We start from the raw sequence: 54,408 nt of genomic DNA on the forward strand, positions 1-54,408 counted from the left end.
GCAGTTCAAAAGCCGCAGGTCCACGCCCACCGGTGTCGCCGATGCCGATCGTCAACGCCTTGACCGGTGTTGCGCCGATCATCTCGATCGCCGCCCAGGCCGGTAGATCGGCCACAGCACGCGTCGTCCAGGTGTCCATGGAGTTGTCGAACAGCGCCGGTGTGCTGGCGAAGTTGCTGGTTCGAAAGGTGGGGTTGCGCACGCCGTGCCGGCGGACCAGCGTCCACGGCGGCGACGTGTTCAACGTAAAGCGATCGCCGGCCGCGAAGGCCGTGGAGCCGGCATGGATGCGAAAACGCAATCGGTCCGATTCGAACGGCTGGCCGACCTGTGCGATCCCAAGATCGCCCGAGACCGCGCCCATCACAGTAAAGCGGTCCGCGTCGATGGCGGTGATGGTGAAGCCCTCGGCGATGCTTGCGACGCCGCCACGATACCCGCCGGCCGAACCGTCGTGCCCGGTCAGGGCGCCATCGCCGGCGCCCGCATATAGCAAGCCCCAGGCATGGCCTTCGGCGCACAGGGCAGCTTCCAGTTGGTTGAGAAAATCGTAGTAGTGGGCGGCAACGTCCGTTCGCAGAGTCATAGGCACAAAAAAGCACGCCCGGCAGGACCGGGCGTGCTGAAGATTAGTTTAGGGGTGTGACGCAGTCGGCTCGACTATTGCTTCTTCCTTTCCTCGATCAGCATTTCCTTCAACCGTTCCTTTGCGAATTCCACGTCCTGAGCCACCGCCTTCTTCATCCAGTAGATGGCGCGAATTTGCGAATAGGAATCAGCTTTTCCAGACAACAAGGACGCGTAATTGAACTGGCATGTAGGATCACCGTTTTCGGCCCCGATCCAACTCCAATACTCCATCAGTTTCTCGTCTCTTGTCCCATGAAACAGCGCAACTTCCAAAGCGGCGTCGCCCGACCCCTGGAGCGCCTTCCTTTCGAGTTCCGCTTTCTTTTGGGGTGTTATTGACTGATCCTGAGCGGCCGCGCCTGAAGCCGCGCCCAGGCAAAGCACACAGGTCAAAAAAAGCATCGATAACTTTGCAATTGTCATTTTTTTCCCGCCTTGCGGCCAGAAGATCAGATTTCCTTCGTAACTGTAGTCCCAGCCGTTTTACTAGCGCCGCCGATCGCGTTGTCCAGGTGGAAGGAACCATCCGGTCGACTGGCGGCAGCGTCAGACGATTACGGCTCCTTTCCTTCTTCGCGGAGCATTTCCTTTAGCTCTTCTTGAGCGAGCTTCGACTTGTTGGCCGCCGCCTTCTTCATCCAGTAGAGGGCGCGCATCTGCGAGTAAGAATCTCGTCTGCTTCGGAGCAAATAGGCGTAATTGTGCTGGCAAGTAGGGTCCCCGTTCTCGGCCCCAATCCAGGTCCAGTACTCCATCAGCTTGGTATCCCGGGTGCCATGAAACATCGCCACCTCTAAAGCAGCTTCGCCCGAACCCTGCAAGGCCTTCCTTTCAAGCTGCGCTTTTATCTCGGGAGTTATCGATTGATCCTGCGCAATTACGCCCGAGGCCGCGCTCAAGCCAAGCACATAAGACAGGAACAGAACCGGCAGTTTCCAGATGGTCATTTTTTTCCGCCTTGAGGCCAAAAGATCAGGTTGCCTTCGTAGCCGCGATCCCAGCCATTCTTGCTCTCGCCCCGTATCGCGCCTCCGAGGAAGAATGATCCATCCGGCCGACGCCAGTTCCAGACTTCCGGAGCATAGGTAGGTTTTCCGGCATGGTTGGCAAAGTCTTGCGCGGCGTTGTACCCCTGTGGGTCATCCTTGCCAGTGCGGCACGAATTAAGCTGCACCACGTCCGCATCCTTGAGCTTCTTCATGAACTCCGGATCTTGACTTAGCAGCTCATAGAGCTTCTTTCCCGATATGAAATCTTTATTCACCAGAAAGGCGCCCGGCAGGCCATGCACGGCAATCGACAACACGTTCTTGCCGTCCTGGTACTTATTGACCCAGCCGTGCATGGGCTCGTTCTTGGGAATCAGATTGATATCGTCAAGCCCGAGGGGGTCAATACGACCGAGCGGATCGCTGTTGACGTACGCGTATGTGTTCGGCCCTGCTGCTTGACCGATAGGATCGGATTGAACGAATCGCGCGGTAGCGCATTGACTAAAGGCGATGATCGGCAAGGCCAGCAGAGAGGCCAAGATAGTTTTGCTGGAGCGCATCACTTTCCTCCTTGATGTGTTGCTCTGGTGCGTTGAATGCTTAGCTGATAGGCCGCATTTTCGGCTTGCATGGGCATCTTCCAACCCAACGCCTCGGCACGTTCAAACCATAGATGGTTGTTGCGCTGTAAATCGTCAAAGTCTAGCCGCTGTTCCGGCGGCATTTCCTCCGGAGAGCGGTATTTGGACAGGTAGCGCGCTTGCATAATGCGGAAGTAGGCATTGCCCTTCTGAAGCATGGCCACTACGTCGTTCGGGGCGAACTGCAATACTAGATCAGCTGTCGCGATGCGCAGCTCCTGCCTACCCTGCTGACCGTAGAACTCCAACAAGGTCGCCATCATGACCGCGACGGACTCGCGCTTGGCAAGCGGGCGCAAATAGATCCCGCTGGCGATCGCTCTGGGCGCAATGCCCATCTCCTGCTGATAGCTGGCATCCCGCTTGGTCCCGAAGCTGGTGGCTTCGATATTGATCCACTGCTTCTGATCGTTGCGGAACTTCGCCAGTACATGCTCGGGGGCCGTCGCCAAGGTGAGGTCCAGGCCAAGTTTCTGGCCGAGAATCACCAACAGCACAGGCATGGAGACGCAGTTCCCCTTACGGGTAGCCAGATAGGTCGAAAGGAGCTTGTTGCGAATATTCCGGCCGAACGGATCAGCCAAGTCGTAGCTAAAGGGGCGATGGTCGTTCCACGGCCCCGGCTGCGACAGCGAAGTCACCAATAATTCGAGCTTCGCTTGGCTCGATGCGCCTTTGGGGAAACGCGCCTTGATCCGAGCAGCCAAGCCATCAAGTTTCCGCGGCGTCTCGATGGCATCGACCGTTGGATCGATCATGCGATCGATGGTCAACTTGGCGTTCGCCAGGTCAACCTGATCCTCGGGGGTTTGGAGCAGCTGCCGCAGTGGCGCAAGCGCCTCTGGGGCATGGGGCGCCGCAGGCGGGAGCGAAGGCGCCACAGCCAGTCCAGAGGGCGGCAGCCCCAACAAGCACAGCACACCCATTAGAAGAACAAATCGCAGCATTCCTTCGCCTCATGCTCCGGGGCCATCGTAGCCGGCCCCCCCCGGAGGGCTGTCCACCGGCGTAAGCCCCCGCTGTAAAAGGAAATCATGGCCTTCCGGGATCGCATCGGATGAGATGCTTATCCAAGGTCCTGGCGAACGGTGGGGGCGTTCGCCCGAATGGTAGACAAGATGACCTGCCGCCCCGCTTGGGTGCTCATCACATTCACGATCTCGCGCGGGTCCAGGTACAGCACGTTGGTGATCTGGCCTGAACGCCGATCGGGTTCGGCTCTGCGCGCGGCCGGCTCGACCACCGGTCGGCGCATCGTCGCCGGAGCGCGCGGGGCCGCGCCGACGAAGCCACCGGTCGCGTATCCGCGCAACCCGTCGATCGCGGCCATGCCGATGCGGTTGAACCGCTCCAGGAAGGAGCGCGCGCCGGGCTGGCGAACCACTTCGCGTCGGTTTACGAACTCACCGCGATGGACGATACCGGCCGGTGCGTACTTGGGGCCGATCCCGGTGAAGCCGCCATTGGCGAAGAATCCGGCCGCCGATTTCGATGCGTTGGCTGCCACCATCGTCGCCGCTGCGATCTGCATGGCGTTGGCGGCTTTCAGCACGATGCCGCCGGCCACGCCCAACGCGACGGATGCACCGGTAATCGGCGTCGCGTAGGCGACGCCGGCTGCCGCGGCTTGAGCCGGGTCGGGCTGGGCCAAGTCAGGCGTTTTCCCACCGCCCACGATCTTGCCGATCACCGACATCAACTTGGCCGTCGCCAGCGCCGCGAGTTGCTGCGACGCCAGCTGCGCGAGCGATCGGGCCATGTCCTGTACCAAGCCCGTCAAGGCTTGGCGCAGGGTCAACGTGCCCGTCGCCAAGCCTTCTAAGGCATTGCTGAGACCGCTTTCAAATCCGTTGGTCAGCGTGACGACCAGCTCGTTCGACTGCACCTTGAGGGCCGCCACCTGCGCGGTCAGATCTTTGACCCGCTCAGTCGACTCCGGAGCGCCGGTTTTGGCGGCCAACGCGTCCATCTTCGGCAGCAGCTGATCGACCTCGGCCGCGGTGCGCGCATGCAGGTCGATCAGTTCCCGGCGCGCGCCGAGTTCGGTCAACAGTCCGGCTTGCTGGCGCGTCTGGATCGATTGCTCCTGTCGGGACTGCTCGCCAAAAACGCGATCGACCTGCGCCTGCAAGTCGTCCAGCTCAACCTTCGCGACCTCGGTGTCGATCCGTAGCCGAATCTTTACGGCGTCGGCGGCGTTGCCCTTGGCTTGTAAATCTGCCAGCGCTTGCTTGTACTCCAGGTCCAATTCTTTCCGCCGCGCCGCCGCGCCATCGCCGCGGTTTCGCATCAACGCAATGTCGACCTCCCGGACCGTGCGATCCAGAACGCCATCAACCTTCTTCGTCTGCGCGTCGGTTTGGTCTTGCTTCTTCCGATCCGCCGCCAGCTTGCGCTCGTCCGCCTTGCGCTGGCGTTCGGCATCGCGTTGCGCCTTGGTCTTCGCGCGACCCGCGGCAGTCGCTGCCTGAGCCGCTTCGCGCTCGCGAACCTGCACATCGATCGCTTTGCGCATCGCCGCGGTCAGCTGCGTGGTGTCCTTGACCCCAGCCGCTTTGACGGCTTGATACTCCAGGGCGGCGCGCAAGCCTTTCTCGCGCTCGATCCGCTCGACCTTGAGCCGCTCGTTCTGATCGGTCAGCGCCTTGGTGAAGTCGCCGGCCTCCTTGGTGACTTGCAAGCGGGTACGACCGCCGCTGGCCTGCGCGCTGCGCAATTCGGTCAGCGAATCCCGGACCTGATTGAACTCTTGCTTCGTCCGCTCCAGCTGCGTCTGGACACGCTTGATCTCGCCGTCAACATCCTTGCCGAACAACACCCGCCCGCTGCTTTGACCGCCGTCAAACTGGACGCCACCATAGAGCGGACCGATGCCTTGTCGAAGGATCTGGAGATTCTCCAGCTCCTTCTGAAGCTGCTCACGCTGATCGATCAGCCGCTTACCGAGATCCACCCCGGTATCGATGTCCTGCTGCTGACGAAACTGCTGCGCGGCCTTGATCGTGCCTTCGAACTCGGCCTTGGCGGCGCTGGCATTCGCGCTCGCGGTCGCGAACGCACCGGCCAGCAGGGTGACGCCGGTAATCGCCAAGCCGAGCGGGCCACCCATCAGGGTCAGCACCGACGACAGGCTGCGGATCGCAATCGCCTTGGCGCCCACGGCGGCGGTGGCCGCTTGTGTCGCCGCCGCCGTCCGCGTCTGCGCGGCAGCCAACCCGGCTTCGGCGCTGGCGACACGCGCGGCGCCTGCCCCGGACAACGTCAGGGCGCGAGCGCGGGCCAGTTCCGCCTGCGCCGCCGTTTCGGCCGCGCGCGCCTGCGCCAATTCCTCCTGCGCCAACCGCTGCGTATTGCGCAGGGCACTGACTTTCGCAGCACCCGCCGTGGCCAGCGTCGCGATCAATCGGCTCAAACCCGCCACGACGACGACGCCCACCACCGTCGCCAAGCTGTCGAAGTTCTGCGACAACCCTTGAATGGAACCGGCCACAGCCGCAGACACGCCGCTGGCGCGATCCTGCTGACCGATGAAGCGCGTGAACGCGTTGTCCAGTTGGACCAAGCTGCGTTCGATGGTGAGCGGTAGCTGCGAAAATTCAGCCGCGATCTTCTTCGCCTGATCGCCGGAGAATGCAATACGTAGCTGATCGCTCGTCAGTTTTCCGGCTTCGGCAAGAGCCTTTAACTCACCCGTGGTCACTCCCATGCTGTCGGCCAGCGCCTTCATCAGGCGCGGACCGGCGTCGTTGATTGAATTGAACTCGTCGCCGCTCAGCCGGCCAGCGGCGAACGCCTGGCTCAGCTGGACGATGACCGACGAGGTTTCCGCTGCGGTCGCGCCGGAAACGGCCAACGCCTTGTTGATCGTCTCGGTCAGACCCAGCACTTCGCGCTGCGATCCGCCCTGATCCTTCAACGCACTGCTGAGCCGGCCGAACAACGTTGCGGTGGCGTCGAGCTGCGTGGAGGTGCGCTGCGAGATCGCGAAGACCGCCTCCTCGGCCAGATTGAACGCCGCCTGCGAGGTCGTGGCGAGCTTAATCTTGGCCGACAGGTTGGCGTAGCCATCGGCCGCGCGCACCAAGCCGCCCACGGCATCGCCCGCGCTCTGCAAACCCACAAAGGCCAGCAACTGCGTCTTGGCTTGGTCCAGCTGCCGGCCGATTGCAACTACGCTGTTACGGGTTTGATCAAACCCTTTGCTGGCGCGCCGGCCGGCGCCCTCGGCTTCGTTACCGAATACGCGGGCGCGCACGCCCGCTTGCTCCAGTGCTTGATTGAGTTGTGCGGCGTTGGCTCGGATCAGCAGCGTGATCGTGGTGTCGCGATTGGCCATGAATCAGTGCTGCTCGACCGCCGTTGGAGGTTTGCGTCCCCAGCCGCACAGTCGGCGGCCGGTTTCGTTATGGGCCAGGATTTGCCGTGCCGTCAGATCCGTTAGCTGATCCTGCCGAGACACCAGAATCGGCCGCGTCCACGCGCACCCCGTCGTCGTTTCCGTCACGGGACCACTCGTCGTACAAGCGGTCAGCAGCGGAATCAGGCACAGCCACCGCCACCGGCGTCGGGGTGCCGGTCGGCAGTTGGAGAACATCGTTGTCTACCTCGATACGGGTTTCGGAATCGGCGCGCTCGCGCTCGGCGACACGCGCCCGTCGATCGCTGTCGGCGACACGCTCGACGTTGTCGGTCCGCTCGCGCTGCCGGCCTTTCCAACGGCCCCAGCCGAACGCTGCCAACACGGCAGCGAGCGCGGTCAGCACCGTGGTCGCCCAAACCTTCAAAGCGATCATGCGATCTGACCTCCCGCCTTCTGGTACACGGCGAGCAGGCTTTCCAGCGGCACCTCGCGCTGGCCGTAACCGGCGTCGGGCAGCGACGCCCAGGTCTTGCGCGACTTCCGCACCGCGCTGCTGATCCAGCCCTTCTTGATGTCGGCCAGCGCGCCGGTCTCGCGCAGCAGTTCTATGGCGGCGCGGTCTTGCGATGCCGGGCCGAAGTCGGGCAGTCGCAGACGATTACGCAGACTGTTCCAGGTTTTCCACAGGAACTGATAGCGGCCCGCCGCGGTGGAGTGGATGCGATACCGCGGCAGCCAAACCGGCTTACGCGGATGCTCGGCGTAGCTGGTGAACGTTTTGCCTCCGACCATGACGTCGTAACCACCGTGCTCGCTGAAGCGCTCCACGCCTTCGGCGTGCGCGATCATGTCGAGAAAGGCAACGACGTTCTGGCCACCGGCTTGCTCAGCGGAGAGTCGTGCCATGGGCCCCTCGCTGCTGGAACAACCGGCCGATCAGGCCCAGGATCAGCAGGCCGGCGGTCACGCTGGCGGCGATGCGGTCGGGGACGTGGACGCGCAGATCGTCGGGCAGATTCAGCCACACGCCCTGCAGGGCGATGGCCACGGCCATCGCTTGCACGCTTACGAAGCGCCAGGCTTGGCGCCAGTTCTCGATCAGTTTCATGGGGTCTTCCGAAGGGATTGGATAAAGGCGGTGACGTCGCGCCCGCCCGCGAAGCCGGCGTTGACGTCTTCGATGCGCTCGGCGCGCAGTGCGCGCTCGCGCTTGATCGCGATGCGGTAGAACAAGGCGAGTTGGCGCGCGGTGGCGCGCTCGATCCACGGCCAATCAAAGCCGTGATCGATCAGGCAGGCGAGGACACTGGGCCAGTCGTTGCCCGGTTCGCGCGCCGCAGTTCCAGCGCCGCGATCACGCGCTGCAGAAAAAAATCGGCGTTGACCGCCCAGAACGTCAGCAGCAACAGATCGCCGTGCGCGGCACTGAGCGAATGCACGAACTCGACCGATTGATCACTGGCCTGGGCTAGCAATTCGACCGTCGCCTCCGGATGCTGCGCACAGACCCGATGCAGACGGCTCAGATCGATGTTGCCGTCGTCGGTGTGCTCGATCAGGTCGGCGACCAACTCCGCGATCTGCGCGTGCAAGCGCAGACTTTCGAAGAAACCGATCTCGCGGACGGTCACGGTGCGATCGCCCAGCGGCAGCTCGCGGTTCGGTTGCAGCACGGTCAGTTCGTCGGCGGCCGGTGGCTTGGGGCGTTGGACTTTGCGCGCCATTACGCCCTCACCATTTCGATCCGACCGAAGCCGCCCAGGTTCGGGTCCAGCGCGCGGGTTTCATCGAACAAGGCCGCGCCGGACAACTGCAAGCTGCCCCATTCCTCGGAGATCAGCTCGAGCTGCTCAATGGGATTGAACGCCACCCGGTACAGGGTGACCTTGGCGCGGCGACCGTTGACCGTGTTGATGCCGTCCAGAAACAGCATCCGTTCCGGCGGCGGGGTGTTGAACAAGGCGATGTTGACCGTCTCGCCATGCTGGTAGGTGGCCTTGAACGGTTGGGTCAAGCCATCGACCTTGCGCAAGCCGATCACGCCGGCCGAGGGCGATTCGGTCCACCAGTTGGCGGCCGGCACCGTGACCGGCGGCGTCGCGCTGTCGGTCAACGACAACTCGCTGATCCAGCCGCGGTCGAGCGCGACCAGGTCGTTGGCCTTCAGGCCCGGCGGCAGCAACTCATTGCTGACGGCGCCGGCCGGCAGCGTCGCCGGCACCGAGTACAGACCCTCAGCGATGTTCTCCGGGGTCGCCTCATCCAACGTCAGATTGACGTTGGCGGTCTTGCTCTGGACCAGACGGCCGTACAGCATGCGATTGCCGCTGAACGACTCGGTCTTGTCGGAGTTCTGCACCTCCAGCTGCAGTTGCAGTTGAGGGGCATTGCCGACCCACCGCAACGGGCCGGGCTTTCCATTGGATTGGCGCTGGGCAAGGAAGACCTTGCCCTGAAACGAAAACAGGTCGGGCGCGGCCATGGGTCGCGTTGCTCCTATAGTTATGGTGTGGTGCCCGAGGGGCTACGGAAGGTCAGCGGCGCAGCGAGCGCAGCAGCAGCCGGTCGATCTCGTCGGTGATCACGTTCAGACCGGCTTGTCCCATGCGCTCGGGCCGATCCCCTTTGCGCAGCATCTGCGCCAAAGAGGGGCCATACAGGCGCAGGACCGGGGTGCGCGGAACGCGTTTGTCGCCGGAGATCGGCGTGCGCACATAGGCGATGGGCGTACCGCGGTACCGGGTTCTGAAACCACTGCGACGTACGCCACGCCGACCACGCAGTGCGCTGTAACTCAGGCCCTGTTTGATCTGACGGGCGCCGAAGTTCGCCAGTCCGACACCACGCGCGACGCCGACCAGTTCAATGCCCTCGCGCGTCGTTCGCACGCTCAGACCGGCCCGGATGCGCCGGGCCGACAAGGCGTACTCGGTTTGGATGTCGCGACGGGCGATGACCGGCCAACGCCGACGCAGCGTGCCGAGCGCTCGGCGCTGAGCTAAAGCGACCTTCGTCGGTAGCTGACTGACGCGCGTGACCGCGTCTAGGACGGGGTTGGCGTCGATGAACAGGTCCATCAGCGGCGGTATCGGATCGTCAGGGCGACTTGAACGGCGACCACCGGCAATCCTTCCGGGCGATCGAGGAACACGATGTCCTCGACTTGCACCGGCAGGGCGTTCGGCAGCGGAATCCAGGCATCGAGCGCATCCTCGATGTCGGCCGCGATGTCGTGCGAGCGAAGGTGGGCGTCGGCAAGCGTCACCGGCAACGTCGCCTCAGCCAGCGCCTGCAACACCCGATGCCGGCCGTGGGGCTGATTCGTATCGCGCTGGATGCCCAAGGCCGCCAGAGTCAGGCCCACCAGCGAGTCGTCGGAATGCTGCGCCGGCTCCAGCGCGACCGCCGTGCCCACCTCGGTGCGATAGCCGTTGTCGATGCGGATCTCGGTCAGTCGTGTGGCGATGCGCCGCAACAGCGCCCAGGTTCGGGCGACATCAGCCATACAACGCCGCCTCGTTGACTCGGCCGTCGTCAGTGACCAGCGCCTCGACGGACTGGATGCGGCCGTCGAGGGCCACCTCATCGCCGCGCCGGAACACCCACTCCCGATTGCGCGCGATGACGTGCCGGGCGCGCCCGACGACCTGCTGAAATTCCCCGAGACGCTCGACGCCGTCGCGCACGATCAAGAGAGGTTGTGCCGAGGGGTAATCAGCACGCTGAACGAGCGCGGCGACGCCGAGCGTTTCGAAGACTACGTCGTCCATCGTGGAGAAAGCGTCCACGCCTTACGCTTTGAGCTTGGGCAACAGGGCCGGCCGGTGGCACATCGGCAGCGGATTGGACTGCGTGTGCAGGTCCGTGCCGCGGTCGAACTTGCGCGGCGCCTGCTTGCTGTAGAGCAGTTGACCCAGGGTATTGACCGTCTCGTTGAAGTCAGCCGGAGCGACGTAGGTGGCGAATGTATCCAACGTACCCAGCGGGAATGCATGGGCCTCGCCTTCTGCGATAAAGCGCCGCGTCGTGCCGTCCGCATCGCTGGCCTCGCCCGTGTATTCCTCAAACCGCACACCGGCCAACCGGAAATCCGCACGCATGTCATCGCGCAATGCCGCGCCTTCCTGCCACCGCTCGTACGCCGCCTTCACGTTCGCATGGCCGGTCAGTGCGTCGAAGAACTCGGTCGACACCAGTACGTGGATGCCGCTCATGCGCTCGCCGAGCAGCGACTGGCTCATGTAGCGCTTGAGCTCCAAGCACTTCTTGCGCACGTCGGTGTCTTTGTTACCGAGCTGGAAGTCGAACGTCTTCGGGGTGATGTTGAAGATGTCGAACAGGTTGGCGAGCTCGGTGCCGTCGGCGTCCAGGATCACGCCCTTGAGCGCGCCCATACGCAGATGCTCCAGGGTGATGGCATGCTTGTTGCGCATGGTCTGGAGGTGGTCGGCCATGACGCCGGCGACCGTTTCCAGTTCGTTCTCGGTACCGAACGCGCGCACGCCCACGACTTCTTCGGGCAGCACGACGTCATCGTGCGGAATGTGTGGGATGTTGAACGCACGCAAGGCACGCTTGCCGCGCTTGCCGACCGTACCGGGCGAGCCGACCGGCTGGGTTTGCAGCAGCGACAGAACGCCATTGCGCTCCTCGACCGTAACCTGGCGCGTGCGCACCGGCTTGATCGGAAACAGGTTCAGCTCATCGAGCCGGCCGTAGTGATTGGGCAGCAGATTGATCGCCGCGGTCAGCGCGCTGACCGAGAAGGCGGGGTTGTGGAAGGGGTTGTTCATCGACATGGATCAGACTCCGGGGCGCACGAGGACGCCGATGGCGCGCAACTGCGCAGTGGCGGCGGCGCGTTGTTCAGGGGTGACGGCACGCGGCCAGACCAGAGCGTGATCGGCGACGGTCGCGTGACGGGCGACGATCAAGCCGTCCGGGCTGGGCTCGGCGGCGGTCGTGATCGGCACGACGGCCACACCGGCGGCGACTTCTCGGCCGTCGGTGGCCGTCGGGTCGACCGCGGCGACCTCGCCAGTCGCAGTGATGCGCCCGACGACTTGGCCCAGCGCCAGCACTTGGCCGGCGGCGACGATCACCTGATCGCGCGAATAAAGGTTGTCGGCCTCGAACTTGAGCAGGTCGCCCAAGTTCATGCCTTCATGCACCGGCGGGTACGTCGTCAATCGCATCAGCGCTCCCTCCGCGCCGCGGCAGCGCGTACCTTGACTGCGTGGATCAACGGGTTGTCGGCCAACGGGGTGGACGCGCTCGGAACGGGCGCGGTGGGCGACAAGTGACTGGTGATTTCGGGCGATTCCGCCTTAGCGGCGAGCAAACGTTGCCGCGCGGTGGCCGCCGTGATGCCTTCGGCCAAGAAGGTGGCCGTCAGCGCGGGCTGGCCTGCCAGCTCGCACAGTTCGGCGATGGCCAAGGCGTCGGCGTGCGCTTGCGCGCGCACAGCGTCGGTGTCGACGGCGGGCGCCGTCGACTCGGGGATAGACATCGTGGGGTTCTCCAGAAAAAGCGGACGCGCGGCGGCGTCCAGTTCGATGTGCATCTGCTGCACGGCATCGCTGAGCGTGCCCATGCGGTCGGCCAGGCCGACATTGATGGCGTCCTGGCCGAAGTACAGCGCGGCCTCGGTCTTGCGTACCGCGTCGGCGCTCAGGCCGCGTTGGTCGGCGACGGTCAGAACGAACAGTTCGTAAAGGCGGTTGACCTCGGTTTGGATCGAGTCGCGCGCTTCGCTGGTCAGCTCGGCATGCGGACTGCCATCGCTCTTGCGCGCGCCGGCTTGGATGGGCGTGAACTTGAGTCCGGCCTTGGCATCCTTCTGCGATTGATCGACATGCAAGGCGATTACGCCGACCGATCCCACACCGGCCGTGCGCGTCAGGAATAAGCGCTGGCTGGCGCTCGCCAGTGCATACGCCGCAGAGAACGCCGCATCGTTGGCAACTGCCCAAATCGGCTTGACTCGACTAGCGGCACGGATCTTGTCCGCCAGATCGAACACACCGGCGGCCTCGCCGCCCGGACTGTCGATGTCCAAAACGATGCCGCGCACGGCGTCATCGGCGAGCGCGGCATCCAGGCGGCGCGCGATCGACAGGTAACTGGTCAGGCCCGATAGTGCCTCCAGTCCTACCGTTCGCTGTACCAAGGTGCCGTGGACTGGCAGCACGCAGATGCCGTCCTCGGTCGGTAACGGCGGCAGCGGCGTGGGAGGCCCCATTTGCGACGGGGGCATGGATTGCATTTCAAACTTGGGGGTGAGCACGCCTAGGATAACTTCCAGCTTGGCGCGCTGAATCAGCAGCGGCGTGTTGAACACGCGCGCCGCCAGGTGGGGCAGTTCGATCATTCGTTGGGCTTCGGTTCGAGGGCCGGGGACTCGGCCGGAGGAGGGGCGTGTTTGACGCCGTTGCGGGCGACGACGCGCGGATCGGTGTCGAGGATCAAGCCCAGCGAATCAGCGCGTTGGGCGTCTGCGGCGATCTCGCGATCGATGGTCTCGGCGTCGTAGCCAGAACTGGCGATCGCTTCCGAACGCGAGAGCAGGCCCGCACGGATCGCCAGGATCATCGCGTTGAACTCTTTCTCGGGATCGACCCAGCTCCAGCCCTGCGGCACCCATTTGCTGGCGCGGTACTGGCGCTTGCGTCGGCGGTACCCGGGCAGTTCAATCGCGCCCGACAGCACCGCAGCATCCACAAACGCGTGCCAGATCGGCCGGCACAGCTGAAAGACCAACACGGAGTGCTGGACCATCTCGCAGCGGCGGCGAAACTCGAGCAAACCTGCGCGGATCGACGAGTAGTTCACTCCGGTCAGATCGCCGGTCAGCTGCTCGTAGGTGATACCGATCGAGGCGGCGATCGCGCGGAACTGCGAGCGCAGGAACGCTTCGTAGCTCGCGCCCACATCGGCCGGTTGGGCGAAGGTGACATTCTCGCCGGGCGCCAGGATTTGTAGACTGCCCGGCTCCAGGCCGAGTGTCGCATTGCCATGTTCATCCGGCGGCGCATCGCCCGGCAGTGGATCTTCGGGGCCATCGTGCGTCACGAAGCCGGCGAACATCGCTGCCGTCTTTTTACGCACCAGTTCGGCGTCGTCGTACTGGTCGAGCTCGTGCAGCTTGACCACCGCGCGCGCTAGCCACGGCTCACCACGAATCTGACCGGGACGAAGCGGGCGGAAGATGTGCAGAATTTCGGACGCCCGCACGCGGACCGTGTCCAATCCGCCTTGTCGGGTCATCGGCGCCATGGCGCCGTCCTGCGGATGCGACAGGTACAAGTGATACGCCACGCGCCGGCCAAGACGATCGAACTCGATACCGGCGCGGATCACGTTGCCGTTAGGCTCTTCTCGGTTCAAATGCAGCGGCAAGTGCTCCGGTTCCAGCACTTGCAATTGCAACGGCACCGTCAACCCATCCTCGGGCCGGCGCGGGCGAAGGCGCACCAAGCACTCGCCGCCTTCCAACAGTGCGCGACAGGCCAGGGCTTGCAGGCCGTACAGGTCCGTCAGCCCAGCGGCATCGGCTTCATCGCACCAGTCGCGCCACAGCGCCTGCAAGGCTTCGCGCTGGGCCTGATCCGCAATCAGCGACTGCGGCTTGATACCGGTGCCGACCGCGTTGGCGACAAACGCCTCGACCGCGGCATTCGCCCAGGCGTTGCGGCGGACCAGGTCGCGAGAGCGAACGCGCAGCGCATCGCCGGTCGCCAGCAGCGCGGACACCGCACCAGGATTGCTGGGCTGCCATGCCGTGGATCGGCGACCGTGGCCGGCGGCCTCATGCACGGGCGAGCTGCCGAACATTGATGCGCGCAGGCGCGACCACCAGCTCATCAGAAACCTTTACTGGTGGTCACGCGCAGGCGGCGCACGCGGCGCGGGCGGCCTTCGGTACCGGCCAGCGCGGCTTCGATTTCGCGGATCGCGGCCAGCAACTCATCGACACTGCGGTACTCGACCAGGCGGTCGCCGAAACTGACACGGCGTTCACCGCGTGCAAGCGCGTTGCGCAACGCTTGCAATTGTTCATGGGTATAGGGAAGGTCTGTCATTTAGTAGCAGCGGTAGATATCTGGCGAGCACTGCGCGCCGGAAACAAAAAGGCCGCCCAATGGGCGGCCTTCTGAGAGCAACGTTCTATCTGGAACTAATTACTGCATAAACTAGCCCTCCGCGCCAAACCAGCCAATATCCGCGAGGGCCTTAATTTTACCGGTCCGGTGTAGATACTCTTCAAAGCAGCGCAGCGCAATGTCGCGCGCTTCGTCCAATCGGAATCTAGTTGCGTCAAACGGAAATCCGACTTCGCAGTACGGGTGATAGAAGGTACAAACCGCGCTGTAGTTACGCAGGTCATCACGCGCTATTGCGAGCCGTATTTCGTCCATCTTGTCACGCACTTGAAGCCTGCTCCCTTCTATTGCGACCAAGCCATCTTCCACTAACGCTGGCAGAATGCGATCAACGCTTTCGTCATCTTCAAAGATACAAATATTCATTGCGGCGCTCATAACGTCGGAAGTGCAATCGTACTACCTGCGTATCCAACCGCTGGTGATCACCCTGCGTCCGCGGCGGTCGGGGCTAGTCACAGATGGGCCGTTCGGTGGGGCGGCCTGTGGCACCGGATAGATCGGGGCGGTTGAATCCGATGGCGGCGTGGCGCGGATGACGCCGAGCGTTCGCTCCATCTCGCGCCAATGGCGTTCTTCGAAACGATCGACACCGGCTTGCATCGCGGCAGCACGGGCCATCACGTAGCAGTCGAGGGCTTCGTTTCGGTCGCGGCGCTTCTCCCATACACGCTGCGGATAGCCGTGCCGATCTCGTCGGCTGATCAAATGCTCAGCCGTCAGCTGTTGCAAAAACTCGCCGTCGATCTTCGGCAAATGAACATAGCCGGCGGGAAACGCCGGTTGCCCATCCGGGCCGATCTCAATCGACAGACGCAGCGCGTTGTAGAACTCCAGCTTGGCGATGCCGCCGGCTACAGCGAATAATTTGAGGCCGCGCCGCAGCCGCTTGCCGGGCACGCTAACGTCGACGGCGGTCGGTGTACCGATCAACGCCGCGCCGCTCCCCACGCCTTTCATCGGAAGCAGCCGTGGATCAGCAGCGCCGCGCGCGAACGCATACGCTTCCTGCGTCGCGAAGCCAGTGTCCAAACCCAGGCGCGTCAGCGGCAACAACGCACCGCTGGCATGCGTCCACTGCTCCGACAGGATCGCGCCCAACTCGTTCCAGACCGCGGCGCGGGCGGTGTCGCCCATCAGCACGCGGTGCTCGACCAGCCAGGTCTCCCGGCCGCGCCCGAAGGCCCAGATGGACACTTCGATACGGTCCTTTTGAACGTCGGCGCCACCGGTCAGCAGCAGACCGCCGGCCGGCACGATGCCGATCCGGTAGTCCTCGCGCCGCTCCAACAGGCGCTCCCAATCCGGGGCCTCGCCTTCCTCTTCCCATGTCTCGCCTAGCTCGGTGTTCTTGAACGCCTTGAGCGCGGTCGCTGAGCCTTGCGCGGACTCCCACGCTGCAGCGATGTCGGCCCAGCTACGCCAGCCGACCGGCGAGTACAGCGATGACAGGTGATAGCCCGCCGTCTTGCCGCGGTTACCGGGCGCGGTTGCGATCCAACGCCCGTCCGCCAGCATCGCAGTCTTGTGGTGCTCGCCGATGGGCTGCTCGCAGGACTCGCAGATGTAGCGCGCCGAACGCGGATCGCCCCAGGTCCAGCGTAACTGCTCAAACCGCAACCATTGCTCGTGGCGGCAATGCGGGCACGGCACGAAGTACCGGCGTTGGTCGGACGCGAGGTACTCGCGCTCAATGGTGCTGGCGCCGGCAATCGTCGGCGTCGAGACCAGCAGGATCTTGCGTCGGGTGAAGGTACGGGTGCGCGCTTCTGCCAGCGCCACCGCGTCGCCTTCGCCTTCCACGTCTCGCGGGTAGCCGTCCACTTCGTCCAAGAACAGGTAGCGCACCGGCATCGAGCGCAGGCCGACCGCGCTGTTCGCACCGGTCAGGACCAGAACGCCGCCGCGGAACTCCTTGGCAAGGATCGTGTTGCCGGCGTCGCGCGCGCGCGATGGCGCAATGCGCTCGCGCAGCGACGGCGATTCCTCGATCAGCGGGTCGATGCGCTGTTTCGAGTTGCGCTTGGCCATCTCGACCGTGGGCGCCACCGCCATCATCGGCCCTGGCGCGCAGGCGATGACGTACCCGATCCAGTTGTTCCCGCACTCGGTGCCGCCGACCTGCGCGCCCTTCATGAACACGATGCGCTCGGTCGCCGAAGCCGGCGACAGATCGTTCATGATGTCGCGCAGGTACGGCGTGCGTGCGGTACGCCAGCGGCCGGGCTCGGCGGACGAAGTGCTCGACAGCACCCGGTCGCGGTCGGCCCAATCGGACACGTCCAGAAATGGATCGGGCATCAAGCCGTCGCGCCACGCTTTCTCAACGTGGTCGAAGCCGTCGTACAAGGATCAATCCAGTCGGGCGTTGAACGCTGCGAGTTCGGACAAGTGCTGGCGCACTTCGCGCTCCAGCGCGACGTGCATGGTGTGCGGATCAATTCCCAATTCGGCCGCCAGCATCGAACTGATGCGCGCCGGCCAGTTCAACCAGGCATCGCGCTCGGCGCGCGCCAACGCGAATACCTGCGCCATCGCCTGCGAGCGGTCAATCAACTCGCCCTTGAGTTGGGCGATGCGCAGCTTGTGGTGCTGGGCTTTGAGGACTTCGTTGGCGGTGCGCGCTTGCGCGTAGGTGTTACCGCCGCTCGGCGCGCTGACCGGCGCGAACGCGCCGACATCGTCCGCCCCGGCCGGGGTTGCCGCACGCGCCCGCGCCGGCCGCGCGGGCGGCAACACGCGCTCCTCCGGCGCCTTGGTGCTGGCCGCCCATTCCGCATCCGCGCGCGCCGGATCGATGGTGCCGTCCGCTTCGGCGGTGATGCGGCCGGTGGCGATGGCCTTGCGCACGGCAGTGTCCGACACGCCGCGATGGCGGCCGTAGGCGCGGATGGAGATTCCCACGATAGAAGAATTCGATTCGGTAGAGCCTCCGCGACCGCCGGCCATCGGCGCAGATCGGGCTGTTGGAAGAGGGAACACCCCAGCGCCCATCGGGCGCTGGGGACTTGCCACTCCCGGCTTACTGCTTACCCAGCGTCGCGTTAACGTCCGCGAGGATGTCGTCCCAATCCGGCTCGGTCGGCAAGTCAACACCGGCCGCTCCGCACAGCATGGCAACGACCGCCCAACAGCTTCGGCTCAGCGTGCCAGCCGCTTTCAAATCTTCGGGCACCAACGCCGCGGTATCGTCGTGCGTCAGCATGTCGTGGATGTCCACTTCGAACTTGGTCAGGCTGCGGGTCAGGTTGCCGAAATTGCGGTGATGCTCGCTCATGATGGTTCTTCCTGGGGACGCCGCGTTGTTGCGGCGACGACATGAACGCTTCCTACCCACACGATAGCAAGCGGTTTCGCGAACAAGTTTTCGGAAGAGGGAACACCCCAACCTCCGATGGGAGGCTGGGGTGCGCGCTCTCGGAGGATCAGTTACGCGGCGCGCACATCGCCGCGAAGATGGCCTGCTCCAGATGGTTGAGTGCCAACCGCAGCGTGCGTTGGTACTTGGCGTCGGCGACGTCCCAGACCTGCATTAGCCGGGCTTGGCACATGGCTCGATTGAGTTGATGCACCGGCAGCGCCACATACTCCGGCTCCAATCCTTCGAGGTACCGCTCGATGGTCGAGAGCAACCAGCGCAGAGTCATCTCGTCTTCGCTGATCTCATGGGGCACCAAGCGCTTCGCCAATCGGCCCGTCGCCTCATCGCTCCCAATAGCCAGTGGGGCCAACTCCTGCCGGCACCCCTCCACCAACCGCTCAAGCACATCGCCGTCGAGGCGATGAGTTCGGAACGTGATGGCGCGTTCGGCGAGCGCGCTGGCGAGGCCGTAGCAGTTAAAAAGGGTCAGGCGGTTCTCGGCGTCCGGGGACGGTGTGCTGGATAACAGTATCCGTTCAAGACAATCGCGCAGGCCGCCCAGCTGAGCCTCGGCAAAGGTGTTCTGATTCATGGCTTCGTCCTTGTTGAGCCGCGTCGTTGCGGCGACGACATGTACGCTTCATCTGCGAGGGATCGCAAGCGGTATCAGCGCAAGGAGTTGGACGCCGGTCGCAGAGAAGAGAACGAACCCCAGCGCCCGAATGGGCGCTGGGGTTTGCCCTCTCATCCGTTAACCCGCAGCGTCGTTCAATTCCTTGACAACCGTTGCAAGGTCCATGTCCGGTTCGAATTCCAGGGAGCCGCGCTCGGCCAGCAGTTGGACGATGTTGAGGCAACTGGCGACCAACTGCTGCGCCGCCATCAGTTCGTCATCGCTAAGCTTCTCGGGGTCTGCGTCGATCATTTCTTCCAACACGTACTCGCAATCCCTCAAAGCTATCGCCGTGTTATGAAATCGACAGTAGGTCATATTGGGCATGGTTGTGCTCTCAAGTTCGCCGCGACGTTGCGGCGTGGACATGAACGCTTCCTTCGGCCGCTATCGCAAGTCAATTTCAGCAAAATTCCACCGCAGACAGCATCTAGACAGACAGCCGAAGCCGAATGAAAAACGAGCACCCCAGCGCATGGAAGGCGCTGGGGGCGTTCGCCGCTCTAGAACCAGCGTGCGGCGGCTTCGCTGTTGAACTTGTCAACCAATTTCGCCATATCCGGCTCCTCGCTGATTTCCGCGCCGCCGGCCTCGCAAAGCACATAGACGATTTCCAGACACGTCCGCGCCAGTTCTTTTGCGGCTACCAACTCTTCTCGCGACAGCGCAGCCGCCGACTCATCGTGGATCAGAAACTCCAGCCCGAAGTGGCACTCATTCAAATCGATCAGGGTGTTGCGAAAGCGGCAGTGGGGCGCGTTCGGCATTCCAATTCTCCAAGGTCGCCGCGTCGTTGCGGCGAGCGCATGAACGCGTCCTTCCAGGCGGAAGCCAAGGGGTATCTCGCCTTCGCACCTGCGCCGACAGGCGTCAGACAGCTTGAGCGCCTTTGTCCGAATCAGGCCATCTGAAATTCTGCGGCGTCCTTGGCCTGCTCCAAGCCGCTGATGGCATGCGCTAACCCGCCCTGGAACTCCGCGTCATCACCGTAGTAGTCCATCAACCGTTCGATGCGTTCGATAGCGCGACCGATGACATGCATCGGGTCGACCGGATCGAGGCCGTCAAGATAGCGGTCGATCATCGCCAGCACTTCGCGAAAGTAGTGCTCGACGGGCGTCAGCTCTGCGACGGGCCGTCGCCGCGCCTTGTTGTGGCGCGGCAGGATATGCCGCTCCCACGATGCCAGCTCGGCGTCCGCGCCATCCAGCAAGTCCCGCAGCGTGTCCGGCCGGATGCGCTGCGACCGATGCGATGAGACGCAGTGCGCCAGCATCGTGCCCAGCGCCTCGCACCGTCTCGTGGTCAGGGTTTCGAACTCGCAGTCCGCGACCAAGGTGGCACGCGCGTGGTTGACCAGAAAATTCAATCGCCCCGCGCATAGCCGTAGATCGTCGGCCAGCCCGTCGTGTACGCCGTCACTCACGCTTCGTCTCCGTAGGCCGCGTCGGTGCGGCGACGGCATGAACGCGTCCTTTCAGCGAGAAGCCAAGGCACTGCGTCGCAGTTCCCGACGCGCGCGCGAAGGCGATCTGCGGCCGGCCGCCTTACCTGTCCGACACCTGTCTGCCACTGAGAACACGCGTTCTTTAGCGCGGAAACCGCTTTGCTTCCTCGGCGAAGGAAGCGTTCATGTCGCCACACCAACGACGGCCACGGAGGCCAAACATGCAAGACCAAAAAGAAGCGTTGAAGGACTACCTGCGCGGCATGAACAGACACAACCGCACCGCGCTCGTCCAACTGATTGCGGTCACCGATTGGCGAGGGATCGCACAGCGGGAACTGGAGCGCCGCGCCGGCCTGGTGTTTCAAGTCATCAACGACGAGGTGATGGTCGCCATCGCGAAAGGCGAGTTTGACGTTAACCAAGCCATCGCCGAAGTCCTCGGCGGCTAAGCCCTCTGCGCGCCTCGCAACCCGAGGCGCGCTCACCCCAACACACCAACGAATAGGAAAACTGCAATGAGCAAGCTTACCGACAGCCAGCGCGCCCTGATCCTGCTCGCCACCGATACCGCCGGCCGCATCGAGAACTTCCCCAATAACCTCGGCGGCGGCGCGCGCGCGGCGGTGATGCGCGGCCTCCTGCTCAACGGCTTCATCGTCGCCGAAGGATCGGGCCACGCCCTCACCGACGCCGGCTACGAGGCCGTGGGCCGGCAGCCGCCGGACGACGCCAACAAAGAAGAAGCAGGCGACAACGAAGGGACCGGCAGAGACATGGTCACCAACGGCGACGCTGCCGCCGACGCCGACGCCGACGCCGACGCCGATGCCGACGCCGACGCCGACGCCGACGCCGACGCCGACGCCGATGCCGATGCCGACGCCGATGCCGATGCCGACGCCGATGCCGATGCCGATGCCGCCGCGAACAACGACGCCGACGTGGCGGTCAACGCTGACCTTGGCCCGGACGATGGCAATGCCGGCAGCATCGCCAACACCGAGGACGGCACGCCCAAGCCGACCGCGAAGCGCGCGCAGAGCAAGCTGGGCCAAGTGGTCGGCCTGCTGCTGCGCCCGCAGGGAGCGACCATCGCGCAGGTGATGACGGCGACCGAATGGCAGCAGCACTCGGTGCGCGGGTTCTTTGCGGGCACCCTGAAGAAGAAGGGCTACGAGCTGATCAGCGAGAAGGAAGGCAAAGCAGACCGCGTGTACCGCATCAAGACCGAGGAAATGGAGGCAGCGGCTGAAGTCGCCGCCGCCGACGAGGAGGAATGAGCAACGCGCGCGGCCGGGAAGATTGCCCGGCCGCGCTGCACTGAGAACGGTCGTTCTTGTCCAACGCCTTAACGAGGTCGATTCATTCGCGCATGCGCGGTGTATGACTTGGCTTCCGAGAGGAAGGAAGCGTTCATGTCGCACCCCAACCACGGAGCGCACCATGACCGCCACCATCTGCCGACCCTACCCCGCCACCGTCCGATTCTCGCGCAAGCCCGCCAACCTTCGCAGCATCTTGCGCGAGCACAGCGGCTACCACATCGAAGAAGAGTGCGTGAGCGTCAACGCGATCAAGACGATGACCGCCGCCGAGTACGATGCCTACGTTTGCGATATGAGCCGGCCGCAGGACTGGATCGTTAGCTTCAAAGGGCGAGGCGACCAATGCATCGTGGTCCGCGCGCCCGCCCGTCTGACCCTTTACATCCGGCCCGATGGCTACGACTACGCCCGCTACGTCGGGCTTGCCGACGCCGACTGAGGCGGGCCGGCGCTGACGTCGCGCATCGGCGCGGCGTCAGCCGCGCAGGGCGCGGAGGATTTCGGCGGCGACCTGCGGGACGATCGCGTTGCCGGCGGCGCGCAGCTTAGGAATTCTTGCGGATATCCCATCAGCCAGAAGACGAATTCCGGATTCAGGTACCCGGCGACCGGCGAGGGTTCGACTTGTCGACCAAGCATCCCATTGACCGGTGCGCTGCCAATGCTCGACGCGTCCTTGTGATCCCGGGTCGTCGGCGTCGCCCAGACCGCCTGCGCCGGCAAGGGCAACGCCGCCCCACTGCCGAACCGCTGGCCCGGCCCACCCTTCTCGCCGTCGCTGGCGCGCGGGGTGCTCCACAACGCCTTCGCCACTCCCGGCAGGCCATTGCGTCGCTCGGCCGCAAAATCGCCGCGCTTCTCCGGATCGTTCGCCGTCGCGGTCGGCCACACCCGCTTCGCCAAGTTCGGCAGATCGACAGTTCGTTTCTGCCCGGTTGGCGTCTGGCCGGACGCCGACGTTCCCGCCGGTAGACTGCGACCGCCGCTGGGCATCAGCGGCGTCGGCCAAACGCCGTCCGACGATCCAGACGCGGTCGCGTCGGTGCGGGGCGTTGACGGCGCAAGCTGGAACAACAATCGCCCGGCTGGCGTAGCCTTCGGCTTCCAGGTCAGCGAGAACTCCATCGAGCCCCAGCGGGATGAGACCAGACACGTTCTCACCCAGGAATACAGCGGGTCGCGCCGATGCAATAAGGCGATGCAGTTCCGGCCAGAGGTGACGGTCGTCCGCTTGCGCGCGCTGTCGGCCCGCGACGCTGAACGGTTGGCAGGGGAAGCCGCCCGTCCAGATTTCCTCATCGTCGGGCCAGCCGGCGAGTCGGCAGGCGTAGGCGAACCCGCCGACGCCTGCAAAGAAGTGGCATTGACCGTAGCCGCGAAGGTCGGCGGGCTGAACAGATCGGATGTCACGATCATCCACGTCGCCCGGAGGAATCAATCCGCGCTCGATCAGGTTGCGCAGCCATTGGCACAGATAGGGATCGATCTCCGAATAGTACGCAGGACGTTTCACTTCGCCTCTTTCTCGCTTCTCGATACCGTTTTGCAGACATATTCATACAACACCTGCACTGGCGCGTTCCCGATTTGGTTAGGACCAGGTTCTCCCCGCTCAGAAGATGCCCGCGACTACACTTGGTCTTTCGCGCGTTAACTCCCATCACAGATTCGCTTGCCTGCATGTTCTGGCGATGTGTCACCTGTCTGAGATGGAAGGGATTGATACAGTCGCGTTTCCGGCAGATGTGGTCGATCTCTAGTTCTGGGCTGATCGGGCCGATGAATGTTCGATACGCGATGCGGTGAGCTTGCTCCGGTCTGAAACCGTTCCACATTTGACCGTATCCGGTGGGTTGCGCAGATCCCATCCACCTCCAGCATTCTGTTGCCGTATCGACGACTGATTTGGCGATGAGACGATCAGCAAGGAGCCGTGCGTAACTCGGATCTTCGCTTGCCGCGAGAGGCAGGATCTCTCTAGGAGATCTCGATGTGTGCATCGTGCTCCCTGGTGGCGACAGCGACATCATCAAATGCCGCGCCATCTACCGCGCGCGTGGCAACACCGCCCGCGAACTCCATCCAGCGCCGGACGATGACGTCGACATACTTCGGGTCCAACTCGATCAGCCGCGCGCGGCGGCCAGTTTTCTCGGCTGCGATCATCGTCGTGCCCGATCCGCCGAACGGATCGAGGATCAGGTCGCGGGACTTGCTGCTGTTGCGGATCGCCCGCTCCACCAGTGCCACCGGCTTCATGGTCGGATGCAGATCGTTCTTGCTGGTGCGGTCGATGAACCACACATCGCCCTGATCGCGTGCCCCGCACCAGAACCGGTCGTTGCCCTCGCGCCAGCCGTAGAGGATGGGCTCGTACTGCCGCTGATAATCGGCGTGGCCCATCGTGAATTTGTTCTTGGCCCAGATGATGAAAGTGGACCAGCGACCGCCGGCCACACGGAACGCGGTCTGCAGCCGATCCAGTTCCGACGAGGACATGGCGATGTAGATCGCCCCCTTGGTCAGCGCCACCATATGCGTGCAGCACGCTTCCAGGAACGCGCCGAAGTCGGAGCCCAGGTTGTCGTTGAGGATCGGGCGGTGCGTGCCGCGCAGCTTGTCCTTTGGGTTGTTGGAGTAATTGACGTTGTAAGGTGGATCGGTAAACGTCATGTCGATCAGCTCATCGCCGAGCAGCGCGGCGTAATCCTCGGCGCTGGTGGCGTCGCCGCACAGCACCTTGTGACCACCGCATATCCACACATCGCCGCGGCGAGAGACCGGCTGCTCGGGCGGCTCGGGAACTTCATCGTCGTCGGTGAGTCCGGCTTGGTCATCGATCAACAGATCGTCCAGCTCGGCATCGGTGAATCCGAGCAGGTCCAGATCGAACTCCACGTCGCGCAACTCGGCCAGTTCCAGCTTCAGCAACTCCTCATCCCAGCCCGCGTTCTCGGCCAAGCGGTTGTCGGCAATGACGTAGGCGCGCTTCTGTGCCGGGGTCAAATGGGCCAGTTCGATCACCGGCACCTGAGCAAGCTTGAGCTGGCGCGCGGCGAGCAACCGGCCGTGACCGGCGATGATGCCGCTGTCGCCATCGACCAGGATCGGGTTGGTCCAGCCGAACTCCACGATGCTCGCGGCGATCTGCGCGACCTGCGCATCGGAGTGCGTGCGCGCGTTTCTTGCAAAAGGGATCAGCGCCTCGATCGGGCGCTGTTCGATCTGGAGGCTCAAGGGATATCCGAGTGCGAACCGGGTTGCAGAGACTGCAAACCCGAATAAAAGGATTGACGCTAGCGGGGTTTTGCGGCTGGGCCCCCCGCAGGGATTCGAACCGGGGAAGGACCCGCCGATTGCCACGTCGCGCGACGTGTGCGCGCGTGTGGGCCGCGCGGCTAGGAGGTGAGGCAGTGGCGGCGGCCAGTCGGCGCGCCGCACGTCGGGGCTGTGTCGCGACGACCCATCATCGGCATCACGCTCCTGCGCCTACGATGACTGTCTGAGCCTTGACAAGAGCGAGCCGTGCATACATCGATCAAGCTTCGCAGAAACTGGAACGTAGCGATGGTGGCAGTGCCGCTGCCATTGCTAAGCGTTACTGCGTTGACCAGCATCCCAGGGGTGATTTCGGCGAAGGTGACTGGCGTTGAGGGTGACCCGCCGATGGCGGTGATGGTGGTGGAATACGAGTGGTTGGGAGAGGGGCCGCCCGAAGTGTCAGAGCAGGCTCTTAAACACTTCGGGCTGACCCGTGCTGTGTGATGCGTCCCCCGACAGACCACGATCAGCATGCCGACTAGGCTAGGGCAAATTCGGGGAATTTGGGACACCCCCAACTTCCGGTTAGACCGGCTTACACCGGTTTAAGCCGGCGTAAGCGGAAACTCAATCGCTGATTCGCTGGATCGGTTCGATTTAACCTCCGCCATGCGGGGTAGCGGTCCGTTGAGGTGGACCGTGATCAGCGCCAGCGCGTGCTGCCAATGACGCCATGCCGTTTTGCGGATTAGCCCGGTGCGCGCGCAGACCTCGCGCCACGGCACGTGCTGCGCCCTGAGCCAGATCAGGCGCCGCTGCTCCTCGTCCAGCCACCGCAACCAACGTACGGTCTCGCCGAAGCGGTCGATCGCGGCAGGGGATGCGGCGAAACGCAGAACGATGCGCTCGTCCGCGTAGCCCTCCCACGACTGGCGCTGGATGTCGGGCCAGTAGGACGCGTAGCCCTGCACGCGCGCGGGCGGCAGGCGACGCGCGGTGATAGCAGCCTCGTGGAAACGGTCTGCGACGGCCTGAATCGTCCAGTCAGTCACGGACGTGCTCCCGCGCGATGGCCCAATGCAGCAGCGCCAAGGCGTCGGCTTCGTTGTCGTCGGCTGGCCTATGGCCCAGCCGCTGGGCCGCCTCGATCATCGCCGCCTTGTCGGCATTGCCCTTGCCGGTGGCGAATTTCTTGATCGTGCCGACCGGGACACCCTGGTACGGAACACCATGGCGCTCGCACCACGCGGTGAGCTGCGCCAGGAAGCCGCCGTAGACGTGCGCGGCGTCGACACCGCGGTGCCGGCGCACCTCTTCGAAGTAGACGGTCGACGGCTGGCCTGCGAAGCGCCACAGGTCATCGAGCCAGCGGACGAAACGCAGATAGCGCATGCCGCCGCCTTCGAAGCGACCGACCTTGAAGTGCTCGGTGCCGCTCATGGTCTGGCCGGAGAACCGCAGCGCCCAGCCCAGCGTCGTTCCCAAGTCCAGGGCCAACAGGGTTGGCGAGTCGCCTTCGGCGGTCTGGGTGGCGGACGCGGCACGGTTGCCGGTTAATGCGTATGTGTGCGCGCGCACGCACACATGAGAGGGAACCGGCATGTCTGCCGCGTCCGCCACCCTCGCGCTCAAGTCATTGATTTCAATCACGGCTCGCGCCTCCAAATTGGGTGAAAGATTTGGGCTTCAGACTCATGCCGATGAAGTACCGCGCACCCTTACCGCCCTTGTGCTTGGTGAACTGCCGTGTCGTCAGTAGGTCGGAGAAGCGCTTGATCGAACCCACGAACTCACCGTTGGCTTCGGCCCAGTCGCGCCAGTCGGCGAACAGATCGGCGACGAGCGCCTTCGACTGCTCATGTACAAAGCAGCGTTCTTCAATCCAATGGCCGAGCGCATCCTCGCCTTCGAAATACTCCTCGGTGGCATCGACTACGCACTGTGGCGCCCGCAGACCGGTCTGCTGCCATTGCAGACACCCTTCCACGGCCCAGGCCATGATCCCGTCGCGCTCGGCCAGCAACTTCTCGGTCAGGCGTCGATCGCGGCGTTCGGGCGGGATGGTGATGGTGAACGGCACCAAGTGCAGACGCCGCTTCATCGCCTCGTCGGCGTTGCGGATCGCGGGCTTATGGTTGCCCGCGACCACCAACTTGAACTGCGGCGTGTACTCGAAAAAATCCTGCCGCATGAAGCGTGCGCTCACCGTGTCGCCACCGGTGATGGACTTGAGCTTCGACTCGTTCCACCGACGGCCCTGCTCGGTCTCGCTGGCGGACACGAAGCGCGCGCCGCGCAAGCCCGCCAGTTCGGTCGGATGACGGTCGTGACGCGATTCCATGAATGTGTCCATGGGCGCATTGGTGGCGTAGTCGCCCAGGATCGTGGCCAGCACGTTGACGAACACGGATTTGCCGTTCGCCCCCGTTCCGTACAGGAAGAACAGCGCATGCTCCTGCGTCACACCGGTCAGGCAATAGCCCACGACACGTTGCAGGTAGTCGGCCAAGGCGATATCGCCGCCGGTGACATCGCCAAGAAAGCGCACCCAGGTGGGACTGGCCCCAGCCGGGCTGGCGGTCGTCAGGCGGGTCATGTACTCGCCGCGGGCATGCCGGCGCATGTCGCCAGACCGCAGTTCCACGATGCCACGCGGCGTGTTCAAAGCCCAAACGTCGCTATCCCAAGCATCGGCCGACGACGCGTGGCGCGGATCGCTGCGCGCCAATCGCTCGACGCCAGCCACCGTCGACGCCGACGCCAGCTTGGAGCGCTGCGACGGCTTGTCGGCAAACGCTTGCGCCGCGCGACAGACACCGCGCACCAAGTGCTGAAGCACGAGAGTGCGGTCCGGGTTCCATCGCATGCCGGTCCAGCTCAGCCACTGGCCCCACGCCGCGCAGTAACGCCAGTCGTCAGCGTAGTGTCGGGTAAACGCTAAGCCTAGGCCATCGTCGCTGCTCCAATCCAGACCATCAAAGTCGATCGGCGGCGGCGCGGCGTCGTTACCGGGCGACAGGAAGGTTCGTTCGCCCGCGCGCAAGAAGCCATCGATGTCGAAACCCTCCTTAGCGGCGTCCGCAACATCCCAGCCCTGCGGCTTGTCTTCGGGCAGGTGCAGCAACGCGCACGAATCCGCGCCGGCTTTGAACGCTGCCTGCGCCGCCTGCATGGCGTACTCCCAGCCGGGCTTGTCCTTGTCGGGCCAGATCAGCACATGCTTGCCGCACAGCGGCGACCAGTCTGTCTTGTCGATCGGGGCGTTGGCGCCGTTCATGGAAGTGGTGGCGCAGGTTCCGCGCTCGATCAACGCGTCGGCCGATTTCTCGCCTTCGACAAGCACGACCTCGTTGGACGCCGCCATGGCCGGCTGGTTGTAGAGCGGGCGCGGCGTCGGCGCTTGGTGCTTGCGTCGCTTCGGGTCCCAGGGACGGTACTGCTTGCCCTCGGGCGGATCGTATCGGTAGACGCAGACGATCAACTCCCCCTCCGCGCTCAGATAATCCCAGCGGGCGGTGTGCGGGCCGAGATCGTCCACCGCCGGCTCGGATTTGCGGCGTTTGGGCTTGGACTCGACAGCGGGCGCCGGAACGTGCCCAGCCAACTCCGCGGCCGTCGCCAGCACGACTGCAAAGTCGCCACGGGCATCCAGACTGGAGTGCGCGGCGATCAGGTCGAAGATGTCTCCGCCCTCGCCGGTGGCGTGGTCCTTCCACAGCCCCGCCTTGTCGCCGGTCAGTTCCACCTCCAGGCTGTCGCCCGCCGCGCCCGTCACATCGCCCACGACGAACTTGCCGTGGCGCACCTTGCCCTTGGGCAGGAGCGCGCACAGCACCTGTTCCAATCGTTGCAGCAACGCGGCGCGGACATCGGACCGCCGCGCGCGCGCGGCGTTCTCCGACGCGGGCGCATCGTTGAAATCCATCATGCGGCCCGCTCCTGTTCCTGCCCTTCCGGGTTCAGATCCCGCGCATCGGCCAGCGCGCCGAGCCAGGGCCGGCAACGGTCGAATCGCTCACAAAAGCGTTCGTCGCTCCAGTTCGCATCACTGCGCAAGCGTTGCGCGAATCCGGTCGATTCAATCTGCACATCCTTGATGGCTTGGATCAGATTCTCCAGACGCCCCAGCGTGGTCTGCACCCACGCCGGCTGCTCAATGGCCTTAACAAAATCCAGGCGTGGGACCGGAGGCGGACGCTTGCGGCCGTTGCTGATGTTGATCGCCTTCGTCATTTCATGGTTGCGCTCTTTACGGTTTTCGATTTGGGCGATCCGTTCCTGCGACTTGTGTCCGAGCGCCGCGATCCTGGTCGCTTCGTTGAGGCTGATCTTTCCGGCCTGCACCGATTCCACCAACCGGGTTGCCCCGTTGCGTTTGACCACGGAAGCTTTCTGCACAGCCCGCTCGGAAACTCCAAGCATTTCAGCGGCTTGTGCGTGAGTTACAGCCCAGCTCCGCAAATTTGCGGAGCTGGCGCGCTGGCCGTTGGATAGATTCGCCAAAGTGGCGGCGACCAAGCAGCGCTGGGAATCAGTGAGATGCCGTCGAGCCAGGTTCTCGCTCACTACAAAGGCCACCGGATTGTCTCCGGCGAACTCGGTCATGCGCGGCTCGACGCCGCACTCTAGGCAGGCGCGGTACCGGTGCCTGCCATCCAGAATCATTCCTTCATGCAGCACAATGTCGCGATGCTGGCCGTTACGCCGGATGTCCTCCACCAGCGCGGCGAACGCGTCCTTCGCCATGTCGGGCAGGGTCAAGCAAAGGGGATGAAACTCCAGGCTCATCGCGCGATCTCCGGGAAGTCCTCGTCCGAGCGCGGGAACACCGGCGGCCAAGTGGAATACATACGTCCCAGTCGCGTCGCATTCCAGGTCTTGATGCAGGCGTGCAGGAGCACCGCATCGGAGATCGTCTGTCCTTCGATCTTCAAGTACAACAAGCGCTGGCGCAGCTGATACAGCGGTTCATTCCGGCCCAAGCGCTCACCGGTGAACAGGCGCTCGATGAATTCGTCGGCTGCGGCGACATCGCGCTGGCAGAAGGCCCAATGCAGGAACAGCGCCTTGGAGTGGGTGATCGGCATCACCCGCCGCGGCAGCTTGGCGATGAACTGGCTACTGCGTTGGACCGCTTCCTGCGCGCTCCAGACTTCGATCAACTCCTGATTCGAGTATCGGCTCCGGCTGTGCGGGTCCAAGCCGAGTTGGTAGTTGATAATCAGCGGCAACGCGGCGGCCACCGTGGCCGACTCGCGCAGCCCCACTCCTTCAATCACCAGAACGTCCACCCCGGTACGCGACCGACCCGTATCGATGACGTCGAAGACGCCATTGTCCAAGCCCGTGGTCACGCCCATTTCGAGCGTCGTACCGGATTCGACAATCGCCGCAAGACGGTGTTGGCCATCGAGCAGGCGACCGGTGGCGCTGAATTTGATCGTCTCTCCGGTCATCTTCCAGGCGCCGCGCCGAATATCGTGCGCGTACTGTTTGACCGCTCGCTGCCGCAGCTTCCGATTCGCGTCATTCCGGCGCAACCAAGCGCTGGCCACAGCGGGCGTGACCGCCATCTGTTGGGTTCGAAATTCTTTCTGATCGGGCAGGTGAATCGCCGCCAAGTCCGCATCGATTGCGGCGGGGCTGGAAGCGGGTTGTGCCAAAACGTTCATAGGTGCCTCGTTGTTGGGGGAATTAGTGCAGGGACCAGCAGCGGTCCTGCCAAGGGCATTGCCGACAGGTTTGATGCGTCGGCGTAGTGGAGATGCGGGGTAACAGCTCGGCGGCGTCGCAGGCGCGCAGGATGTGAACGGCGCGATCGGACGCTCGCTGCGCCAGGCCGCTGTCGAACACGACACGCTCGGCGTAGATCGACATGTCGTCGGCGCAGATCGCGGTGAACAACGCAGGCTGTTCGTGCAGGTCGAGGTAAGCCTGGTACAGCGCGATCTGCGTGGCATAGACCGGACGGCTGGCGGCGAGTCGCTTCTTCTGCAACTCGCGAAACGTCTTCGTCCCGACCGCTTTGGTTTCCCACAGCATCGGATAACGAAACGTGTTCGGACCGGAAACGATCACGCCGTCGGCGTGACCGCGCACGCGTCCGGCTGCGGCGACGAAGCCAAACTGTTCGCCACGCTCGTTGCGTGTGCGCAAATCGAAGCCCGCCAGGCGCAGCCATTCGGCCATCCAGTCTTCGACGCGGTGGCCGCGTGCGAATACACGCAGCACCCGGCCGGGGAAGTGGCGACCGATGTCCTTGGGCGTATCGAAATACTGGAACTGCAATCGGCGTGCGCACTCTTCGCCGATGCTGGAGGCACCCAGGTACGCACGCGGCGGTTGCAGCGCAGCCTCGCGCTCCATAGCCGTGTCGATGAGCGTTCCAACTTGGTTGGACAGATCGTGCGTGTTGAAATCAAGCATGTTTCGCCTGCGCAGAGAGATGCATTGCAGGAACGATTCCTGCAATGCATAAATCAAAACGGGATCGAATCGTTTTCGAATCCGTCCAACGGTGGCTTGACCTTGTAAGCCGTCGGATTCGACTGCGCTCGGACCGATGCCTCGTAGGCATGCGTGATGGCCTCGATGACCTCGATTGCTTGCGCTTGGTTGTATTGGCCGAGAGGGGTGTCGAAGCCGATGTGCTCGGCGACTACCGTTAGCGCTTTCAGGCACGCGCGCTGTGCGTCATGGGTCAATGGATGGGTCACAGGCAAAAGCTCCTCTATCGACGCCGGATCGCTCCGGCGTCGGGTGTCGTAGAGTTGGTGGAACGCGTTCTGGCAGGTGATCGAGCAGAACGCCCATCGGTACGGCATGCGCCGCGGATCACCGATCCGGCGGCGCAAGTCCAAATGGCCGAAGCCGCGCGCGGGTCGTCCGCACGCCCAGCAGCTGGTCATGGCGCGGTGCGTGGATCACTGCGCCCACGCAGGACGGCCGGCGACCGGACTGGCGGCAGCCGCGGCTTGAGCCGCGTGCGCGACGTGCGCCGGCACGTGCGCCGACGGCCCGCCACGATCGCCAACCGACGCGACCACCGGCCCCATAATTTCCTTGTAGCCCGGGTGATCGGGCATGATCGGGATCTTGATCACCGCCTTGTCCTCGTTGTCGCGGTCTTTCTCCCAATCGACCTTGCCAACGAAGACCACGCCGTCAAGGTCGCCGAAACTTTCGATGCAGCGACCGGCTTGCGCCGCGGCGCTGGTGTCTTCGGGATGCAGGCCGTAGGCAGAGTTGAGTACGCCCTTGATGAAGCCGCGGCCCATCTGGCCCCACGTCTCGCCTTTGGTGCTGGACAAGCCGATCAGCGACCACAGTTTGCGGCGCGCGTACTTGCCTTCCAGCACCACGAACTCGGCGTTGAGATAGACCGCGCCAGTGTCGCCACGCGTGGCCCAGCCGTGCAGCCAACCTTGGCTGGCGTCGTTGTAGCCGCCGGGTTTGATCGTCATGCGAACCTTGACCAGCGTGCCCTTGGGGATGAGCGAGAACGCCGGACTCTCGGCGTCATTGAAATTGTTCCAGGTGGACATGGGATTCCTGCGGACTATTCGGGAGAGGTTTTGTCGGGTGCGGCGGCCTCGGGGGCGCCGAGCTTGCGCATCAGCCGGCCCAGATCCGGCGGCTCGACCAGGTCGAGACGGCCAGAGCGGTCCTTGGCGGGAAAGCCCCACGGATTGCCCGTGTGGCAGATAAAGGCGCGGTAGGGGGCGCCCTCGCTTGGCGCGATCTCGGCCAGGGTGATCACCTCATCGACGATGCCGGGCAGTTCCAGGCCGGTCTTGGAGCCGTCGATCTGCAACTCGTAAACCCTGCGGTTGAATTCGTCGTTTCGCTCATCGAGGATGCCGACGAACCAGACGTGCTTGCCGCGGGCGTGCTGGATGTGGGTCAGCCATGCCACCATCTCTTGGCCCATCAGGCCGTAGGCGCCGCGCGTGTCGGGTTTGTTGGTGCGGTCGGAGAACGCCTGCGGCTGGCCCTTGCACCATTGCAAGCACAGCCGGCCCGCGACGGTAATCGAGTCGATGAAGAGGGTGCGGTACTTGGCCAGCTTGGCGGGGTCGCCGACTCGTTGCCGAGCCTCCTCAAAATGCGACCGGCTGAAGGACTGGCCGTCGCGCAGCGCCGGGTTCGGACCGCCCAGGAGGACGGCGATGTCGCGGCACTCTTCCCAGGTGCGCGGACGCAGGCTGTCGCCCGGCCACTCCATCACCGCCAAGTCGCCGGCCTCGATGTCGATAAACAAGGTGCTGGCCGGATCGAGCGTCCACAGCTGGTAGGTCTTGCCCAGGCCCCAGCGACCGACGAGAACGCCCTTGACCCCGCGCGATTCCGCCAGCCGCTGATCTGCGGTGATGATGGGCAGGCCGCTCATGCCGCATCTCCCAGCAGGGACAACCGGAACGTGGGCTTGCCGGTCTTGAGGGTTCGGGCAGGATCGAACGAAGTCCGCATAGATATCGGCCAGGCGTTGTATTTGCTCTCGCTCACTTTGTAGGTCACGGCCAGAAACTCGCTTGGGTCTTGGCCCGCCGCGCGAATACGATCGGCGATGCGTGCGAGCGCCGCTTGATCCCATTCGACCTTCTTCGGCAGGTCTACGCTCACCCGGACCGGGCCGTCGCTGAAGGTGACCGAGCCGGTGTCCTTTCCGGCGGCCAAGCGCTGCGCTTGGGCGAGGTGGTTGTACTTCAGCTCCAGGGCGCGATCGACCAACTCGACGTGCGTCTGAGCAACGGCCAGCGCGGCGGACGCCTCCAGCTTGAGATCGAGCAACAGTTCCGGCGCGTAGGCCGCCAACTCGGTGGCGGGCCGGTCCACACAGCGTTGCAACAGGCTCATGCGCGCGCTCCCTTGGAGGCCGCCGCGTCCTGAGGGGATCGCACCGAGACATCCTCGAACGCTTCGACGTCACTGAGCCGATAGCGGATAGCGCGCGTCACTTTCAAGAAGCGCGGCCCGATGCCTTCAGATCGCCATCGCTCGATCGTATCGACGGTGACATCCCAGCGGGCGGCGAGCTGCTCGGTGGAAAGGTGGGTACTGCTCACGGTGAATAGCTCCTCTCATGCATCGGCACACGCGTGCCGTGGAGAAGCGTCGTGCCAAAGTGGCTAGGAGCGAAAGAGGGAAACGAGCTAGAAATCAGCTAGAAATAGCTAGAAATCGAGGACGATTTCTAGTTCGGCCACGCCGTTATCCAAACGAATGATGAATTGGTGTGCCCGAATCAGGATCGCGGTTGAAATAGTCGCGTATGTGATATTGCGCACTGCCTGGAAGCCGAATACGCTTTGTTCAGCAAACAATTGCAGCAACATTTGGTCGCAGGCGACCACCCCATGAACAACGGACTGTTTTACCGCGCGGCGCTGCCGCAACCCTCTGTAGGTCGATCCCTCCATCGCCTCCTACTGGCGCAACTCGGCATTCCGGGTTGCGGTGATCGCGTGTACGCACTCGATATAGACCTAGATTGCGTACGACACGGGCGACTAGCGGCTACGGCTTCGCCGATCCGCTGATCCCAACTGCTGAGCGCTTTGTCAGCAAGCCGTTTACGGCTTGACGGGCAGGCTTTGGCCGCGATTTTCTGAAGGACGTTTTGTGTTGTTTAAACGATTTTTGCGCTGGTTCGAACACGAACCGGTGGATGCCCTTATGCCTGTCGATGACAGCGACGGGACCAACAACCTTCTTGTCTTGGGCGCGTTGAACACGCCCCGGCGAACGATACGAGTGCAGTGCATGGACTGTCATCTTGGCGGTGTAAGGCAAAGCTATGTCCACGGCGATCATGGACTGCGCTGCATCAAGTGCGGCGGCGTGGTGGAACTGGGCGCTACCTTCCAATCGGTCCAGATCAATCGCGAATGGTTGCCCAGAGCGCTGGCTCAGCAGATGGCAGGCGCAGATCAGTTGCCCACGATGCTGATCGAGAATAGGTTGTGGCGGCTCGCCCACCTTAAGACGAAAGCCGGACGCGTTCCCGTCTACCTCGTTCGGTGCGGTTGGGGTGTCAACTATGACCCTACGTTGGACTTGCTGCGCGCGGAAAATGGAACCCGCCAGATCGTGCTCACGACGTCCACTTTGTTGGACGGCGATTTGGTCGAGGCCGATCGCTTCATTGTCCCGTTGATGGAGGTGGCAAAGCTGGAAACGGAAGGGCTGTGGCTCAACGTGGAGCATCTGGCCGAGTTAGTTTCGACGCCGCCGCCTCTGTGGTTTCGTCTTACGGCGAATGCGGATCGCCTCATCCTTGGCGATGAAGAGTTACTGCTTCGTCGCGGGCAGCGCCGATTCTTTCGCGGCTTGGCCGATGCGCACGGTCGCGGCATAAAGCGGGTAAGCACTGATTCCTTGCTGCGCAGATCCAAGTATCGCGGGAAGTACACGAGTCTGCACCAGCTGATGAAGCCCGAGTTCTTTCGATTCATCGATCACAAAAACGGCGAAGTTTGGATTCGTAAGGAAGTCGTGCCTGCTAAATCCGGGGGCGCTGCCGATGAAAGCTAACCGACTTCCTAATGAAATCAGGACCGCAGGTGAGCGGATAGATGCCGCGGCGCAGTTGATCGCAAGGGCATTGATCAGACTAAGAGCGAGGGAAGGTGCGATGGAAAAACTCTCCGCAGAAGTTGGACTTGATAACCCGGGGGAACCGAGGGTCTATGTCAACACCTTGGAGAGCCCCGGAGGCTAGCGTGTCATCTCAATCGTCAAACGAAATAGCATCCACCGCCGCGCAGATCGCGGCGCTTCCAGCCATGTCTTGGATGCAGCTCAAAGCCAAGTGGGTCGCTCTATTCGGTGCGCCACCGGGCATCAACAACCGGCGCTATGTCGTGCGGCGACTGGCGCACCGAATCCAAGAGGACGCTTACCGGGTCTCGCATCCGGCGCTAATCGAAGACAACGCGCGTCGCGTCAAGCAACTGCTGGATACCGGCCGCGTAAGCCGACGTGCTGCTGCTACTGCGCCACTGGTCGGAAGCGTCCTGACTCGGGTGCACGACGGAAAGGTGCATCGGGTGACCGTCCTTGAGGGTGGCTTGTTCGAACATGAGGGCCGGCAGTACACCAGCTTGTCCAAAGTCGCGCGGGAAATCACCGGGACCCGATGGTCGGGACCGGCATTCTTTGGTCTGCGCAGCAGTGCAGGGAACAACTGACATGAGACAAATCATGAACACGCTCCACATGGCGATCTACTGCCAATCCTCCCACCCGGATGCCGACTTCATCGCTTATCAGCGGCAAGGCATCTTGTCGGTCATCGGCCGGTGTGCGGGGTCGGATTTCGACGTTCGAGACTACGCCGACGACGGCTACTGCGCCGAGACCACCGTGCGACCGGCCTTCCAAAGATTACTGTTGGACGCCGCTACAGGCGCTATCGACTGCATTGCGGTGACCGACTGGGCGCGGTTGGCGAGGAGCGCCTCAGGAGTACAACGGCTGCAAGGTTATTTCCACCAGTGCGGCGTGCTCGTCGTGGAATGCCGAGTCCGAGAGGGCGTATTGGTGAGGATCGCCGCATGAGCGTTGCTAGCCCGCCTAACCGTCACATTCGCAATCCGAAAGTAACCGCTCTCACGGGCCAGTCCAACATTGCCGAGGACCCCAACATGCTTGAGATGGAAAACATGCGATTTGCCGTGTATTGCTACGCGCCGAATAAGGACGACGAGGAACTCGTCTTTCAACGCAAGCTCGCCGAGAAGGTGATGCAGCAGATCGGTGCTCTTCAGTCTGCCACGGTTTTCGCCGACCACGGGTCCTATCCGGACCCTTGGGCTCGACCCGAGCTGCAGCGTCTGCTGCATGCGGTTGAACAGGACCACTTCGACTGCGTCGTAATCAATGACTGGACTGAGTTAGCAACATCGGTTGCCCAGGCACGTACGTTGATGCGGAACTTCGACCCGGAACTCGTGGTGGTCGTTGCTGCGAGCGTCTCGGCAGCGATGATTGTCGAGACGAATCAATGACGATGGCGCCCGCAGCAAGACGACTGCGCTGCGCTGTCTATACGCGCAAATCAAACGAGGAAGGGTTGGAGCGCGAGTACAACTCCATTGAAGCGCAACGCGACAGCGGCTCAAACTATATCGCCAGTCGGCGCAGCGAGGGTTGGGTGCAGGTCGCCGATGACTACGACGAACTCGCCGTGTCGGCGCGCGACATGGACCGGCCGGTTTTGCAACGCTTGATGGAAGACATCCGGCAGGACCGGATCGACGTGGTTGTGGTCTACAAGCTGGACCGACTGACGCGGTCGATGCGCGACTTTCCTGTGCTGATCGACTTCCTGGAGCAGCACAAGGTCACGCTCGTATCGATTACGGAAAATTTCAGTACCAAGGATGCGGTGGGTCGCATGACCTTGAACATGATGATGACGTTTGCGCAGTTTGAGCGCGAACTGGCCGTGGACCGGGTGCGTGACAAGATGCTAGCCAGTAAAAAGAAGGGGCTGTGGATGCACGGGATACCTCCGCTTGGCTACGACGTTAAGGACCGACGCTTGGTCGTAAATTACGCAGAGGCAGCGCAAGTCCGCATGATCTTTCGCCGCTTGATCGAGACTGAATCGATTTTGAGCGTGGTCAATGACATGCGCGGCATGGGCTACCAGAGCAAGGCGTGGACGACGCGCGACGGTCGCGTCCGGCAGCCCCAGCCCCACGACAGAAGCACCATTCAAAAGATCCTGCACAACCGTACTTATCTCGGAGAACTGAAGCATTTGGATCAGTACTTCAAGGATTGCCATCCGCCCATCATTGAAGTGGCGGTGTGGGAGCAAGTGCATGCGGTCCTAAGCAAGAACGCCCACGCTCGCGGCAATGCCAGCCGCGCCAGGGTGCATTTCTTGCTCAAGGGGCTATTGGTTGGGCCCGATCGTAGAGCGCTGACGCCATGGCACACCACTAAACGTAACGGCCGGATGTATCGCTACTACCTGAGTACCGCCCAGATTCATGAAGGCAAGGCCGCGACCCGGATGCCGCGTCTGCCGGCGCAGGAAATCGAGTCCCTCGTCATGTCGTACTTGCGAACACTGCTGACTTCCGAGGACATGCTTCAGCTCATCACGCAGAAGGCGGTTGCGCTCGATGGCGTGTTGGACGAAGCCAAGGTCACGGTGGCGCTGCGCCAGTTTGAGCAGGTTTGGGACGCCTTGTTTCCGGCTGAGCAGCAACGGCTGGTCCGGTTGCTGGTGGAGCAGATCGTAGTTCGGCCCGAGGCCATCGAGATCAGGTTCCACCCCAATGGGATCACGTCGCTTGCCAGCGCGTTTGAATTCCAGGCGGTGGCGGCATGAAGCCGATGCTGAAAATAGCCGGGTCGCCGAACATCATTGTGACTAGCGATGGTGCGCTCACGGTCATCCTGCCCGTGAGCATCACCCGGCGAGCGGGGCGAAGGCGAATTGGTCTGCCGAAGGACGCCGCGGCGGCGGCCTCGGCGTCCGACCTGACATCGTTGCAACGGGCACTGGCCCGGGGCTTTCGGTGGCGGGCCATGTTGGACAGCGGTGAGGTCGCTTCCGCAAAGGAGATCGCGGAACGCGAATCCACTGACAACAGCTATGTAGGCCGAATTATCAATTTGACGCTGCTGGCCCCCGAGATTATTGCTGGGATTCTGAATGACTCCGTGCCCGATGTGCAGATCGATCAGCTGGGGATCAGTCCACCCATTCTGTGGCGGGAGCAATTAGATCGTGTCGGTTTCAAATCAGAGCAGGGTTAGCGGTCTGATGCGACATCGCTTATCCTCAAATTCAGAACTTAAGGAAGCTGGTATGCCAAACATCGCAACTGTCATGAAAGACGAGATCACTCGGCTTGCCCGGAAAGAACTCAAGCAGCAAATCGACCCCCTTCGCGCGCAAGTGTCGGCGCAAAAGAAGACGATCGCCGCGCTTAAGCAGCAGATAGATGCCCTGCAACGCGACGTTGGAAAGGTCGCTAAAGGCGTTGCAAAAAAAGCTACTGCAGTCCCCGCGGCTTCCGATGGGTCGGGAAGGCAGTCGCGGTACTCCGGAGCCCTTCTGCGCAAGTTGCGAGAGCGCTTAGGGCTGTCGCGAGACGCGTTCGCGCCGCTGCTTGGGGCCAGTTCAGCGGCGTTGTACACCTGGGAGCAGACCGAGGCTCGGCCACGGCAGGAGTATCTGGACAAAATCGCGTTGATCCGGAGCTTGAGCAAGGCGCAGGTTCTAGAATTGCTTGAGCAGAGCGGCAGTGCAAAGCCCAGCAAGAAAGTAGGTAGGAAGAAGCTTGCCACGTCTTGAGGCGTTCCTGCCTCAGGCCAACTCTTGACACCAAGAGCGAAATACCTCCTGTGTACACGGAACGATTAGTGTTAAAGGTTGAACGACTAGGCTCGTTATGACCCGCTGGCACGCTTCGTAGCGCCAGCGGAATAGAAAAGGCCCCGTTGCCGGGGCCTTCAAATGTGCTTGTGTTAGATCATGGTCCCGGCGTCTTAAGCATCAGTACACCGGAATACTCAGAATTGCGCCGCCCTGGTCCGCCACTTTTCGTTCGTGCACCGCGACCCTCAAAATATTCATTGCGTTGCGCCTAGTTCTTTCTGGGTTGGGGCCGTTGATCTCGACGATTCTCGCAAGCGCAGGGCCCGCATCGACCTCGCACACGTACCCTGTGCCTTCTCTTTTAGGCGCACTCACGGAAACAGTAATTGACGATGTAATCCCTCGGTGTGTGATAAAGCCTTCTGCAATCCAGGGTGTCATGACGGCTGGATTATCTAGTCCTTTATCATTGCTCTCAGGTGTTATTGCCACCGTTAACCAGGATTCGATGGCTCCAACACCCCAGGAAGCATCGATTGGGCCGTGGAATCCAGCAGGCGCTATTTCTTCACCGACTAGCTTTCCAGGCTCCTCCTCTGAGTAGGAAACCGCCAGGCGTCGATTCGTAATAGGTTCAGTACGCAAGAATAGTGGCATTGGCCAGTCGTAACGTGCCCAGCCATCAACAGTGCCCAGGACGGGCCAGCGCCCACTTTTAAGATTCAGATTGCCTGTACGTGCAATGAGGATCGGCATGCGAGGGTCTAGAGGGGCAAGGTCGTCCAATGCCGGCGCTACCTCATATCTAGGGGCGAAGTGATAGGTCAAGATTGCACAGCCTCGCTTACTCGTACGCGCAATTACGCCGACGGAAAATCCTTCGTCCTCTAGCGGTACCAGAAAGCAAGTTCCTTCCTTGTATTTCATTTCTCTCGACCATTTTCGCCGCACGAGTTGGAGAGGCTTATATGCGACCAGCGTCTAGCGAGCTTATCCTTAAAAGAGCAAATCGGAGGCAGGTATCTTCTCCAACCCTAGCCTCTTAATTTGGTCGTTAACGACTTCTCTAAGTTCGTCAGTCGACCCAGCGATGCGATTCAGAGTGTCACTCCAAGCTGCGTATCCGCCTTCTCTGGCGAGGATATTGTCAGGCCACGTTTTGGCTTCTTCGAGATAAAGCCGAGCGCGTGCAGATGCACGAGATCCATCGCCCAGCCAAGCCGCTGCGCTCACCGCGTCCATCATCAGATGAATCGGATACTTCGATTCGAGCAGACTCACAGTCCTGTGACGCGCATAGGCCGTGAAAAGCTCATCCAACGTGATATCCCCTGCCAACGGTAACACCGATGCATTTCGCAACTTCGCGGCCGCCTCTTCCAGGTGCGCAGCATGGAACGCGACCTTTATCGGCTTTGGCAAGCCAGCTCGCTCGGATAGCAACGGCTGGCTCAAGCTGAGGCTAAGATTTTCAGCAGGACTACAAAGACTGTGGAGGAACGTTGTCGGCACATACACGTCATTACCGGTGCGTCGGTCCAAGCTAATTCCCTGGACATACGGTCCTATTCGGCGCACAAGCTGGAGAGGCTTGTATTCGACCAGGGACGGAAATATGCGACCCCAGTCCGCGGTGATCTGCTTCTTAGAAGCCACCGTCAGTTGGCTCATGGCTTAACAATGTCCACTTGATTGATTCCAGGAGGGCCGTGCGTAATTATCTGCTGGACACGAGACGGAGGCAACGATGGGTTTGGCGTGAACTTGTAGTCCCAGACCCTGCCCGTGACGGGATCATATACATCCAGACGCACACTGCCCCTGGTGCCATAGTTTTCCGGGCGGCCGTTTTTAAACGATGCCTCTGGGAGTAGGTTTCTGTTGCCTCCCGTTATTTCTTGATAGCGTTGCAGCAGATCCTGCGCATACTTGTGCTTTCTGGTGCCCTGTCCGCTCCCGCCGCCGGACGGTGGCAGACCTTGCCTATTACCCCATGCCTCTGCGCGGCGGGCAATTTCGCGAACAAGCTGGTCGTTCGAGCGGCTGTTTCGGGCAGGACAACTGCTCGGCCAAAGCGTTTGATAGGCAGCCCTGGTGTTGAACTGGATTTGATTCAGTGTAGTGATGTCGTGGCGCGTAAAACTTTGGCCTCTAGGACCGATTGTTTGGTACTGGAATTGAGGATTAAGTGATTGAATCTGATTGATCGTCGCAGTGGCTTGCGTGTTGATCGGATCAAATCGCGCGGTGTAGCCACCGTTGCCGTTACCTCGAACGCGAACGCCTTTCAGGCCACTCGGATCGGAAGTGGTGGCTGGATCGAGGTTCGCGTAACCGTATGTCGAGATCCCTCCGTCTAAACCGGTCGGATCGCTTTGAACGTAGCGCCCCGTCACCGGATCGTAATCGCGAAAATAGTTGTAGCTCAGGCCGGTATTGGGATCATGCCGTTGACCAGGGAAACGCATGTTGAAGACGAACGAAGTACCGTCAAGGTCCGGATCTTGATTCGGAGGGCTGTTGCCGAATACTTCGCTTTTTGCGTCCCAGGTCCAAATGGCGACGTTGCGCGCAGGGTCGATCACAGTTCGTGGCGTGCCTAGCTGATCGGGCTGCACGTACTTAAACGATTGACCTGATCCAGCGCCGACAAGCAGCCCGACCGGCAGGCTATCCATCCAAATCGCTTGCTGGGTCGCCGTGCCAGTGCTGTCGTAATCACCTATCCACTGTCCGCCTTCGTCATAGAGCGTATAAGCCGTGACAGGGCCGGCATCACCATTGACAGCAGCGACCCGTTCGCCGATGGCGTTATAGCGATATCCCATTTTCACAACGCCGCCCAACTTGACCTGCTTCATCCGGTCATTAGCGTTGTAGACATATTCCTTCGCGCTGCCGCCGATGCTTGTGGTATTGCCGACTGCGTCATAGGCTCGGCTGACGCCGGCGACACTGCTCAGGCGATGCGTATCAGATGGAACGACGTAAAGATCAGTAATCCCGCCGCGGAGCAGTTTTTTGCGATTGCCTGACGGGTCGTACTCGTAGGTTTCCAAGGCGGTCCCAGTGGAACCATCGCGGGTAGCCACAAGTCGGCCGACCGTATCGTAGTCATATTGCGCCTGGACGGTGCTCTGCAGACCGTCTTTCAATTGAGTTAGCTCGCCGACCACGTTGTACGCGTAACCCAGTGACAAGCCGCCAGTGGCCTGATCGAAGACGGTCTTCGCACGATAGTCGAGGTCGTAAGTGCGGCTCAGTGTGCGTCCGTTCCCGTACGTCCAACCAGTCACCGGGCCAAACGGTTCGTACGTCGCATTGTTCAACAGTATCGTGCGGGCAATACCAGGCGGCTTGACCCCGATCTCTTTGATTCGCAACTGACCGTCGCGCAGGTAATCGACCACTGTGCCGTCAGGATAGGTCATGGTCCTCAATTGGCCGGTGACTGTATATCCGTAGCGCAGGATAAAACTCTTGCCGCTCACCGTTTGTACCTTGCGCACCACTTGGCCAAAGCGGTCGTAGCAGTACTTCAACTCGGTCCCATCAGCTCGCATGGCGGTCACGCGGCCCAGAGCGAAGTTCTCGCCCGCGGCGCAGACGCTGTTAACTGTGTCGTAGTCGTACTCGACGTCAGCCGGGCCGGCGGCGGTGTAAAAGATCGCTTTGGGACGGTTCAGCGCGTCGTAGGTGTAGCGGTGGGCGACGGCGTCGTTGGCGTCCTTCTTTGTCGCCAGCAGGCCGGCGGCGTTGTAGGTGTAGTCGGTGACGCCGGTGTCCGGGCTGGTCAGCTTGGTCTGATCGCCAAACCCATTGTAGGCGTAGTCGGTACTTAGCCGATTGGGATCCTTGACCTTGGTGACTTGGTCGAAGGCGTTATATTCCAGATTGGTTTCGACCTTAAGCTTGTCCACGTCCTGCAGTGCGGTGACGAGACGATCGAGAGGGTCGTAAGCTTGATCGGTCTTTCGCAGCAACGCATCGGTGACCCTGTCCGGATTGCCGTTCTTGTCGTAGCGGAAGCCGATTGGGTTCTGGGACGCATCCTTGAGCGATTCCAACTGGCCCAGGATGTTATACACGCGAGACAAGGTCTGCTTGAGGGTCCCACTCGACGTCTTTGTGTCCTCTTGCTCGCGGTTGCCAGCCAGATCCAGCGTGTACTGGATGTAGTTTCCGGCGTTGTCCGTAATGCGGGTCAGCCGCTGGGCAGCGTCGTAGGTGTAGCTGGTCGCCACGTTGCCTGGCTGAGTGACCTTCTTGACCAAGCCGGTCGGCCAATGCTCAACGCGGGTGATGCGGTCGTCGGTTTCCACAGCGTTATCAGCGCCGCGAACCTTGGTGGCGGTCAACCAGCCGCGCGCGTTGTATTCATAGTCGGTGACAACCCCGTTGGCGTCGATCACAGACAGAGGATGGCCTTGCGGATCGTAGCCCAGCACCTCGGTCGCACGACCGAGAGCGTCTACGGTCTTGCGCAGATCGCCTTTTCGGAAGGTGCACAGCGCGGGTTGGGTGGCGCAGGTGCTGTCGTCGCTACCGAAGTACTCGAAGCGGACCACGTCAATCACATCGCTACGTGGGCCGTCGACCGACTTCGGCAGGCCCAGTATCGGGCAAGAGCTGTTGGCGGCCGCGACGTCGGCTGCTTCGCAGTACGCGAAGGATGCGGTTCTTGTTTCGTTGGTAGTCGTGTCGCGTAAAGTTGCCGAGATGGGTTGTAGACGACCGTTTCGAACCGTGCGGGTTTCTCGATTAGCAGTGGCCGAGTAAATTAGCCGGTTGCTAGCAATGTCGTGACGCAACACCACAACGCGTTGCTGCGCCGTGCCCAAGGCTTCGGTGCTGGTTACTGTTCTCGCGGGCGCTGCGGTTACGGGGTCATTGGCCTCAGCGTACGCGTACGTAGTTTTCACGTTTGAGCGATTGGTGTCACTGGCGGGACGGCCACGGAAGTCGGTGCCCTCGCCGTTGTAGCTACGCCCCAACGCACCGCGGTCGTCGATTACGTCTCCGACACGGCGCGGAAGTGCGCCGGTTCGGTCTGTCAACCCGTAGGTCGTTTTGTATCCAAGCGCATCGGTTACCACTGTTCCGCCGAGCGGGAGGTAGCTCAGGGTAACGCCGTCCTTGCCGCCTTCATGCTGACTCGAAATCACTCTGCCCTTGGCGTCATAAGCAAAGGTGCTGTACCGGATCTGCCCCTCAATTGTCACGCCGGTGAGGTGGCGTGGAAATCGAGTGTCTTCGTAGTGATACTTACGATAAGTGCCGCCGGGAAAAGTAACGGTCTCGACTTGTTGGCCTGCGGTATAGGCATAGCTGGCCAGCGTAGCTCCCTCGGACGTGATTGAAGTGATCAACGCGTCGCCGGAGGTGCCGGCGTAGAGGAACTGCAAGGAACGGCCCGTCGAATGAGTGACCTTAGCTAGGCGACCGTAGGCATCGTAGGTGTAAGCGAGTGCAATGCCATTCTCGGCGCGCTGCTCAATTAGACGCCCGGTGTTGTTGAATGTCAGTACGTCATTCTGGCGATACAGCACCCACTGCGTACCGGATCCTACTACTTGGTCGCCGCTGTCGTCGGCGGCAACGTACCCGTTACCGACCTTCTTGAACCGCGTCTGGTAGCCTGCGCCACCGCTCAAGCCAATCGTGTTCGGCGAGATGCTCAGTCGCAGGTCTAGTGAGTGGGTCCACCCCATACCGAAGCCACCGGAGAATGCGCCGATGCTGGAGTGATAGCTGCGGACTAGCGCGATCCAGCCCAGATCGAAGTCTGTCTGATGCTCGATCTTTTCGCCGGTCTTGACGTTACAAGGATTACCAGTCTCGTCGCATTTTTCGATAATTTGATTGGTAGTGACAACCGCCACGATCTGATCATTAGCGCAGGCTCCGTATTCCTTCATCCAACGAGTGAACGGCTTGGGGCATTGCATGTAGCGGTAGCGATTCAGGGGAAGCACGTGCTGGCCGACCACGCACGGACTTTGTTCCGTGTTAGCTCCCTTAAGGACCTCAAGCGTGTAGTTCCGGGTCCCGATCATGTCGGGCGCGCTCGGATCATCCCGCCAAGGCGTTGCTGAAATGATTTTCGAGGATGGCGGGCAGCTCTCGTACAGTCGAGTATTGGCGAACTGTATGAGCGAGGCTTCGCCTTCCTCCAGGGTCGGCAGGAAGCTCCCACTGCCCATCAGATTCGAATAGCGGTATTCAGGGTCGAGTGGCGTCGTTAACCCCATCCAGTAGGTGATATTGGTTTTGCCGTCGTCAGTGACAGCCGTGCCCTTGATGGTGTCGACGTGCGGAAACGGATTGGGTACGCCGGGAGGTAAATCGCTCGGGGGCGGTAAAGTCTTGATCGCCTCTGCTGCTTCGGCCTGCGTCTTGTAGATCGTGGCTTGACTGGCTGGCGTAGTGATCTGCCATGTGATCTGCGTTTCCTGCTGCTGAGCGCTCACGCTAGGGCTGCACAGGACTAGGCCCGTCCAGAAGATGCGCCGCATCCAGCTTTTGATTTGGTCGGTGCGATCTGGCCTCGGTTTGGGCGTCATAGGACGAATCCTTGTAAACATGATCAATTCCCTAAATCGGAAAGGGGGAGTTTCCGTAGTAACGAACACACGCAGCGAAACCTCAGAGCGGAGCACTCTGATGGGCAATGAAAAGCGAGGAGATGCAGCGCCAGCCGTAGGTCTGCTGAGGCCGGCGTGGGACGGAGCACTGTGCGGGCGCCTTGCCTGGCGGCAAAAAGCTCACGATCAAATCCATTTGCACTGCTCCATGAGTTACGACCGTTATAGCGGCCGACTGTCGCTCGTGATGCGACGCCTCCGGCCTTCTGCCGGGGCTGCTCGGCCTGAGTATCCCATCATATTAATGGGCGTCAACGCACACTTTTCGATGGTGTGACCGAATAGCCGTTGTGACCGCTTGCGGAGCGCCTGTCACTCGTGCAGCTTGAACGCGTCTGGGCACTTTTATCAACAACCCGAAAAAGGAGATTCGCGATGCGCGTTTCTTTGGAAGTATTGAGAGGGTGAACCCCAACTTGTGCGGCAGCAGGTCGGCGGTTCATTTTTCTGCCACTTCTTAATGGCTAATTGCCGTCGAGCGGCGGCCGCTTCTAAGGGGTGACAGTCTTTCGTTGCCGAGCGATGCCCAGCTTGGCTCAGTGGAATCTCTGCTGCGCGTGTCAAGACTACCGAGCATTCCCGACAGGTCGTGGAGCCGCGCGGCGATCAAATCGCCGACGCCGTCCTCCCTCTCCACTTCGCCGATGCAACGCTTCGTATGTAGCCGCTCAGGCAATAGCACTATCGGACGCGCGCCGAGCGTCAGTCCGAGGATCGCGCAGTCCGCTAGCAGGTCTTCGCCGGTCGACGGCGCCGACAGGTCGACCGGTCCTCTTCCGGGCTGGCCGAAAACTGTGGCCGCTGCTGTTCCGCCCCGGCGACCGACCACCGGGCACCGTTGCGATGTCCGGTCAACGAGGCCAAGGCACCCGCTTCGACCAAGACGGCCCGCTCGCGCTGGTCGAGTTCAGCGCGGTGGCAATAGGTCCGCGGCATCTCGAAACGGCGCCGCCGCGCGCGGCCTCGACCCGTTCTGCCGCGCCCTCAGAGAAGCAGCGGATCAATCGAACACAGCGCCAAGCGCCGCCAAGTGCCGTCCGAGGCACCATCCGGTCGCGTCCGGCATAATTGGCTCTTCAGCGGCCATTGCTTGGAACGAGAATGAAGTCGGAGACATGGACGGTCCAGGAGGTTTTCCAGGATCGGAAGCAGTACAAAGTTCCGTTCTACCAGCGCGCCTACGTATGGAATCTGGACAAACATTGGCCGCTGCTCTGGGCCGACATTCTGGATAAGGCTAACGAGCGTCTGGCAGGCAATACTCCCTCGCCCCACTTCCTGGGCGCCATTGTAGTTGAGCCACAAAAGCGCTCGGGCCTGCGAGGCGTGGATACGCTACATATCATTGATGGGCAGCAGCGGCTGACCACGCTTCAGTACGTACTGGCTGGCGTTCGCCTCGCAGCACGAGATTTGGGCATCCATGACATGGAAGACTTCCTGGGGGGAGTCTTGGATAACCCGAACCCCTCGACTATGGCTCAGCCCGAGGTAGAGGTTTTCAAGGTCTGGCCGACCTATTCGGACCAGGTTGCCTTCGTGTCCGCCATGACCGCTGACAATCTCGGAGCGTTGAAGGGCCGGTATCCCGACCATTTCACCCAGGCTGGCACCTTTCGTCGTATCGGCATTGTGCATCCTGCCGCATTGAACGCCATTTGGAACTTCACCGACTGGGCTAAGCAATGGCTGGTGGCCAATGGACCGCTAGCGGCTATTGAAGCATTGGTCATGGCGGTGCTGACTGATCTAAAAGTGGTGCTTATTGAGTTGGAGGACGGCGACGACGCCCAGGTCATCTTTGAAACTCTTAACGGCCGAGGGGCCGAACTCCACGCTACCGATCTGATCCGCAACCACCTCTTTATGAGCGTAGATCGGCGAACGGAAGACTCCAAGGAACTTTACGAGACCAAGTGGCAGCAATTCGAGCAGCCCAGGTGGAAACTCACAGAGCGGCGAGGCCGAATCAACAAACCGCGACTGGAATGGTTGATCTTCTCCGCAATCCGAGCTGAGACGGGGCAGGAAGGTGAGTTGGGTAGGTTGTACGCAGATTTTAAGAATTACGCACGGAACGGCACTGGCTCGCGTACAGCCACCCAGCAGTTGGAGATGCTAGATATGTACGGCCGCCACTACGCCCAGCTAATCAGTGGCAAGGGTGACCTGCCAGTGGCGCGGTTCGGGCGCAGACTGATGCCATTTGACACCACGACCACACATCCATTGGCCCTGCGCATTTCGACGGCCGATATCCCAGATGCCGCCAAAACCGAAATGTTCAACGACATCATCTCCTATATCGTCCGTCGTGCCGTTTGTGGGCTGCCTACTAATAACTACAACAACTGGTTCATGTCGATGCTACGTCAATGGATCAGGGGCCAGCCCACACGGGGAGCATTGAAGGATCTACTTGGTTCATCTCCGACGAGCACCGTGTCCCGCTGGCCGGACGATGCCGAGTTCAGTCATGCAATCCAGACGGCGGGGACCTATCACGGCAACCTTGAGGCGAGCCGGTGTCGGATGTTGCTCACAGAGCTGGAAGGCTGGTTGCGCCTATCTAGGCGCACTGAAGAGCCAAGTATCCCGAATCTGTGCAACTTGGATATTGATCACATCCTGCCCAGGTCCTGGTACGAACACTGGACTTTGCCCGACGGTGCCAAGGTCACTTTCACCGAATCAGAAGCGGCCGATCAACTCGAACTAAGCGGAGGTGCGCTCTCAAATCATCAGCGCGCGATTCGCGAGCGGAACAAGGCGATTCCGACTCTAGGTAACCTTACTTTGCTCAATCTATCGGTCAATCGTGAGGCCCAACATAAAGCCTTCCCGGACAAGAAAAGGCTGTTGCTTGCGAACACCGTTTTGAGTCTCAACGGAGGCTTGATGACGCGCGAGACATGGGACGAAGACGCGATTGCTGAGCGCGGTAGATGGCTGGCTGACGCCGCAGTTCAACTATATCCAAGGTGAGACATGCGTGATCGCACACCATGTACACAGTGCGAAGATTTTAAGCGCGGCCTTCGCGAGAAGTGCCGTCTCAAGCATTACAATTTTTTGACAGGCATGGGTCTTGCAACATGAAATTTTACGTCGACAAGCTGAGCCTGTCGGAATTGAATTCCCTCCTTATCGCCGCGGAGCGGCGAAGGCGTTTTCTATCCGCCCGTCGCTCTGTGGCCCTAGTGCGGCGAAAAGTGGTCGCGCTCGCCGCTCAATGCGGTTACACGATCAAGGAGCTCTACGGGGACCAGCCGGTAGCTGACATCACCGGCAAGAAGCGTGCCTCGCGGCGAAAGGCGAGCAAGATTGCTGCCAAGTACCGCGACCCAGAGAACCCGCGCAACACTTGGTCGGGCCGTGGGAGCATGCCGCGGTGGCTGGCCAAGAAGACGAAGTACGGCCGGAGCGCCACGGACTTCCTGATACCCGGTTTAGCAAAGCCGACCGCGCGCAAGAACAACTCTATAGGCATGAAAAGAGTCATCAAGCAGGGTTGATGTAGTGTCCGTCAAGCCGAGCCGCGAAGCGGTTTCGGCGATGCGCCAGGAGCGGCTATTCGGCAGGGTCCTGATCGAATCTCGGCTGGCGCGACTGGCGTAGCGCAAGCTAGCCACATGGACACGCAGAGCACGCTACAGCCGCTGCCGAGCGGCTTTCACTGGGAAGCACAAGGCCCCGTGACCGCGCGGCACATGGTTGCCGTCGCCGATATCAATCCAGACGTTTGGCTCGCCACGATCGGCGATCAGGACAATGGATGCCTCGCCATCATTCGGCGGCACCAAGCGCGCGCGGCGCACATCGACCGGCCGTTTCGCACCGTGGCCGCAGCGTCGGGCTGGGTCGCACGATGGCTCGACCGCCAGGGGCGCTTGATCGCCGCGGAGCTGGCTAGTTGGTAGGCCCGGCCCTGTCGCCGCTCCAGACTGGCGCAGCTAAGCTAGCGTATGCTCAACGACATCGAACGAAGGCGGGCCGAGAACGCTATTACGAAGCTTCTGAAGCCTCGCGATAGCCCTCATGTGAAGTCAGGCGGGGAAGTCCTTTACCGCATAGGGGGCCAGATCATAGAGGTCTACTCCGCGAGGCCCGCTTACGACGACCCCGACGAGATCATCGAGATCCCGATCGCCAAGTTCCGGTACGTTCGGACGCGCGAGGTCTGGCAGCTTTTTTGGCTACGGGCCAGCGGTAAGTGGCAAGGGTACGGCGCGCTGCCGGAAGCCGAAAGCCTGCCGGAGCTGGTGGATGAGGTCTGGCGAGACCCCTTTTGTTGCTTCTGGGGCTGACGCAGTGATCTGTGAGAACTCACAAGAAAACTCCGTCGGCTGTCGCGCTTCCTTACGAAACTGCTAGGCCTCATCGACCTGCTGCGCAAGGCGCACCTCGCTGTAGCGCATGCGAGAGAGGTCCCCCTGAGCCTCGAGCCTGCCCTGAGTCACCAGAGCGATAATCCGTTGAGCGTAGAAGACGTCCGGAATACCAGCGGGCCGGCCGGTGAAGTTACCCATCGTGGTGCCGACAACGAATGCAACCTTGTGCCAACTATGATCTGAGACATGCATTAGAGCCGCGTCGATTGCTTGTATCTGCTCTGGCCGAAGTGCCGCAACGAGCTTTAGGGCATCTTCGTCGAGTGGAGGATCACGAGGCTCGTATTCTGAAGTTGTCATGACGCTCCCTTGTGAGGCGTAACGTCTGAATTGCGCGGAGCCGCGAAGCGGCTTTGGCTTGATCAATAGCGCATTACTAAGAGGTGGTTATGAAAGCCCTCGGCGATTCCGAGAGGGTCCAACTCGCTGATAACGCCTCTGCCTGCTGCAGCACCGTCTGTACGGCTTCGTCCTGCAGATCTGGGGGATAGCCATACTTACGCAGGATGCGTTTGACGAGTACGCGCAGCCTCGCTCTGGCTGATTCACGGTGGGCCCAGTCGACTGAAACATTCTCGCGTAGGCTGGCCAGCAACTCGTGGGCGATCACGCGTAGTTTCTCATCTCCCAGAACCTGCACGGCCGATCCATTCTCGGCCAGCGCATCGTAGAAGGCGACTTCGTCTTCAGAAAGGCCTTGCTCTTCACCGCGACTGCGCGCAGCTCTGATGTCCCTGGCGAGTTTGATAAGTTCCTGCAACACTTCGGCGGTCGAAATAGCATTGGCGTGATAACGCGCAATGGCATTCTCCAGCCGCTCGGAGAAGACTCGCGTCTCGACTACATTGGTCCGCGTACGGGAGCGAATGCTTTCGTTGAGTAGTTTGCGCAAGGCTTCAAGCGCCAGATTTTTCTTATCCATATGCTGGACTTCCGCAAGGAACTCGTCCGACAGGATGGAAATGTCAGGTGTCTGAATGCCCGCCGCTTTCAGGATATCGACGATCTCGGTGGAGACGATGGCGCGGCCGACGATCTGCTGGATGGCCAGCTCGCGCTCCTGACGGGGCATGCCCACGCTGGCGGAGGTCTTAGCCAAAGCGAAGCGAATCGCCTGGAAAAAACCTACTTCTTCACGAATAGTCATTGCTTCATCTGAACTAGAAGCGAGCGCGAAAGCCTTGGTGAGCGCCAATACAGCGTCGTTAAAGCGGCGATTCGCGCGCCGTTTCGCTTCTGGAATACTCTCCACAGAAGCCCATTGCTGCTGTTTAGTCAGAATCCATTCAATGCCTCGCGCCATCATTGCTAGTCGCTCACCTGGAGTTCCATCCAGCGCGCAGTGATAGTCGAAACCGTGGAACATGTCGCGCACGATTTCGTACTTCTCCAGCATGACAGACACTGCCACCGCTCCATCGATGCCGGTTTTATCCTGGTCGGGCTTGGAGTATTGGGCCAGCGCGGACTTCAAGTTCAGTGCGATACCGATGTAATCGACTATCAGCCCCGCCGGCTTGTCGCGGAAGACTCGGTTCACCCGCGCGATGGCTTGCATCAGGCCGTGCCCCCGCAGTGGCTTGTCAATATACATAGTGTGCATGCAGGGCGCGTCGAAGCCGGTCAGCCACATGTCGCGCACGATCACCAGCCTTAGCGAATCCTTAGGATCGCGCGCGCGTTTAGCCAGTAGGTCACGGCGCGCCTTATTTCCAATGTGTCGCTGCCATCCGATCGGGTCCGAAGCCGAACCCGTCATTACAACTTTGACTTTGCCGGTATTGTCGTCGTCGCTGTGCCATTCTGGACGCAGCTTGATAAGCTCTTCGTAAAATGCCACGCAGATTCGTCGGCTCATGCACACCACCATTGCCTTACCGTCGAGCGCTGCTACACGATCATCGAAGTGCTGAACCAGGTCGGCCGCAATCAATGCTAAGCGCTTCGGGCTGCCAACCAGCGTTTCGACCGTGCTCCATTTCTGCTTGGTGCGTTCGGCACTGGGTTCGTCTTCGCTCTCCAGCAATGCCTCGATCTCGGCGTCGATGTGAGGCTTCTCGTCCTCGTCTAGCTCGATACGTGCCATTCGAGACTCGTAGTAGATCGCCACCGTAGCGCCATCTTCCACCGCCCGACTGATGTCGTAGATGTCGATATAGTGCCCAAACACCGACGGTGTGTTGACGTCTGTCGCCTCGATCGGCGTACCCGTAAAGCCAATGAAAGATGCATCGGGGAGCGCATCGCGTAGATACTTGGCAAAACCGTAGGCGATCTCGCCGGTCTTACTGCCTACTCTGGCCTTGAAGCCGTATTGGCTGCGGTGCGCCTCGTCGGCAATAACCACCACGTTGGCACGATCTGTCAACATTGGGAGATTGGCTTCGCCAGACTGTGGCGCAAACTTTTGTAGTGTAGTAAAGATCACGCCGCCGGAGGCACGATTCAGCAGCGAGCGCAGATGTTCCCGTCCAACGGCCTGCACGGGCGTTTGGCGGATTAGATCCTTAAACATCGCGAATGTGGCGAAGAGCTGCTCGTCCAAGTCGTTACGATCGGTGAGCACCACTAGAGTTGGGTTGTGCATGCGTGGTTCGGCAACCAGCAGGCCGGCATAAAAGGCCATCAGTAAGCTCTTGCCAGAACCTTGCGTGTGCCAGATAACGCCGGCTTTGCGGTCGCCGGACGGCTGAATCGCGTCGTTCAAAAGGTGATGTTCGGCTGCATCTTCTACGGACCAGATTTTCCGACTTGCCCGTAACGTTGACGTCACTGCCTTCTTTACCGCATGGAACTGGTGGTAGCCGGCAATAATCTTAATCAGCCCGCTAGTGCTTTCGCCGAACACCGTGAAATGACGCAGCAAGTCCAGCAAGCGCCCCTGCTCAAATACCCCTTCGATCAGCGTCGCCAGTTCCGGGGTGCCCTTGGATTCGATGTGCTGGCCATTGGTGGTGCGCCAGGGCATGAAGCGTTCAATGTCAGCTGATAGCGAACCGATCCGTGCAGACAAGCCATCCGATGTAACGAGTAATGCGTTGCTGCGGAATAGCAACGGAATCTGTTGCTTGTAGGTTTGTAGTTGGTTGAAGGCCCTGACTAGTGTCGCGCTCTCGTCACCCGGCGCCTTAAGCTCAATCACCGCCAGCGGCAGGCCGTTGACGAACACCACCACATCAGGTCGGCGCCTTACTTGCCCCGCTACTACCGTGAACTGATGCACGGCTAGCCAATCGTTCCGCGATGGCGTGTCGAAGTCGATTATCCGTACCTTGCCTGCGGTGAGCGTGCCGTCCTCGGCGTAGTACTCCACATCTGCACCCTCGGTCAGCAGACGATGAATACGGCGGTTCTCTTCGAGCAAATGGGGCGATTCCGATTGCGTCAGGCGGCGTATCGCGTCGGCCTGCGCCTCGGGCGGCAACTTGGGATTTAGATGGGCCACTGCCTGAGCCAGGCGCGACTTGAGCACCACTTCATCATAGGCATCTCGCTCCGCCTGCTTTCCGTCCGGGCCGATGAGATCGTCCGACATGCATGCGTACCCCAGCCCCGCAAGCTGACTCAGCACGGCGGCTTCGAGTCGGGCCTCTGACAGAAAGACCATCAGGCTTCTCCTTGCTTGTCGTCTTAGTCAGTCGATGAAGCGGGGACGCTGCGTGCAGCGTTCAATGCCTCGATGTAGGCGTCTCGGTCTAGCTGATAAAGTAAGCGGCTGACGGGAATGCTTAGTGAAAGGTAATCATAGCCCGGCAAAATTATTCGGAACTCAGGATTGCCATCATCGTCTGCAACTAACGTCAAGCCGATATTCCTATCGATTAATTCATTGAGTGCCTCGAACCGCTCCCACGGCTCGCGTGAATTGACCGGGTCGCGCTGTGCGTCAAGGTAAGCTTGGTGCAGAAACGTCACGAGGGCATCAGCTGACAAGATTGCTGAGCGCCGATGATGTACGGATAGTTTGGCAAGGAATCCGTCGCGTCCGTGACTGATCGGGCCTGATTCATTTCGCAGGTCGCCTAAAGCTGTTGTTAACTTATGATGCTGCGATACGAGTTTGAGAAATTTCCCGTTCTGATTCTCACCAAGCTTGAGTACGCGCACCGCCGCGGCAACCCATTCACCAAAATCCGGCGCTGCGGCTTTCGGTTTGACTGGGTGTGTGCGCGAATCG

General features: G+C 61.6%; 64 protein-coding genes (2 of these 64 only partly in view). 15 read left to right on the forward strand and 49 right to left on the reverse strand.

What is annotated here, in order from left to right:
* The 28 genes from ACTOWJ_RS08015 to ACTOWJ_RS08150 all read right to left on the reverse strand — a co-directional run.
* Nucleotides 1-586, reverse strand: the beginning of a protein-coding gene (locus tag ACTOWJ_RS08015) for a hypothetical protein (protein WP_441334076.1). It extends 989 nt beyond the left edge of the window; only the first 586 of its 1,575 coding nucleotides appear in the window; its start codon is at nt 584-586; its stop codon lies beyond the left edge, outside the window.
* A gap of 74 nt (nt 587-660) precedes the next feature.
* Complete coding sequence (locus ACTOWJ_RS08020) at nt 661-1,053, reverse strand: hypothetical protein (RefSeq protein ID WP_441334077.1); 393 nt, start codon at nt 1,051-1,053, stop codon at nt 661-663.
* 131 nt (nt 1,054-1,184) lie between these two features.
* Complete coding sequence (locus ACTOWJ_RS08025) at nt 1,185-1,577, reverse strand: hypothetical protein (RefSeq protein ID WP_441334078.1); 393 nt, start codon at nt 1,575-1,577, stop codon at nt 1,185-1,187.
* Nucleotides 1,574-2,182 (reverse strand): RHS repeat-associated core domain-containing protein, encoded by a 609-nt coding sequence (locus ACTOWJ_RS08030; protein ID WP_441334079.1) that lies wholly within the window; start codon nt 2,180-2,182, stop codon nt 1,574-1,576. Before ACTOWJ_RS08030 ends, ACTOWJ_RS08025 begins: the two co-directional genes overlap by 4 nt.
* Nucleotides 2,182-3,210, reverse strand: a complete 1,029-nt coding sequence (locus ACTOWJ_RS08035; protein ID WP_441334080.1) for a transglutaminase family protein — start codon at nt 3,208-3,210, stop codon at nt 2,182-2,184. Before ACTOWJ_RS08035 ends, ACTOWJ_RS08030 begins: the two co-directional genes overlap by 1 nt.
* A gap of 119 nt (nt 3,211-3,329) precedes the next feature.
* Nucleotides 3,330-6,599, reverse strand: a complete 3,270-nt coding sequence (locus ACTOWJ_RS08040; protein WP_441334081.1) for a tape measure protein — start codon at nt 6,597-6,599, stop codon at nt 3,330-3,332.
* A gap of 67 nt (nt 6,600-6,666) precedes the next feature.
* Nucleotides 6,667-7,056 (reverse strand): hypothetical protein, encoded by a 390-nt coding sequence (locus ACTOWJ_RS08045; protein WP_441334082.1) that lies wholly within the window; start codon nt 7,054-7,056, stop codon nt 6,667-6,669.
* Nucleotides 7,053-7,529: a glycoside hydrolase family 24 protein gene (locus ACTOWJ_RS08050; RefSeq protein WP_441334083.1), complete on the reverse strand. Its 477-nt coding sequence runs from the start codon at nt 7,527-7,529 to the stop codon at nt 7,053-7,055. Before ACTOWJ_RS08050 ends, ACTOWJ_RS08045 begins: the two co-directional genes overlap by 4 nt.
* The gene (locus tag ACTOWJ_RS08055; protein ID WP_441334084.1) at nt 7,510-7,731 is read right to left on the reverse strand and encodes a DUF7940 domain-containing protein; all 222 of its coding nucleotides are present in this window, start codon (nt 7,729-7,731) and stop codon (nt 7,510-7,512) included. Before ACTOWJ_RS08055 ends, ACTOWJ_RS08050 begins: the two co-directional genes overlap by 20 nt.
* Entirely contained in the window at nt 7,728-7,856 is a 129-nt protein-coding gene (locus ACTOWJ_RS08060) for a hypothetical protein (protein WP_441334085.1), read from the reverse strand. The genes ACTOWJ_RS08055 and ACTOWJ_RS08060 overlap by 4 nt, the downstream gene beginning before the upstream one ends.
* A 56-nt stretch (nt 7,857-7,912) precedes the next feature.
* Nucleotides 7,913-8,347 (reverse strand): DUF6631 family protein, encoded by a 435-nt coding sequence (locus ACTOWJ_RS08065; protein WP_441334086.1) that lies wholly within the window; start codon nt 8,345-8,347, stop codon nt 7,913-7,915.
* On the reverse strand, nt 8,347-9,105 hold the full coding sequence (locus ACTOWJ_RS08070) for a hypothetical protein (protein WP_441334087.1): 759 nt from the start codon (nt 9,103-9,105) through the stop codon (nt 8,347-8,349). Before ACTOWJ_RS08070 ends, ACTOWJ_RS08065 begins: the two co-directional genes overlap by 1 nt.
* Nucleotides 9,106-9,157: 52 nt before the next feature.
* Entirely contained in the window at nt 9,158-9,700 is a 543-nt protein-coding gene (locus tag ACTOWJ_RS08075; RefSeq protein ID WP_441334088.1) for a hypothetical protein, read from the reverse strand.
* Entirely contained in the window at nt 9,700-10,128 is a 429-nt protein-coding gene (locus ACTOWJ_RS08080) for a hypothetical protein (protein WP_441334089.1), read from the reverse strand. Before ACTOWJ_RS08080 ends, ACTOWJ_RS08075 begins: the two co-directional genes overlap by 1 nt.
* Nucleotides 10,121-10,411 carry a hypothetical protein gene (locus tag ACTOWJ_RS08085; RefSeq protein WP_441334090.1) on the reverse strand — a complete coding sequence of 97 codons (291 nt, stop codon included), beginning with the start codon at nt 10,409-10,411 and terminating at the stop codon, nt 10,121-10,123. Before ACTOWJ_RS08085 ends, ACTOWJ_RS08080 begins: the two co-directional genes overlap by 8 nt.
* Nucleotides 10,412-10,414: 3 nt before the next feature.
* On the reverse strand, nt 10,415-11,422 hold the full coding sequence (locus ACTOWJ_RS08090; RefSeq protein ID WP_441334091.1) for a major capsid protein: 1,008 nt from the start codon (nt 11,420-11,422) through the stop codon (nt 10,415-10,417).
* 3 nt (nt 11,423-11,425) lie between these two features.
* Nucleotides 11,426-11,818, reverse strand: a complete 393-nt coding sequence (locus ACTOWJ_RS08095; protein WP_441334092.1) for a head decoration protein — start codon at nt 11,816-11,818, stop codon at nt 11,426-11,428.
* A complete protein-coding gene (locus ACTOWJ_RS08100) occupies nt 11,818-12,993 on the reverse strand; it encodes a S49 family peptidase (RefSeq protein ID WP_441334093.1) in 1,176 nt (391 codons plus the stop codon). The genes ACTOWJ_RS08095 and ACTOWJ_RS08100 overlap by 1 nt, the downstream gene beginning before the upstream one ends.
* Nucleotides 12,990-14,486, reverse strand: coding sequence for a phage portal protein (locus tag ACTOWJ_RS08105; protein WP_441334094.1), 1,497 nt, complete (start codon nt 14,484-14,486; stop codon nt 12,990-12,992). The genes ACTOWJ_RS08100 and ACTOWJ_RS08105 overlap by 4 nt, the downstream gene beginning before the upstream one ends.
* Complete coding sequence (locus tag ACTOWJ_RS08110; protein ID WP_441334095.1) at nt 14,486-14,704, reverse strand: phage head-tail joining protein; 219 nt, start codon at nt 14,702-14,704, stop codon at nt 14,486-14,488. The genes ACTOWJ_RS08105 and ACTOWJ_RS08110 overlap by 1 nt, the downstream gene beginning before the upstream one ends.
* Before the next feature lie 111 nt (nt 14,705-14,815).
* On the reverse strand, nt 14,816-15,151 hold the full coding sequence (locus ACTOWJ_RS08115; protein WP_441334096.1) for a hypothetical protein: 336 nt from the start codon (nt 15,149-15,151) through the stop codon (nt 14,816-14,818).
* Between the two features lie 33 nt (nt 15,152-15,184).
* A complete protein-coding gene (locus ACTOWJ_RS08120; RefSeq protein ID WP_441334097.1) occupies nt 15,185-17,086 on the reverse strand; it encodes a phage terminase large subunit family protein in 1,902 nt (633 codons plus the stop codon).
* Nucleotides 17,087-17,137: 51 nt separating this feature from the next.
* A complete protein-coding gene (locus ACTOWJ_RS08125) occupies nt 17,138-17,689 on the reverse strand; it encodes an elements of external origin (protein WP_441334098.1) in 552 nt (183 codons plus the stop codon).
* 118 nt (nt 17,690-17,807) lie between these two features.
* A complete protein-coding gene (locus tag ACTOWJ_RS08130; RefSeq protein WP_441334099.1) occupies nt 17,808-18,062 on the reverse strand; it encodes a hypothetical protein in 255 nt (84 codons plus the stop codon).
* Nucleotides 18,063-18,210: 148 nt separating this feature from the next.
* Nucleotides 18,211-18,738, reverse strand: coding sequence for a hypothetical protein (locus ACTOWJ_RS08135; protein WP_441334100.1), 528 nt, complete (start codon nt 18,736-18,738; stop codon nt 18,211-18,213).
* A 159-nt stretch (nt 18,739-18,897) separates the two neighbouring features.
* Nucleotides 18,898-19,188, reverse strand: coding sequence for a hypothetical protein (locus ACTOWJ_RS08140; protein WP_441334101.1), 291 nt, complete (start codon nt 19,186-19,188; stop codon nt 18,898-18,900).
* A gap of 134 nt (nt 19,189-19,322) precedes the next feature.
* The gene (locus tag ACTOWJ_RS08145) at nt 19,323-19,586 is read right to left on the reverse strand and encodes a hypothetical protein (protein ID WP_441334102.1); all 264 of its coding nucleotides are present in this window, start codon (nt 19,584-19,586) and stop codon (nt 19,323-19,325) included.
* Between the two features lie 131 nt (nt 19,587-19,717).
* Nucleotides 19,718-20,245, reverse strand: a complete 528-nt coding sequence (locus ACTOWJ_RS08150; protein WP_441334103.1) for a hypothetical protein — start codon at nt 20,243-20,245, stop codon at nt 19,718-19,720.
* A 242-nt stretch (nt 20,246-20,487) separates the two neighbouring features.
* On the opposite strand from ACTOWJ_RS08150, the gene ACTOWJ_RS08155 reads away from it, so the two are divergent.
* The 3 genes from ACTOWJ_RS08155 (at nt 20,488) to ACTOWJ_RS08165 (ending at nt 22,033) form a co-directional block, all read left to right on the forward strand.
* Entirely contained in the window at nt 20,488-20,718 is a 231-nt protein-coding gene (locus ACTOWJ_RS08155) for a hypothetical protein (protein WP_441334104.1), read from the forward strand.
* A 66-nt stretch (nt 20,719-20,784) separates the two neighbouring features.
* The gene (locus ACTOWJ_RS08160) at nt 20,785-21,549 is read left to right on the forward strand and encodes a DUF3489 domain-containing protein (protein WP_441334105.1); all 765 of its coding nucleotides are present in this window, start codon (nt 20,785-20,787) and stop codon (nt 21,547-21,549) included.
* Between the two features lie 163 nt (nt 21,550-21,712).
* On the forward strand, nt 21,713-22,033 hold the full coding sequence (locus ACTOWJ_RS08165; RefSeq protein WP_441334106.1) for a hypothetical protein: 321 nt from the start codon (nt 21,713-21,715) through the stop codon (nt 22,031-22,033).
* 36 nt (nt 22,034-22,069) lie between these two features.
* Here ACTOWJ_RS08165 and ACTOWJ_RS08170 read toward each other — a convergent pair whose 3' ends face one another.
* The 3 genes from ACTOWJ_RS08170 to ACTOWJ_RS08180 are packed head-to-tail and all read right to left on the reverse strand — an operon-like array spanning nt 22,070 to nt 25,035.
* On the reverse strand, nt 22,070-23,107 hold the full coding sequence (locus tag ACTOWJ_RS08170; RefSeq protein ID WP_441334107.1) for a DNA cytosine methyltransferase: 1,038 nt from the start codon (nt 23,105-23,107) through the stop codon (nt 22,070-22,072).
* Entirely contained in the window at nt 23,007-23,639 is a 633-nt protein-coding gene (locus tag ACTOWJ_RS08175) for an HNH endonuclease signature motif containing protein (RefSeq protein WP_441334108.1), read from the reverse strand. The genes ACTOWJ_RS08170 and ACTOWJ_RS08175 overlap by 101 nt, the downstream gene beginning before the upstream one ends.
* On the reverse strand, nt 23,572-25,035 hold the full coding sequence (locus tag ACTOWJ_RS08180; protein WP_441334109.1) for a site-specific DNA-methyltransferase: 1,464 nt from the start codon (nt 25,033-25,035) through the stop codon (nt 23,572-23,574). Before ACTOWJ_RS08180 ends, ACTOWJ_RS08175 begins: the two co-directional genes overlap by 68 nt.
* Before the next feature lie 84 nt (nt 25,036-25,119).
* Here ACTOWJ_RS08180 and ACTOWJ_RS08185 point away from each other — a divergent pair, with 84 nt between their 5' ends.
* On the forward strand, nt 25,120-25,359 hold the full coding sequence (locus ACTOWJ_RS08185; protein WP_441334110.1) for a hypothetical protein: 240 nt from the start codon (nt 25,120-25,122) through the stop codon (nt 25,357-25,359).
* Nucleotides 25,360-25,460: 101 nt separating this feature from the next.
* Here the strand turns inward: ACTOWJ_RS08185 and ACTOWJ_RS08190 are convergent, their stop codons facing one another.
* The 12 genes from ACTOWJ_RS08190 to ACTOWJ_RS08245 all read right to left on the reverse strand — a co-directional run bounded on the left by ACTOWJ_RS08190 (nt 25,461) and on the right by ACTOWJ_RS08245 (nt 34,274).
* The gene (locus ACTOWJ_RS08190) at nt 25,461-25,907 is read right to left on the reverse strand and encodes a DUF6362 family protein (protein ID WP_441334111.1); all 447 of its coding nucleotides are present in this window, start codon (nt 25,905-25,907) and stop codon (nt 25,461-25,463) included.
* The gene (locus ACTOWJ_RS08195) at nt 25,900-26,457 is read right to left on the reverse strand and encodes a crossover junction endodeoxyribonuclease RuvC (protein ID WP_441334112.1); all 558 of its coding nucleotides are present in this window, start codon (nt 26,455-26,457) and stop codon (nt 25,900-25,902) included. The genes ACTOWJ_RS08190 and ACTOWJ_RS08195 overlap by 8 nt, the downstream gene beginning before the upstream one ends.
* Before the next feature lie 40 nt (nt 26,458-26,497).
* Nucleotides 26,498-28,783, reverse strand: coding sequence for a phage/plasmid primase, P4 family (locus tag ACTOWJ_RS08200; protein ID WP_441334113.1), 2,286 nt, complete (start codon nt 28,781-28,783; stop codon nt 26,498-26,500).
* Nucleotides 28,780-29,643 carry a ParB/RepB/Spo0J family partition protein gene (locus ACTOWJ_RS08205; protein WP_441334114.1) on the reverse strand — a complete coding sequence of 288 codons (864 nt, stop codon included), beginning with the start codon at nt 29,641-29,643 and terminating at the stop codon, nt 28,780-28,782. The genes ACTOWJ_RS08200 and ACTOWJ_RS08205 overlap by 4 nt, the downstream gene beginning before the upstream one ends.
* Nucleotides 29,640-30,527 carry a hypothetical protein gene (locus ACTOWJ_RS08210; protein WP_441334115.1) on the reverse strand — a complete coding sequence of 296 codons (888 nt, stop codon included), beginning with the start codon at nt 30,525-30,527 and terminating at the stop codon, nt 29,640-29,642. Before ACTOWJ_RS08210 ends, ACTOWJ_RS08205 begins: the two co-directional genes overlap by 4 nt.
* Before the next feature lie 22 nt (nt 30,528-30,549).
* Complete coding sequence (locus ACTOWJ_RS08215) at nt 30,550-31,326, reverse strand: PD-(D/E)XK nuclease family protein (protein ID WP_441334116.1); 777 nt, start codon at nt 31,324-31,326, stop codon at nt 30,550-30,552.
* 8 nt (nt 31,327-31,334) lie between these two features.
* Nucleotides 31,335-31,763, reverse strand: coding sequence for a DUF6511 domain-containing protein (locus ACTOWJ_RS08220; RefSeq protein ID WP_441334117.1), 429 nt, complete (start codon nt 31,761-31,763; stop codon nt 31,335-31,337).
* A 15-nt stretch (nt 31,764-31,778) separates the two neighbouring features.
* Complete coding sequence (locus ACTOWJ_RS08225) at nt 31,779-32,399, reverse strand: hypothetical protein (protein ID WP_441334118.1); 621 nt, start codon at nt 32,397-32,399, stop codon at nt 31,779-31,781.
* Between the two features lie 14 nt (nt 32,400-32,413).
* Nucleotides 32,414-33,244, reverse strand: a complete 831-nt coding sequence (locus ACTOWJ_RS08230) for an ATP-binding protein (protein ID WP_441334119.1) — start codon at nt 33,242-33,244, stop codon at nt 32,414-32,416.
* Nucleotides 33,241-33,711 (reverse strand): hypothetical protein, encoded by a 471-nt coding sequence (locus tag ACTOWJ_RS08235; protein ID WP_441334120.1) that lies wholly within the window; start codon nt 33,709-33,711, stop codon nt 33,241-33,243. Before ACTOWJ_RS08235 ends, ACTOWJ_RS08230 begins: the two co-directional genes overlap by 4 nt.
* On the reverse strand, nt 33,708-33,920 hold the full coding sequence (locus ACTOWJ_RS08240; RefSeq protein WP_441334121.1) for a helix-turn-helix transcriptional regulator: 213 nt from the start codon (nt 33,918-33,920) through the stop codon (nt 33,708-33,710). Before ACTOWJ_RS08240 ends, ACTOWJ_RS08235 begins: the two co-directional genes overlap by 4 nt.
* Before the next feature lie 108 nt (nt 33,921-34,028).
* The gene (locus ACTOWJ_RS08245) at nt 34,029-34,274 is read right to left on the reverse strand and encodes a hypothetical protein (protein WP_441334122.1); all 246 of its coding nucleotides are present in this window, start codon (nt 34,272-34,274) and stop codon (nt 34,029-34,031) included.
* 202 nt (nt 34,275-34,476) lie between these two features.
* Here ACTOWJ_RS08245 and ACTOWJ_RS08250 point away from each other — a divergent pair, with 202 nt between their 5' ends.
* The 7 genes from ACTOWJ_RS08250 to ACTOWJ_RS08280 all read left to right on the forward strand — a co-directional run bounded on the left by ACTOWJ_RS08250 (nt 34,477) and on the right by ACTOWJ_RS08280 (nt 39,172).
* Complete coding sequence (locus ACTOWJ_RS08250; protein WP_441334123.1) at nt 34,477-35,388, forward strand: hypothetical protein; 912 nt, start codon at nt 34,477-34,479, stop codon at nt 35,386-35,388.
* 188 nt (nt 35,389-35,576) lie between these two features.
* Nucleotides 35,577-36,044 (forward strand): DUF2924 domain-containing protein, encoded by a 468-nt coding sequence (locus ACTOWJ_RS08255; protein ID WP_441334124.1) that lies wholly within the window; start codon nt 35,577-35,579, stop codon nt 36,042-36,044.
* 13 nt (nt 36,045-36,057) lie between these two features.
* Nucleotides 36,058-36,414: a recombinase family protein gene (locus tag ACTOWJ_RS08260; RefSeq protein ID WP_441334125.1), complete on the forward strand. Its 357-nt coding sequence runs from the start codon at nt 36,058-36,060 to the stop codon at nt 36,412-36,414.
* Complete coding sequence (locus tag ACTOWJ_RS08265) at nt 36,411-36,863, forward strand: recombinase family protein (protein ID WP_441334126.1); 453 nt, start codon at nt 36,411-36,413, stop codon at nt 36,861-36,863. Before ACTOWJ_RS08260 ends, ACTOWJ_RS08265 begins: the two co-directional genes overlap by 4 nt.
* The gene (locus ACTOWJ_RS08270; protein ID WP_441334127.1) at nt 36,860-38,200 is read left to right on the forward strand and encodes a recombinase family protein; all 1,341 of its coding nucleotides are present in this window, start codon (nt 36,860-36,862) and stop codon (nt 38,198-38,200) included. Before ACTOWJ_RS08265 ends, ACTOWJ_RS08270 begins: the two co-directional genes overlap by 4 nt.
* Nucleotides 38,197-38,631: a hypothetical protein gene (locus tag ACTOWJ_RS08275; protein WP_441334128.1), complete on the forward strand. Its 435-nt coding sequence runs from the start codon at nt 38,197-38,199 to the stop codon at nt 38,629-38,631. The genes ACTOWJ_RS08270 and ACTOWJ_RS08275 overlap by 4 nt, the downstream gene beginning before the upstream one ends.
* 52 nt (nt 38,632-38,683) lie before the next feature.
* Nucleotides 38,684-39,172: a helix-turn-helix domain-containing protein gene (locus tag ACTOWJ_RS08280; protein WP_441334129.1), complete on the forward strand. Its 489-nt coding sequence runs from the start codon at nt 38,684-38,686 to the stop codon at nt 39,170-39,172.
* A gap of 201 nt (nt 39,173-39,373) precedes the next feature.
* On the opposite strand, the gene ACTOWJ_RS08285 is transcribed toward ACTOWJ_RS08280, so the two are convergent.
* The 3 genes from ACTOWJ_RS08285 to ACTOWJ_RS08295 form a co-directional block, all read right to left on the reverse strand.
* Nucleotides 39,374-40,123, reverse strand: a complete 750-nt coding sequence (locus tag ACTOWJ_RS08285; RefSeq protein WP_441334130.1) for an Imm26 family immunity protein — start codon at nt 40,121-40,123, stop codon at nt 39,374-39,376.
* A 69-nt stretch (nt 40,124-40,192) separates the two neighbouring features.
* Entirely contained in the window at nt 40,193-40,867 is a 675-nt protein-coding gene (locus tag ACTOWJ_RS08290; RefSeq protein ID WP_441334131.1) for a hypothetical protein, read from the reverse strand.
* The gene (locus ACTOWJ_RS08295) at nt 40,864-45,759 is read right to left on the reverse strand and encodes an RHS repeat-associated core domain-containing protein (RefSeq protein ID WP_441334132.1); all 4,896 of its coding nucleotides are present in this window, start codon (nt 45,757-45,759) and stop codon (nt 40,864-40,866) included. Before ACTOWJ_RS08295 ends, ACTOWJ_RS08290 begins: the two co-directional genes overlap by 4 nt.
* Nucleotides 45,760-46,941: 1,182 nt before the next feature.
* Between ACTOWJ_RS08295 and ACTOWJ_RS08300 the strand changes: the two genes are divergently transcribed.
* The 4 genes from ACTOWJ_RS08300 to ACTOWJ_RS08315 all read left to right on the forward strand — a co-directional run bounded on the left by ACTOWJ_RS08300 (nt 46,942) and on the right by ACTOWJ_RS08315 (nt 50,147).
* Nucleotides 46,942-48,825: a DUF262 domain-containing protein gene (locus tag ACTOWJ_RS08300; protein ID WP_441334133.1), complete on the forward strand. Its 1,884-nt coding sequence runs from the start codon at nt 46,942-46,944 to the stop codon at nt 48,823-48,825.
* Between the two features lie 110 nt (nt 48,826-48,935).
* Complete coding sequence (locus ACTOWJ_RS08305; RefSeq protein ID WP_441334134.1) at nt 48,936-49,355, forward strand: H-NS histone family protein; 420 nt, start codon at nt 48,936-48,938, stop codon at nt 49,353-49,355.
* Between the two features lie 117 nt (nt 49,356-49,472).
* On the forward strand, nt 49,473-49,760 hold the full coding sequence (locus ACTOWJ_RS08310) for a hypothetical protein (protein WP_441334135.1): 288 nt from the start codon (nt 49,473-49,475) through the stop codon (nt 49,758-49,760).
* Nucleotides 49,761-49,805: 45 nt separating this feature from the next.
* Nucleotides 49,806-50,147 (forward strand): DUF3024 domain-containing protein, encoded by a 342-nt coding sequence (locus ACTOWJ_RS08315; protein WP_441334136.1) that lies wholly within the window; start codon nt 49,806-49,808, stop codon nt 50,145-50,147.
* Between the two features lie 63 nt (nt 50,148-50,210).
* On the opposite strand, the gene ACTOWJ_RS08320 is transcribed toward ACTOWJ_RS08315, so the two are convergent.
* The 3 genes from ACTOWJ_RS08320 to ACTOWJ_RS08330 form a co-directional block, all read right to left on the reverse strand.
* Nucleotides 50,211-50,531 carry a DUF3658 domain-containing protein gene (locus ACTOWJ_RS08320; protein ID WP_441334137.1) on the reverse strand — a complete coding sequence of 107 codons (321 nt, stop codon included), beginning with the start codon at nt 50,529-50,531 and terminating at the stop codon, nt 50,211-50,213.
* Nucleotides 50,532-50,607: 76 nt separating this feature from the next.
* Entirely contained in the window at nt 50,608-53,838 is a 3,231-nt protein-coding gene (locus ACTOWJ_RS08325) for a type I restriction endonuclease subunit R (RefSeq protein ID WP_441334138.1), read from the reverse strand.
* Nucleotides 53,839-53,861: 23 nt separating this feature from the next.
* Nucleotides 53,862-54,408: the 3' portion of an abortive infection family protein gene (locus tag ACTOWJ_RS08330; RefSeq protein WP_441334139.1), read on the reverse strand. Its footprint extends 176 nt past the window's final position; the window shows 547 of its 723 coding nt (coding positions 177-723); the start codon falls outside the window, past its right edge; it ends in the stop codon at nt 53,862-53,864.

It is taken from the genome of Lysobacter sp. CA199 (assembly GCF_052078715.1).
Lineage (GTDB): Bacteria > Pseudomonadota > Gammaproteobacteria > Xanthomonadales > Xanthomonadaceae > Lysobacter.

Excerpts from the sequence above, each read along its gene's own strand:
- ACTOWJ_RS08090 (WP_441334091.1), bottom strand. The coding sequence starts at position 11,422 with ATGTCGATGAACAACCCCTTCCACAACCCCGCCTTCTCGGTCAGCGCG.
- ACTOWJ_RS08100 (WP_441334093.1), bottom strand. The coding sequence starts at position 12,993 with ATGATCGAACTGCCCCACCTGGCGGCGCGCGTGTTCAACACGCCGCTG.
- ACTOWJ_RS08035 (WP_441334080.1), bottom strand. The coding sequence starts at position 3,210 with ATGCTGCGATTTGTTCTTCTAATGGGTGTGCTGTGCTTGTTGGGGCTG.
- ACTOWJ_RS08235 (WP_441334120.1), bottom strand. The coding sequence starts at position 33,711 with ATGAGCCTGTTGCAACGCTGTGTGGACCGGCCCGCCACCGAGTTGGCG.
- ACTOWJ_RS08040 (WP_441334081.1), bottom strand. The coding sequence starts at position 6,599 with ATGGCCAATCGCGACACCACGATCACGCTGCTGATCCGAGCCAACGCC.
- ACTOWJ_RS08155 (WP_441334104.1), top strand. The coding sequence starts at position 20,488 with ATGCAAGACCAAAAAGAAGCGTTGAAGGACTACCTGCGCGGCATGAAC.
- ACTOWJ_RS08025 (WP_441334078.1), bottom strand. The coding sequence starts at position 1,577 with ATGACCATCTGGAAACTGCCGGTTCTGTTCCTGTCTTATGTGCTTGGC.
- ACTOWJ_RS08270 (WP_441334127.1), top strand. The coding sequence starts at position 36,860 with ATGACGATGGCGCCCGCAGCAAGACGACTGCGCTGCGCTGTCTATACG.
- ACTOWJ_RS08230 (WP_441334119.1), bottom strand. The coding sequence starts at position 33,244 with ATGAGCGGCCTGCCCATCATCACCGCAGATCAGCGGCTGGCGGAATCG.
- ACTOWJ_RS08260 (WP_441334125.1), top strand. The coding sequence starts at position 36,058 with ATGAACACGCTCCACATGGCGATCTACTGCCAATCCTCCCACCCGGAT.
- ACTOWJ_RS08310 (WP_441334135.1), top strand. The coding sequence starts at position 49,473 with ATGGACACGCAGAGCACGCTACAGCCGCTGCCGAGCGGCTTTCACTGG.
- ACTOWJ_RS08205 (WP_441334114.1), bottom strand. The coding sequence starts at position 29,643 with ATGAGCCTGGAGTTTCATCCCCTTTGCTTGACCCTGCCCGACATGGCG.
- ACTOWJ_RS08175 (WP_441334108.1), bottom strand. The coding sequence starts at position 23,639 with ATGGCGCGGCATTTGATGATGTCGCTGTCGCCACCAGGGAGCACGATG.
- ACTOWJ_RS08110 (WP_441334095.1), bottom strand. The coding sequence starts at position 14,704 with ATGACAGACCTTCCCTATACCCATGAACAATTGCAAGCGTTGCGCAAC.
- ACTOWJ_RS08115 (WP_441334096.1), bottom strand. The coding sequence starts at position 15,151 with ATGAATATTTGTATCTTTGAAGATGACGAAAGCGTTGATCGCATTCTG.
- ACTOWJ_RS08290 (WP_441334131.1), bottom strand. The coding sequence starts at position 40,867 with ATGAGCCAACTGACGGTGGCTTCTAAGAAGCAGATCACCGCGGACTGG.
- ACTOWJ_RS08210 (WP_441334115.1), bottom strand. The coding sequence starts at position 30,527 with ATGAACGTTTTGGCACAACCCGCTTCCAGCCCCGCCGCAATCGATGCG.
- ACTOWJ_RS08305 (WP_441334134.1), top strand. The coding sequence starts at position 48,936 with ATGAAATTTTACGTCGACAAGCTGAGCCTGTCGGAATTGAATTCCCTC.
- ACTOWJ_RS08145 (WP_441334102.1), bottom strand. The coding sequence starts at position 19,586 with ATGCCGAACGCGCCCCACTGCCGCTTTCGCAACACCCTGATCGATTTG.
- ACTOWJ_RS08095 (WP_441334092.1), bottom strand. The coding sequence starts at position 11,818 with ATGCGATTGACGACGTACCCGCCGGTGCATGAAGGCATGAACTTGGGC.
- ACTOWJ_RS08080 (WP_441334089.1), bottom strand. The coding sequence starts at position 10,128 with ATGGCTGATGTCGCCCGAACCTGGGCGCTGTTGCGGCGCATCGCCACA.
- ACTOWJ_RS08245 (WP_441334122.1), bottom strand. The coding sequence starts at position 34,274 with ATGGAGGGATCGACCTACAGAGGGTTGCGGCAGCGCCGCGCGGTAAAA.
- ACTOWJ_RS08075 (WP_441334088.1), bottom strand. The coding sequence starts at position 9,700 with ATGGACCTGTTCATCGACGCCAACCCCGTCCTAGACGCGGTCACGCGC.
- ACTOWJ_RS08285 (WP_441334130.1), bottom strand. The coding sequence starts at position 40,123 with ATGAAATACAAGGAAGGAACTTGCTTTCTGGTACCGCTAGAGGACGAA.
- ACTOWJ_RS08275 (WP_441334128.1), top strand. The coding sequence starts at position 38,197 with ATGAAGCCGATGCTGAAAATAGCCGGGTCGCCGAACATCATTGTGACT.
- ACTOWJ_RS08295 (WP_441334132.1), bottom strand. The coding sequence starts at position 45,759 with ATGACGCCCAAACCGAGGCCAGATCGCACCGACCAAATCAAAAGCTGG.
- ACTOWJ_RS08300 (WP_441334133.1), top strand. The coding sequence starts at position 46,942 with ATGAAGTCGGAGACATGGACGGTCCAGGAGGTTTTCCAGGATCGGAAG.
- ACTOWJ_RS08105 (WP_441334094.1), bottom strand. The coding sequence starts at position 14,486 with ATGAGCTGGTGGTCGCGCCTGCGCGCATCAATGTTCGGCAGCTCGCCC.
- ACTOWJ_RS08195 (WP_441334112.1), bottom strand. The coding sequence starts at position 26,457 with ATGCCGGTTCCCTCTCATGTGTGCGTGCGCGCGCACACATACGCATTA.
- ACTOWJ_RS08160 (WP_441334105.1), top strand. The coding sequence starts at position 20,785 with ATGAGCAAGCTTACCGACAGCCAGCGCGCCCTGATCCTGCTCGCCACC.
- ACTOWJ_RS08120 (WP_441334097.1), bottom strand. The coding sequence starts at position 17,086 with ATGCCCGATCCATTTCTGGACGTGTCCGATTGGGCCGACCGCGACCGG.
- ACTOWJ_RS08135 (WP_441334100.1), bottom strand. The coding sequence starts at position 18,738 with ATGAATCAGAACACCTTTGCCGAGGCTCAGCTGGGCGGCCTGCGCGAT.
- ACTOWJ_RS08280 (WP_441334129.1), top strand. The coding sequence starts at position 38,684 with ATGCCAAACATCGCAACTGTCATGAAAGACGAGATCACTCGGCTTGCC.
- ACTOWJ_RS08140 (WP_441334101.1), bottom strand. The coding sequence starts at position 19,188 with ATGTCCACGCCGCAACGTCGCGGCGAACTTGAGAGCACAACCATGCCC.
- ACTOWJ_RS08130 (WP_441334099.1), bottom strand. The coding sequence starts at position 18,062 with ATGAGCGAGCATCACCGCAATTTCGGCAACCTGACCCGCAGCCTGACC.
- ACTOWJ_RS08320 (WP_441334137.1), bottom strand. The coding sequence starts at position 50,531 with ATGACAACTTCAGAATACGAGCCTCGTGATCCTCCACTCGACGAAGAT.
- ACTOWJ_RS08045 (WP_441334082.1), bottom strand. The coding sequence starts at position 7,056 with ATGATCGCTTTGAAGGTTTGGGCGACCACGGTGCTGACCGCGCTCGCT.
- ACTOWJ_RS08050 (WP_441334083.1), bottom strand. The coding sequence starts at position 7,529 with ATGGCACGACTCTCCGCTGAGCAAGCCGGTGGCCAGAACGTCGTTGCC.
- ACTOWJ_RS08200 (WP_441334113.1), bottom strand. The coding sequence starts at position 28,783 with ATGATGGATTTCAACGATGCGCCCGCGTCGGAGAACGCCGCGCGCGCG.
- ACTOWJ_RS08065 (WP_441334086.1), bottom strand. The coding sequence starts at position 8,347 with ATGGCGCGCAAAGTCCAACGCCCCAAGCCACCGGCCGCCGACGAACTG.
- ACTOWJ_RS08020 (WP_441334077.1), bottom strand. The coding sequence starts at position 1,053 with ATGACAATTGCAAAGTTATCGATGCTTTTTTTGACCTGTGTGCTTTGC.
- ACTOWJ_RS08055 (WP_441334084.1), bottom strand. The coding sequence starts at position 7,731 with ATGAAACTGATCGAGAACTGGCGCCAAGCCTGGCGCTTCGTAAGCGTG.
- ACTOWJ_RS08325 (WP_441334138.1), bottom strand. The coding sequence starts at position 53,838 with ATGGTCTTTCTGTCAGAGGCCCGACTCGAAGCCGCCGTGCTGAGTCAG.
- ACTOWJ_RS08315 (WP_441334136.1), top strand. The coding sequence starts at position 49,806 with ATGCTCAACGACATCGAACGAAGGCGGGCCGAGAACGCTATTACGAAG.
- ACTOWJ_RS08220 (WP_441334117.1), bottom strand. The coding sequence starts at position 31,763 with ATGACCAGCTGCTGGGCGTGCGGACGACCCGCGCGCGGCTTCGGCCAT.
- ACTOWJ_RS08225 (WP_441334118.1), bottom strand. The coding sequence starts at position 32,399 with ATGTCCACCTGGAACAATTTCAATGACGCCGAGAGTCCGGCGTTCTCG.
- ACTOWJ_RS08030 (WP_441334079.1), bottom strand. The coding sequence starts at position 2,182 with ATGCGCTCCAGCAAAACTATCTTGGCCTCTCTGCTGGCCTTGCCGATC.
- ACTOWJ_RS08165 (WP_441334106.1), top strand. The coding sequence starts at position 21,713 with ATGACCGCCACCATCTGCCGACCCTACCCCGCCACCGTCCGATTCTCG.
- ACTOWJ_RS08070 (WP_441334087.1), bottom strand. The coding sequence starts at position 9,105 with ATGGCCGCGCCCGACCTGTTTTCGTTTCAGGGCAAGGTCTTCCTTGCC.
- ACTOWJ_RS08265 (WP_441334126.1), top strand. The coding sequence starts at position 36,411 with ATGAGCGTTGCTAGCCCGCCTAACCGTCACATTCGCAATCCGAAAGTA.